The organism is Methanomassiliicoccales archaeon (assembly GCA_036504055.1).
GTDB lineage: Archaea > Thermoplasmatota > Thermoplasmata > Methanomassiliicoccales > UBA472 > DASXVU01.
On the sequence record DASXVU010000027.1, the window covers coordinates 1 to 43,963 of the forward strand.

Below are 43,963 nucleotides of genomic sequence, written 5' to 3' on the forward strand. Positions count from 1 at the left end.
GATGTACTGGATCTTGATGCGATCCTCCCCTGCCTCCAATCCCGCCATGAGCGCTTCCCTTATCTTGTCCACGCCATCGGCGGCGGGGCATTTGAGCTCCAGGTAGCCAGATATCTGCACGTATGGTGGGGTGACATTCTCTTTAGCTACCTCGGCGAAGATCGTGGTCCAATCGCCTTCAACTTCCGCGTCCTGCAAAGCTGTAGGACTGGCGGCACATGCCTCGAAAGCTGCATACAGATTGCCGAACTTGTCGGCCAAATCATACCCGAAGCTCTCAAGGGTGGCGTCGACGGTCATTCCTAACCGCTCGGCGACAATCTCCATAAGCTTCTCAGCTTTATTTTCATTCTTCCACTGTTGGATCTTCTCACGGCGCTGGTGTTCGTTTACGGATTTCAGGGAAAGATCGATGTGACCCTTTGATGAATCGACGCCAAGGACCTTCGTGACTATCTTCTGTCCTTCCCTGACGTAATCCCTGATGTACTTTACCCAGCCCGTGGCTACATCCCTGACGTGGATGAAACCTTCTTTGTTCCCATATTCGTCCAATGTGACGAACGCACCGAAGTTCTTTACGTTTTGGACTGTGCAAACAACGAGTTCGCCTTCCTCAGGAAACTCGCTGGCTTTGGGCATTAATCGACCACCTCTAGCAGCTGTCCCTTCATCTCCCCCACGCCTCCGCGGGGTTTGATCAAGGTCGAGCCGCAGACGTGGCAAGTTACGGGCATGGCTGGCTTCTTGAAGGCCACCTGCTCGTTGCCGCAATCAGCGCACTTTACTTTTACGAAGTTTGTCGTATGTACCATCTGGATCACTCCGTGAGCTCGAATTTCTTGGCCCTGAAGCAGCGCTTCTGGTGGGCCTTCTTGCATTTCTTGCAGCGGTATCTCAATGGGACCCTCTTGGTCGGTTTCTCCCTGCCTTCCGGTTTCGGACGCGGGAAACCTCCATATCCAGAGGTTGCCCTTCTGAATCTTCTCTGACCCCACTTGAGTTCGCTGGCCTTCTTTTTCTTGACCCTTTCTACCTCATGGTCGGTGTGAACCTTGCAGAAAGGACAGTAAGTCTTAATTTGCCTGGGCATTTTCATTATATCACCCTTGGAGCAACAGGCTTAATACTCAATTCCTATATAAACCTATTACCCTAGGTCTGGATGCTGGTCCCTATACTGGCCAAGTCTTGCGACCGTGGTTAGGTAAGGTACGCTTCTTCCGTTTTTATGCAATAAAGCCTCATGTTTATAACCATTTTCCTGAATAGCGCTAGTACCGGATCGTTTATGTAAGATTCACGTCACACTCTGCAATTCATTTCCATCGGGTAGGTCATCGGACCTGGAAGTGCGGACTTATAATCACCGAAAGATTATAATATAGAGGCGGTGGTCTGGAGGATTCCGCTCAAATAACTTCTTGCAGACAATGCAATTCTAAATACTGGATAAATTGCCAGTATTCAGGAAAATGTTATTTGAATCGATACGTCAAATAGAAAACGATATATATCTATGCGATAATAAATGATATGTATCAGGTATTGGATAGGTGAAATTAATGGCTGACAGGGGTTTCAGTAAGAAGGACGAGACACTGGTCGAGCTTCTCATGGGCACTGGCATGCCCAAGAATGTGGCTAAGACACTAGCCTTCCTGCGAAAGAAGGAAGAGACGACCTCAGTAGAGATCGAAATATCCACCGCGCTAAGGCAACCCGAAGTGTCGATCGCGATGCAGGAGCTCAGAAGGAGAAAATGGGTTATCAAACGGGACATAAAGAAAGAGGGCAAGGGCCGTCCGGTCCACGCCTATAAGCTTGCTATCCCGTTCGAGAAGATCGTCGAAACGCTCGAGAAGGAAGAAAGAAAGAGGATCGAGCGGATTGAAAGCAATATCGAACAGCTAAAGACCATGGCCCATTAGGCCAGGTCGTTCCTCATTTTTCTAATACCACGGTCCGGTCATCGTAAGCCACGACCGCTTTCGTTGCTAGCCCAAGGAATAGGCCGGTCTCTACGACACCAGGGATGCTTTTGAGCTTCCTTTCCAAGGAAACCGGGTCATCGATCCTTTCAAAACGACAGTTGTAAATGTAGTTACCATTGTCCGTGATGAACGGTTTGTCGCCACCTTTGAGCTCCGGAACACATCCCAGGGCCCTGATGTTCCTGGCGGTCAGGCCGTGGCCGAAGCGAGTCACCTCAATGGGGAGCGGCGATTTCGTTCCTAGTGTTTTCACAAGCTTCCCGCTATCCACTATGATGATCTCCTGTTTGGAGGCATAGGCCACCATCTTCTCCCGCAGCAGGGCGCCTCCCATCCCTTTGATCAGGTTCAGTTCATCATCGACCTCGTCCGCTCCGTCAATGGTTAGGTCGATCCGGTCCACGTCATCTAACGAAACAAGCGGGATGCCGCACTTCAGGGCCTGCTCCTCCGAGGCGACCGATGTGGGGACTCCGCGCAAATTGTATCCATCATCCACCAGCTTTCCGATCGCCTCGATGGCAAAGAACGTGGTCGATCCGGTGCCCAAGCCAAGGGTCATTCCGTCCTCGATGAAATGGACAGCCTTTTCTGCCGCCCTCCTTTTCAGATCGCTCATTCTTTCACATCCAGATCCTTTCGGATGAGATCGGTCAAAGCATCGGTAATGTAATCGTTCAGACGCTTTCCTGCCTGGACATTGGCCTTGCTGGCATCACCGACGAACCCCTGCGGATAGCATCGCTCCGGGTCGCTGATCACTGCGTAACCCGCAGAGACGAATTCGCCCTTGGTGCGGTTCTTGGGAACAAGGTCCGGCCTGATCGCCATGATCCTCGACGTTTCCATCATCCCCCCATGGCCATCACCGTTTCCCGCACCTATCTCTTCCTGGACGTTCTTTCCGATATCGTAATCTGCCAGGAATATGAGGTCCATCTGGTATCGGCGCACCACGTCCTCGCAGGCATCCTTTATCATGGCCATGTGGACGCTTCCCGAATGGCCGCTGATGATCACGACCTTGCGAATCCCGTTACGGTGCATGGACTCCAGGACGTCGATGACCAAGGCTCGGAGCGTTGACGACGTGATCCCGATGGTGCCAGGAAGGTTCCTCGTCGAGGAATGCTGTCCGTACTTGATGGCCGGTGCGACCAGGCCATTGACCCTCTGGGCCACAGCATCCGCGATGGCCTCAGGCTGGAAGGAGTCTGTTCCCAAGGGTAGATGTGGTCCATGTGCCTCGGTCGCCCCAATAGGAAGTATGACCACCGGGTCCCTTTCGACCGCTTCGGCGAACTCGTTGCTGGTCATCTCCTCGATGCGCACGTTCACACCTTCTTGTCTGACTTGAGCAGCTTTGTGCCGCAAACCGGGCACATGCCCTTTGAGAGGGAATCCTTGTTGAACTGTTCGACGAGCTGCTTATTGACCTCTTCCAGACGCTCGTCCTTGATGGTCTTATTGCATTTCGGGCAGTACATCGGCGCGGCTATCGCTTTCCTTGATATTTTTATGCTATCCCGGGGCAAGATTGAAATCACCCGCAGAGGATGGCAGATCATGCGTCTAGCCTGCCTATATTCCGGAGGAAAGGATTCCACCTACTCCGCCTACCTGATGGAACAGCAGGGGCACCGGGTATGCACATTGGTGAACATCGTCCCCAGCGATCCGTATTCATGGGTCTTTCATACTCTTAACCTTGATGCGATCCCGCTGATGGCCCAGGCCATGGGCAAAAGGTTGGTCTCCGTACCGTCAGACGGCACCGAGCAGGGGGATCTGGCTGCCCTCAGACAGGGACTTGAGGGATTGAACGTTGAAGGAGTGGTCGTCGGAGCGATAGCCTCCGATTATCAGTGGGACCGCATAAACGGAGTGTGCGAGTCGCTGGGACTGAGGCTGTTCGCACCCATGTGGCGAAAGGACCAGTTGATCCTCCTGAACGACATGGTCGAAGCAGGCGTGAAGGCCATCATCGTGGGCGTGTTCGCCGAAGGTCTCGACCAGAAATGGCTGGGAAGAACGATAGACCACGATTGCATCGGGGATCTGATCGAGGTGGCCAAGAAATATCGGATCAACGTTTCGGGCGAGGGCGGCGAATATGAGACCATGGCCTTGGACTCACCCATGCATTCCCAGCCCATAAAGGTGGAGTCCACCGAGACTGTGGTGGAGCGGGACACGGCTAGATTGCTGGTCAAGAAGTGCTCTCTCGACTTCGTCTGAAGATTAGAGCCTCTGTACCTCAGCCAGGAGCGCGTCATAGTCAGGTTCGTAGGATGGGTCCTCTGGGACCCACCGGTAGCGAATGATCATCTTTCCGTCCACCAGGAACGCTGCCCTATAGGCCCTTCCGTTCATGTATCCTTCATCCTCTATGAGAAGGCCCCATTCCCTCGATACCCGTCCGTCAAGATCCGACAGCAGCGGGAATTGCAGGCCGAGACCTATGCTCCAATCCCCGTGGGAACGGACCGTGTTTGTGCTGATGCCGATCAGGTGGCATCTTAGTGCGAATTGGTGAAGACGGTTCTGGAAGGTCTTCATCTCGATGGAACAGATCATCCCGAAGTCGGAAGGGTAGAAGAGGACGAGTGCCGGTTTCGATCGGACCAGCTCGCTCAGCGAGATCGAGACGTCCATACCCGCCGGCAGGATGAAATCTGGGGCTTTGGTTCCGGTCGGTGGGCCCAGGACTACGGCCATGGTTCACGCCCTCGGCCTTCGACCGTGACCATCTCCTTCAGGGATATGGCGTAATAATCGATGGTGAATTCCTTCTCGAAACCGGATTTCAGATATAGGGAAAGCGCCACATCGTTGTCCGTCTGGACATCCAGGATTATCCTGCCTTTTCCTTCGGCCCGTAACATATTGACCATGTTGCGTAAGATCGATCTGCCAAAACCTTTCCCCCGAGACCAGGGTAGCACGCAGAACCCGGTGAGCTCCGAGACCGATCCTTCATCAAGGACATCGATCTTGCCGATAGGCCTTCCGTCCACCTGTGCCAAGAATCTCCTCTGGTCCGGTTTCGAGTAGAAACGGTCATGGCATTCCAGTTCCACCTCTCGCAGCATCAGGTCGTCGTTTCCTACCTCCCTCAGGTCGATCTGCTGTGTCGGGACCATCTGTGATCCGGTCGAGCTCATCCGATGCTCGGAGAAGGCCAGCTTTCCTCCGACGCCTTTTATGAGATCTACTCCGACGTTGAGCCTACGGTCGTTCATGACCAGGATCCGGAAGTGTCCCCTGCGTTTGCATTCCGCCGTGGTGGCATCAAGAAGCATTGAGCAGACGACCATCCAATCTTCGTCGGGATCGGCGAAGATCGATACCTCCGCCTCTTCCTTTTCAAAGGAGTAGAAGAAGGAGAAGCCGATGCAGCGCGCCTCCCTCACGAAGGCCAAGGCGCCGACCCCGGGTTTGTCAAGGGACCTCAGGAAATCACCGGTAAGAAGTATCCCGACTCCCATCCTCATCTCGCATTTCTCTTTCAGTGCTAGGATCTGCGAGATCTCGTTCTCCGAGGGGTCCGCGATCGGTATGATCCTTCCCTCATCTGCCTTTTCACCCGCAACCTTGTTCACATCCCAGCCAATCGGTCGCTGACATAATAATACTTGCATGCAGGCTAAACTTTATGCCTTCCGTGAGCATCTAGAAACGTGGACCAGACGACGCCAGAGAGCGCAGCGCAGGATGCTGGAGACATAGAACTCAGGTTGGTGGACCTGGCAGGTGACGCCATGGGGGGAAAGGGTTCGGTTACGTTCATCTCTGGAGGTTCAGTCGATCGGCGGCGCTCGATCATCGCCCGCGTTCTGATGGAGACCGAGGAGATGGGGTGCCTGACGGTGATATGCGACTGCCGCCGCCCCCTCTCCGGGAATGAACCTCTGGCCGAAGCGCTGTTGGCTCTCAGGAAGGTCATCGAGGGAGGAGCCGCGGCCTATCCACCCGTTCCACCGGAAGGCGTGTGGCCATCAGACCGCTCATATCGGGCTGAGATGGAGGGGCTGGATCTGCTCCGTTCCATCACCGAAAACAGCACAACGGTGGTGGTCATCGAGGAGATGGGGGCCGCAGACCTAGACACGATGGCCATGTTCCAATTCCTTGCCCGGAACATCGGTCGGATGGGTGCGATGATGGTCGTCACCCACTCAAGAATGGATGAGGACCAAATCGCGATGAAGATGCTCGACGAACTAAGGGATGAGGTGGCGGTTCAAGAGCTTCATCTTCCGGTAACTGCCGATGATATGAAAGACAGAGGGGCATCGGCTGGGCATGCGGCACCGGCCGAAAGGGCCGCGAACCGAACCGCTTGCCAGCGCCCAGAGGCGACCTCATTGATCGAAAACCACATTCGTTCCTCCCGTGCAGCAATGGCAACCGGGGACATCAGCGGTTCTATAAATTATGCCTATGCCGCGCTCAGCGATTCGATGTCCATCGAACACTTCGGATTTGTGCTCGACTCCTATACGCTGCTGGGAGAATCCCTGACCCAGGCGGGCAAGGAGAAAGAGGCGTTCGACATCCTTGATAAAGCGATCGATCTTTCGACGGTGATCGGTGAACTGCCATCTCAAAGAAATGCTCATCTCAGGAAGGCGGAGCTCCTTCTTTTTAGCATCGGGGAACCGGATTCCGCTCTCAAAGAGGCGATCATGGCCGACAGGATCGCATCAAGATCATCGAGCGAGCTGGACAGGATCGAGCCATTGGGTATGGTTGCCATCATCGAGGCGAGGAATGGTCGGAGGGATAGGGCAGAGAAGGCCTTCTGCGACGCTTCTGGAACGCTTGATGGGCAGCCTTTGGACACGTTCATCAAGGAGAGGATGTTGCTTGCCTTGGCTGCCTCCCTGCTGTTGGAGGCCAGGAACGACATGGTCGGTATGAATGCCAGGTACGGGGAGGCAGAAGTGCTTGCCACGGCAACCAGTTCTCCGACCTATTGGTCGGCCGCGATGTCACTGCAACACGGTCGCTCGCTCCTCAGATTGAGAAGACCTCGGGAGGCCATAAGAAATCTGGACGAGTCCGCACGGCTTTTCGAACGGTTAGGGAATCCTCTGCAGTGCGCCCGGGTCAAGCGTGCGATCGAGGGGTCTGAGCTGGGTCCGATGCCTGATTGACATTCTGACCGAGAGGATGGCGCCCGCACGGTGCAAAGATGTTTATCGGTGCATTTACTAGATTCTACCTGGCCCGGTACAGCATGCAGGCGCGTTGCAGGTGAGGCGCCATTTAACGGGTCAAGGGGTGTTCCGCAATGATATTGGTCGTAGGGGCGACGGGACAGCTAGGCAGCATAGTGGTGAGGAATCTCCTGCAGCAGAAGAGGTCAGTACGGATCCTGGTCCGTCCGGGGTCAGACTATGAGCCGCTTATCAAGGCCGGTGCGAGGGCTGTGTTCGGTGATATAAAGTCACCGATAACCCTGATCGATGCGCTCAGGGGCGTGGAGACCCTGATCACCACGGCCAACTCAGCCCGACGCGGGGGCGATGACAACGTTCAGAATGTGGATCTCATCGGTAACCGCCATCTGGTGAACAGTGCCAAGACGGTCGGGGTCAAGCACTTCATTTTCGTTTCCGCCGCCCGGGCCGATGACAAGAGCCATTCCCCATTTCTGCAGGCTAAGAAGAAGACCGAGAACCACATCATCCAGAGCGGAATGAACTACACCATCGTGGCACCCGAGCCGATCATGGAGGTGTGGTTCAACACGTTCATTGCTGGACCGCTCAAGGCAGATCGGCCGGTGACGGTGATAGGCGAGGGCAACAGACGACACAGTTACATCTCCATAGAAGATGTGGCCGGATTCATCATCTCCTCGGTGGGAAACCCCGCGGCGAGGAACACCCGCCTGCTGATAGGCGGTCCAAAGGCGATCAGCTGGAACGATATCATCGGGACGTTCGAGATGACATTGAGAAAAAGGATCCCGGTCATTCACGACCTTCCCGGAACGGAGATACCAGGGATCCCCGAAGGCATGCTGGAACTGCTGACCGGGATGGAGACCTACGATTCCATGGTGGACACGGCCAAGCTGTACAAAGTGTTCGGGCTCAGGCAGACCTCCATGGAAGAAGCGGTCGTTTCTTACCTGTCCGGGCTGAAATTGGACCGGCCGATCCGGGAAAAATGATACGCCGAAAGCAGGGCTGAGGTCCGACCAAAGGTATTATCATGTGCCGGGCTCCGAACTCCTAGCATCAGGTGTCAACAATGTTCGTTCCCAATGCCGAATTGGATGAAAAGGTGAAGATCAAGATGGAATGCAAACGCTGTGGTCATTCATGGTTCAGAAAGGAGGGAGAAGGTGTCCCGGTCTGCCCGGAATGCAACGCCCCCTGCGAGGACAATGAGCATTGCAACGTCAACCGTAAGAACTGATCCGATCAGCTCCGACCATCAGTGATCGTGGTGCCAGCATTGCCGGTCAGGGCTTCGAGGGCCTTCTCCATGGAAGTGATCACAGCCCGTCTGCCTCCGTTCTTAACGAACTCGATCGCCGATTCAACCTTGGGTCCCATGCTGCCCTCCATGAACTGGCCTTCTTTCAGCCATTTTTCCGCCTGTGTCACCGTCATGGGGCCGATCGCTCGCTGTTCCGGCCTTCCATAATCCAGGAAGACCGATTCGACATCGGTGAGGATGAGCATCGAACAGGCGCCGATCAGGTGTGCCATCACCGCGGCCGAATGGTCCTTGTCGACCACTGCCTCCACGCCGCCGATCTCTCCCTCACTCTCAACCACTGGAATGCCACCCCCTCCGCAGGCTATCACGACGTATCCGTTCTCGAAGAGGTCCTTGATCGACTGCCCTTCCAGGATCGAGACAGGTCTGGGTGATGGGACGACCCTTCTAAAGCCTCGGCCGGGCGACTCCGCGACCGTCCAACCCTTTTCTTTCCGAAGCGCTTCCGCCTCCTGGGCTGAATAGAAGGGGCCGATCGGCTTTGAGGGTCGCCCGAAGGCCGTGTCGTTCGGGTCCACCAGCGTCTGGGTCAATATCGTCATGACCGGTCTCAAATCCCCGGTCTGTCGCAGCTCGTTCATCAGGCACTGCTGGAGCATGTAGCCGATCATCCCCTGGCTCTCCGCCCCGCAGAAGTCCAGGGGCATGGGCGGAAGCACTCCCTTGGCCATCTCATTGCGCAAAAGGATGTCACCTACCTGAGGTCCATTTCCATGGGTGATCGCGATGTGATAACCCTCTCCTATGAGCTGGGCGAGCGTCCGACAGGATGCCCTTACATTCCTGAGTTGCTCCTCCGCCGTCCCTTCCTCCTTGTATCTCAGGATGGCGTTGCCGCCTAAGGCTACCAAGACGGTCTTTTCGCATTCGTATTTCATCGGCCTGATCTGGGAGCCGATGGTTCTTCTACTTTCCTTGGCTGAAATCCGTCTCTCGAGCGCTACTAACCCCGATAATGAGACCAACCTGCACGGTCGCTGGTAAGCAATCGATTAATAACATGAAGTTAGTTTTTACCCATCCACTATCGAATCGTGAAGTGTGCTGTCATGAACGAAGTATTGAAGAACATCTATGCCAGGCGGTCGGTGAGGAGCTATTCCGAAAAGAAGGTTCCAGAGGATACGATCAAGGAGATACTCAGGACGGGTGCATCGGCGCCGAACGGGATGGGCGTCCAACCCCTGAGGTTCGTGGTCATTGAGAACCAAGAGAGGATCGATCACTATTCTGGGATAGCGAAGGAACTGTTCAAGGCGGGGGTGACCAAGAACCGCCCCAAGGACGAACCGTTACCGGAGAACCTCCAGGGACTCGTCAGGACACTGTCAAACCCGGACTTTCACCTGTTCTACCACGCCCCGGTCACGGTGTTCGTCTTCGCTCACCCCTCCGCCCTAACGCCGGTCGAGGACGCTAGCACGGCGGTGGAGAACATGTTCCTGTATGCCCGTTCGCTTGGGATCGGCAGCTGCTGGATCGGATTCGCTGGTTCACTGGCCCATAGTCAGGAGTTCCTGCAGGAATGCCAGGCCCCGTCCGATCACAAACTGGTCGCGCAGTTCGTGTTGGGCTATCCTAAAGGGGATTTCCCCGAGGCGAAGCAGCACGAACCACAGATCATAGGATGGATCAAGTGATCGCCCAAACCTTTCAGGGTCGTTTCATTGGGATAGGTCTCAGCGCCTGTCCTCCTCACGCTCGACCATTCCCATCAACAACATAGCGGTCAGGAGGGTCCTCCGGTCGAATTGGGGCGGAAGGTACTGACAGTCCACCTCCCAGGTGTCGCCGATGATCCTGAATTGTTGTTGGATATATGCCACTAAACGGCCATAGTATTCCACCTTGACCTGCTCGGTGATCAATCCACCTCCGGGAAGATACTTGCGCATAATACCGCGTCCGGACGGCTCCACCACCCGGCCTATCTGTTGGTTGAAGGCATCGAGCAAGGCATATTCGTCCTGGGCATAGTTCGAGAGGTAGCTCTTCCTCATCTTGCCAACACATGCGCCGCTACTGGAATCGATGACCGCCCATGTCCCCCAGTCATCCACGATGTTCTCCTGTTGGATCCGGAAGAGCTCGTCGGACATGTTCTCGTCCGAATAGACCCGAATGTCGTCCTTGATCCTCATCAGCTTCTGTTTGGAGAATCCGATCATGTTCCCCTGACGGTCCTCGATGAAGTACCTGTTGCCGACGGTGAGGACCTTCCTGCGTATACGATAGAAGTTCTGGAACCAGAGCCCTGTTTGACCCGGGGGGACATTGTGGATGGTTGCATCCAACCTCGTTCCGCAATGTCCGCAGAAACTGCTTCCGTCAGGCATTTCCAAGCCGCATTTTGGGCAATTCATTTCATCACCGAGAGAGCAAAATCATTGTCCGGATTAAATGATTAGGACCGATTTCTCAGACGGATGGAGATCAGACCTGTTCATGATTTCTGAGCGTATTCGTCCTAGAGAAAGTTCTCTCACATCCATTCCTGAATGTGCGCCAGATAGACCAGGGTGCCAAAGAACAGAGCAACCAGCCAGGCCCCGACGGTCGCCCGCATGAGGTTCCGTTGATAGCATCCCTTCCCAAGACGGAAACGGTTCCATACCCATTTGCCGGTCACGAAGGCGGACAGTCCTATCGCTATCGCCCCGGACAGGGCGTGTTCTAAATTGACCTGGGCCCGAACCGATCCGGCCTGGACGTCGTTGAGGAAATCCGATAGACTATCGTTGAAGATCGGCAACATGACCAGGGCGAAGGATGTCAGGCTGATCGCGGTGGCCATGCCCATGATCATTCCGTGGCTGGAGAGCCTCCTCCTTCTCCACTCGATGAGTGCGATAACCAGCATTCCCAGTATGATGATCTGGACGATCATGGTGGCCTGGGTCTCCAATCGCACCCCTGAGGCGCCATGCGAGAATTCCTGGGGCGTCTGCAGATCCATAGTGTTCAAACTTGACCTCATCCCGGATAATCCTTGCCATGAAATCCAAAACAAGAGAGCGAAGATCCCACCGCCTCATCCCGGATGCTCATGGTCGGGTTATTAATATTTCAGGTCGTTCCCCGCCCAATGGACGTATCCCTCCTGTTCACCACTGCGTTGGGGCTTGGTCTGATCATGGCCTTTGTTCCGGGAGCGGTCTTCTGCGAGGCCCTGCCATTGGGCTTCAGAAAGGGCTTCCGGCCAGTCCTGTCCCTGGAATTGGGTGCGTCCGCCGGAGATGCGATATGGGCAATAATCGCCCTGGTCGGCCTGGCCTTCCTGGTGCAGGATCCATTGACCAAGCTCGGCCTGGGCTTGATGGGAAGCGCCTTCCTCGGTTATCTGGCGTACAAGATGTTGACCGAGCATAGGAAATGTCTCCCAGATGACGAGAATGTCGAAAGCACCCGGAATGCTTTCATCACCGGAGCAGTCATATCGTTCGCCAGCCCTTTCCAGATAGCGTTCTGGTTGGGGATCGGGGCGTCAACCATACTGGTCTTGGTCTCCGAGCCTCAGCCTATACACTACGTATTATTCTTCGTGGCCTATATGATCGGTTCCTGCCTCGGAGGGACGATCATCGCCGCGTTATTGGCCTACGGGCGCAGGTTCGTAAAGGACCGCCTTTTCCGAGTCATCAATATCATATGCGCAGTGTTCATGATCTATCTGGCGGCCAGCCTCCTATGGAACACGATCCAAAGCCTGTGAACAATAGGGTCAAGAGGCTCTATCGTGATCGCTAGAAATCACCATTCAGCGGTCTTTAAATATGCCCATTCATATTTTGATATCTGATGGATTCTGGGAATGAGGTCAAAGCTGGCGGCCTGAATGAAGGTGTTGACCCGAGTGACGCTGCCTCCATAACCTCTACGGATGTGGTAGTCCGTTATGGCCAGATAATGGCCCTTGATCATTTCTCAGTGGCCATACCTCACGGCATCGTCGGACTCCTTGGCCCGAACGGGGCCGGAAAGAGCACCTTCATCAAGGCGGTCCTGGGATTGGTGCAACCGCAGTCTGGTAGCATCACCATCTCAGGCCTGGATTCTCGTGTTGACACCTTGGCCATCAGAGATCGCGTCGGCTATATGCCGGAGCACGATTGCCTGATCGACGCTATGCCAGGCGTGGAACTGGTGTCATATATGGGAAGGCTGTCAGGAATGGCCAAGGGAGACTCGATCCCTCGTAGCCATGAGGTACTGGATTTTGTCGGCATCGGGGAGGAGCGATATCGGCCAGTGGGGTCGTATTCCACCGGAATGAAGCAGAGGGTCAAGCTTGCCCAGGCCATCGTGCATGATCCGGACATAATGTTCCTCGATGAACCGACCAACGGCATGGACCCGAACGGCCGCGAGGAGATGCTGGAGCTTATCGGCAGGATCGCCGCCTCGGACAAGTCCATACTGGTGTCATCCCACATACTGCATGACGTCGAGGAGGTCTGTAAAGAGGCGATCATAATCAACAACGGCCGGGTGGTGGTGAAAGGGCCGCTGGAAACACTGTTGTCGCAGGGGTCGGACAGAAAGTCCATCAAGGTGAAAGGGACACCGGACAGGATCAGGTCGTTCATCGAAGCCCTCGGAAAGTACCACAACATCATAACCGTCACGGACCATTTCGGACTGGCCACGATCGTTTTTCTGAACCCGGGGGGAAGCAGGCCGGTTCTGGAGCTTGCCCATGACCTGGGAGTCCAGGTCCGCAGCTACCTCCCCGATCGTATCACCCTTGAGGACGTGTTCATAAAGGCCGTCACCGAGGTGAGATGATGGGCCTCGAACCAATCGGATATCGGCCATGGAAGGGAAAGCGAAGCGAACACCGACAGAGGTTCCTGGTCATCGCGGACCAGGTGCTGCGTCAGAAGACGGCATCACTGTGGTTGATCGGCGTCTTAATCCTGGGAACCATGCTGGTCCACATGTTCAGCATCATAATCATGTCCATCTCTCCTCACCTTTCCCTCACCGAGGCGGCGATGGCCGATGTGTTCCGGGGCCCGCTGTTCTACCTGTTCACACTGATACTGGTGGCAATGGTGTGTTCCGACCTGGTGTCGGAGGACATGCGCAGCCGCTCGCTAACGCTCTATATGTCCAGAGCACTGCGTCCGGAGAATTACCTGGCGGGCAAGGCTTTGGGTGCGCTGGCGGTGATATCGGTCTTCACCCTGTTGCCACCGCTGATAATGGCCCTCGCCGTGACCGCGACCCAGACCGGCGGAGATTACCTGTCCAGTCTGGCGGTCGTCGGAAGAACGCTGATCGCATCGATAGTGGCGACGATATTCCTGGTGCCCTTGGGACTGATGATCTCCTCCCTGACCACCAGGAAGACGTACGCCGCGGTTGGGACCTTCATGGTCGTGTTCGTTCTCCAGGTCATCGCTGGCATCTTTGAGAGGTTCGATCCGAACTGGACGTTGCTCGGGCCGGAGAACATCCTATTCTATTGCTATGACGTAATATTCGATCAGGCGATGCCATCAGGGATCAACACCGTGCTCCTGGCGATGGCTTTGCTGGTCGTTATCGTTCCCCCGTCGATGGTCGTCTTCGACCGGGTAAGGCGCAAGGGGGTGGGGAAGTGAACGACCCGGTGGTCAGCGCAAAGGGCGTATCCAAGTGGTATGGCCAGGTGATCGGGCTGAACAATTTCAGCGTGGAGATCGGCCACGGGATCACCGGCATCGTGGGTCCGAACGGATCGGGCAAGAGCACGTTCTTCAAGATCGTGACTGGCACCATCCGTTCCGAGGTCGGGGAGATCGCCGTCCTGGGACAAGAACCCTGGAGGAATCCCGTCCTGTTGCAGGACATCGGTTTCTGTCCAGACTATGATTTCCTGCCCTTCGACCTGACCGGGAGAGAGTACCTGCGCTTCGCCGGAGGGATGCACGGAATGGAAGGTGCGGCGCTTGGCACCCGCACCGATGAAGTGCTCGGCATTTTCGGTATGAAGGCAGCGGCGGACCGCAAGATGGGCGGTTACAGCAAGGGCATGGTGCAGCGTATCAAGATGGCCGGGTCGATGCTGCATGACCCGAAACTACTGTTGCTGGACGAGCCGCTGACCGGCACCGACCCGATCGCACGACGCGACCTGATGGACCTCATAGCCGATCTGAACGAGGTGCATGGGCATGACATCATCGTTTCCTCCCATGTCCTCCACGAGATAGAGCGTCTGACCTCCAACGTGGCGCTCATCTACAAAGGACGGGCAGTGGCGTCAGGTGGCATCCATGAGATCCGCTCATTGATGAGCGATCATCCACACAACATCGTCCTCGAAGGCCGGGGAATGGTGGAACTGGCAAAGGTGTTGATTGGTAGACCGTACACAGTATCGGTGGAAATGAGGCCGGAACGGAAGGGTCTGATCGTCAGGGTGTCGGACCCAGAAGCGTTCTTCGATTCCGTCGCCGACCTGATCCGTGAGTCCGGCTGCGATCTGGACACAATGCAAAGCCTGGATGACGACCTGGAAGCGGTGTTCAAGTACCTGGTGGGGTGAGAAAATGGATGTTGCTTTGAACATGGTCGGGCTTAGGGCGATGATCCTCTATTCGACAAGGAAGCTGTTGACCAACAGACGCTGGGTCATCATACTGTTCGTGGCTGCTCTGGTGGGGGTGGTCATGGGCTATTCCGCATCGCTCGCCACAGACGCACTGAGCCAAGGCAGCGACCTGCTCAACCTCCTGGTCCTTTCGTTCATATTGCCCATCATGGCGATGATCTTCGGCGCTTCCATGATAAGGAACGAGATAGACGACCGGAGCGTCACCCAGGTGATCACATCGCCGGTCGACCGCAGAACATCCTATATGGGGTACTATCTGGCGCTGATAGCGGTCCTGTCGCTCGCGCTGATCCTGGTCACCACGATCGGCTGGGCTGGTTACTATCTCATATCGGGAATGATGGACGACGCTGTCGGTCTGTACCTTTCATACCTGTTGGTCATCCTCCTCGGAGCTATCGTATACGCTTCCCTCTTCCTGGTCGTTGGCGTGATATTGAGACAGCCGATATACTTCGGGCTGATCTACGCATTCGTCTGGGAGGGGTTCATCGGCTCCCTCCCTGGCGCGGTGGGTGAGCTGACCATCATGCATCAGCTACGAGTGATAGCGGCCAGTCAGATCCATCATGGCAGCATATCAGGATTTACCGGTGACGCCACCGTCTCGTTCATATCATTGATGGCGGTCGCCGTCCTGCTCCTGTTCCTGGGGGCCTATTCGTTCAGGGAGAAGCAGGTACCCTGATCCGAACAGCCGAGCATCCTAGGCGTAGCTCATCAGCGTGCTCTTGGTCTCTATCTCCTCGGAAACGAACCGGGCCAGTTCCTCGATGACCTTGTCGCTCTCCTCGTAACAGATGGCGTGCCCGCTGGATTCGAACCGGATCAGCTGGGATCCGGGTATGCTCTCCCTCTGCACCTCGCCTAGCTCGAACGGCACCACTTTGTCGTTTACCCCATGGAATATCCTGGTCGGTATCCTTATCGACCCGATCTCCCCGGTCAGGTCTTCGTCCCGAAGTTCCTCAAGCCCTCTCAGACTGGCATGGGCGGAGGCCTGCATGCCCAATGATTCATAGAAACGCGCCATCGGCTCGCTTGGGGCCTTGTGGAAGAATATGTTCCCGAAATCCTGCTTCAGCTTGGCTCGGTCGGCCTTCTCTCCCTGGATCAGCCCCTCGACCGCGCTCGTCGGCACTCCATGTGGGAACTTTGGACGGTTGACGAAGCTCGGTCCTGCGGCGGCGATCAGCACCAATTTGGAAACTCTGTCATCATTTTGGGTGGCCGCATAATGCATTGCGATCGCCCCTCCGATCGAGAACCCGACCAGGGTGACATCCCTAAGTTTCAGAGCATCAATGACCTTCCTTATGTCTTGGACCCAGGTGTCATAGTCATATCCGTTCCAGGGCTTGTCCGACATGCCGAAACCCCGAAGGTCCAGCGCGATGACCCGGAAGCCCTGTTTAGGCAAGGCCATCGTCTGGTACTCGAACATGCGGTGGTTCAGAGGCCATCCGTGGATGAACAATATCGGTTTGCCTTCTCCCCAATCTTGGACATACAGCTTGACCCCCGGTTCCACTTCAACATAATTGCTTGATCCATCCATATGTATCAGGTTGCCCTTTTAGCCAAAGGTATAAAGGCCTTGCCAGTTCTAAATGCGGGATGGCGTCTTCGGGCTGAGGAAACCGCGCTCACGAACCTTTCTCATGGTTTGGACGGAGAGAACATGGACTTCGACAGGTAGATCAGCCATATGATGTCCACCAGCGTGCATACTGTGGCCGGAACAGCGGCGGCCGGTCCGATCAGAGCAATGGCCAAGGTGGCCGCCATTCCGGTGTTCTTGTAGGATGCGAACAGGACCTCCGGGACCCTCCTGGTCCGTTTGATATTCCTCCTTTCCAGATACCAGTTCCATAGGATGCCGATGCCGAACAACCGGATGAAGGCGACAAGCACCAGGCTCAGCAACAGTATTTGATCACCGAAGAAGACCTGCCGGTTCGGGCCGGCAATGGCAACGATCAGGACAAAGAATGCCACGTTAATCGCGGCGCTCTTCTGTGCCGGTCTGATGTCCACCTGCCTGAGAACCCGGGAGACGGCCATTGGCAGAAGGATGAGATATCCGACATAACCCAACAGGGTCATGACGTCCACCGCTGTCCCGATGAACACCAGGGTGATGAGCGGGGTGACCGCAAGTGCTATCAGATACAGGGATGTGGTCGAGACCAGCGTGGATTCGAGATCCCCTTTGAGCAGGTAGGTGAACGGGACGATGGATACCGCCGAGGGCACCGCCGCCATTATTATCCATCCATCTCTGAGCTCTCCCTGGAAAAGATAGCTCATGGCGATAGTGGTCGCTGTGGATAGAACGAAAGAGAGCAAGAACGCGTTCCTGATGGGGACTGAATGGTCCTTCAGCTTTAGCCCCCTCAGCCTGAGGGCGGTCAGCGACAATGACATCATCACGATGAGGGACAGCATGGCGATGTTGCTGTTCGTGAGGGGGATCCCTGCAGGGAACCCTCCGGTGATAATGGCCACAACGAACGCCGATACCATCATGACCGGGTTATTGGTGAGGATCCTCCAGGCTTGCACACAGGGAAGAAGCGGATGTCCGATTAATTGGTTTCGTGACCGGTCGGGTCACCCGAACGGACCCGATCGGTCTCATTCCGGTTCATTTCCTTGGCTGGCGGTCAAAGAAAATGTTCTTTCCGGTCGCGGATAATGGTATCCCGTGGACGATCTGGGCTTTGGTCAGACCAAGCCGCCTCGCCGCCACTCCGACCCGGTACATGATGCGATTGTCCACATTGAGCTCGGAGGCGATCTTGACCGCCGATCCCATGGCTATTCCCAGGTCCAACAGTCTTATCGCGCAATTCCCTCCTATGAAATCAGCATTGCACGGGTGTCCTTCCATTTCTGCACAGGTGGTGAATCCACATGCGCCGCAGTTCAGACCCGCACCTTTGTGCGGAAGGAGGCCGATTAGCACCAAGCCATCGGAATCCAGGACGTTCTGCCCGTCCCTGTCGAAATTTGGACGGCTCGGTTCCCTTGCCATGCTCATCATCTCGTTCCCCACATCGATCCTTTCGGCATCGCTCAGCACCTTGATCTCGATGAAATCCTTACCTACGCCCTTAGGTGCGGTCCGGGCGGCCACCTCCATCAGGTCCGCGACCATCCTTACCGTGTCCTTGATCGCCATGAAAAGGAATGCCGATACCTTCCATTATAGCTTGCCCTTGTCCTGACCAGGCAGAACGTTTTACTATCTAGAAGTCCCCTCACTCTCCGGTGGGATCAATGAAAGTAGCGATCTTCAATGGAAGCCCAAGGAAAGAGGGCAATACGGCCGCGATCCTCAGGGATGTTGAGAAGAGGTGTTCTGAAAGTGGGGCCGAGGTCGACTATTTCGACCTTTACTATCTGGATTTCAAAGACTGCTCCGCCTGCATGGGCTGCAAGAAAGGGGAGAGGTGTGTCCAAAAGGATGGGCTATCTCCCGCTCTGGACAAGATCAGAGAGGCAGACGCGATCGTGATCGGATCTCCGATTTACATGTCGGCCGAAACGGCGACCACGAAGGCTCTCGTCGATCGTTTCTATTCCTTCCTGGCGATGGGTTCGGGACAGGGCCAATACTCGAACCGCTTGCCCAAGGGCAAGAAGGGTGCGGTCCTCTTCACCTGCGGCAACCCTCAAGGGGTAGAGATGTTCTCTCCGGTGACCGCTCGTTACCAGAACCTGCTCCAGAGGTATGAGATCGACGGAACGGTCGTGGTGGTGCCCTCGGTCACTCCGAACATGAAGGTGCTTGAGACTCTGAGAGGCCAGAAGGCGGTCGCGGACATCATCGAGAGGATATCTGGATGATCCTGTGATATTGCCCATACAACTCAGCGTCGGACACCGCTTCACGGTGACCCGCACCAACGCTATCGTTTCCAGTCATCTTTAATAGCCCAGTCGCCAATCTGATTTCCAGGGGAGACGAAAAATCTTGAACCGTATAGCACAAGGCCTAGTCCTATTCGTCGCGATGTTCCTGATATTGTTGGGCGTGATCTTTCTAATAGCGTCGCGGATCGAGGACATGATCCTCGGTGCGGTTCTGGTCATGATCGCGGTGATGCTCCTGCTCTTCATCTACCGCAGCCAGAAGATAGAAGCGGCGAAACCGACATTGGTCACCCAGAACTTCGATGTTAAGATGGAAGGTTCTGGCACCATGGAGCAGAAGGAATTAAGATGCAAGACATGCGGGGCACCGCTTTCCGAGAAGAACCTGAAGGTAGTGGAAGGGGGCGTCGTCATGGTGTGTCCATACTGCAACACTGTCACATCCTTGCAGGAATCTCCCAAATGGTGAGAAAAATGGAAGGACCATTGAGAATTGGATCGACCCGGAAGTTGTTGATGTTGGTTGTTTCGGCCTCTTTGATGCTATCCGCTCTCGGGCTCATCGGGAGTTCACCACTCGGTAGAGTGGAAGGGGCCAATCCTTCATTCGGGCTCACCAGCGAGGACGTCAACGTGACCGTTCTGCGTGACGGCAGCGTCAACATCGACTATCACTTCCGTTTTAACAGCGCCAGCTCACTGGATGGCGTGGACATAGGTCTCCCGAACTCATATTACGACAGCTCATCAGCCTATGCCTGGGTCATCGTCCAAGGTTCGAACTACACTCCAGCCCAGGTACATGTCTCGCCATTCGTCAACCCAGGAATGGCGGTGGAGTTCGGTAGCTCTCTCCAGGGCCTGATCCAAAGCTCCAGCTTCTTCGATCTGTATTTTCATGTCAACAATCCACACATGGTGTACCGGAACGACCTGGTAAACGGTTCCGTGGGAGTGAGCTTCCGGCCCACTTGGTTCGATGCCTCCTTCCAGAACGGACCTGCTGGCGTACTGACCGGGCACTTGATCTTCCCGATCGGCTTCGACAATGCCACTCAGGCCTACTGGCTGCAGTCGAATCCCTGGGATTCCCTGACCTTCGATAATCTCACCAGCCGTACCGTGGCCTCCTGGACCTGGACGAACGCATATCCCGGTGCGGTGGCAGCCGGAACGTATGATTTCGGAGGAGGGTTCCCTGCGGTCTATGTAGAGAAATACTTCGTGCCCGGGGTCTCATCGCCGGACGCCCTCGGCGATCTCATCGCCCTGATCGGGCTGCTTGCGCCCGTACTGGTCTTCGCATTCATCTTCGCGCTCGTGATCATCGTGAGCATCTCATCGGCCAGGCGGAGGAATGGGGACTACTACGAGCCAAAGATGAACGTGGTCGGGGCTGGTCCCCGCCGCGACCTGACGGCAGTGGAGGCGGCAGTGATACTTGAACGGCCGATTGAGAATGTGGCCACGATGATACTGTTCGGGCTCATCAAGAAAGGAAAGGTGCAGATCGCCTCGGAGGAGGCTCCCATGAGGCTTACGAAGATGGCGGAGACCGCCGATTATCCCTATGAGAACGACTATCTGAAGTCGATACTGCCTGACCAGACGGTGGGCCGGGCCGCATTGAAGAACACTCTGGTGCACCTTATCGAATCGACCCGGGACAAGATGAAGGGATTCGATCTGGAGGTCACCAAGCATTACTATGAATCCATTGCGGACAAGGCCTGGCAACAGGTCAAGGAAGCGGGAACGCCGGAGGACATCGGGCGATTGCTAAACGAGAAGAACGAATGGATGATGCTGGACCGGGACTACCCCGGCAGGATGAACAGCCAGATCCTGATCCTGCCGATCCTGCTGGGAAACCGTAATGTGCCGGGAAACGCCGGACCCAACATCGCGCAGGCAGCATCGAGCTATGTTTCGCAGGTCAGATCGGCGGCCAGCAACCTGGTGAGCGATATGCGCGGCATCTCGCGGGACGTGGTCGCCGTGACCAACCCGGTGCCGATCGCCGCCGCCAGCGGCTCCGGGATGTCGGGCGGCGGTCACTGCGCATGTGCCTGCGCCTGTGCCTGTGCATGTGCCGGAGGTGGACGATGAGCCTAAGGGGGAGATGGCAGGAACTGGAAGGCAAAGGTCTCAAGCCAGGCGTGTACAAGTACGACGGCAGGGGGGACCTCAAGCAGCATCGGTTCCATCTGCGGGTGGACTCGGAGAGCAAGGGGGCCTTGCTGGTGGACGCGGCCAGCATAATCTTCCTGAATGGGACGGCCGTCGACTACGTGCGATGCATCCTGGAAGGCCGGTCCGATAAGGCGGTCGTCAGGTACATGCGCCGCCGGTATCGCGGTCTGGGAAAGCCGCAGGCTTTGGAGCATTATAAGGGCATCAAGGCCCAGCTATCTACCTACCTGGAAGGGGATGGCGAGATCCTGAGCATGATCGGACCGGACAAGCCATCCATCGGCAAGGACGACTTCCCGGCCCCGTACCGGATGGACCTGGCCTTGACCTATAGGTGCCAGAACAAGTGCGACCATTGCTACAACGAACCCCGACAGATGAAAGAGCTGACCGTGGAACAATGGAAGCAGGTCATCGACAAGACCTGGAGGCTGGGGATCCCCCACATCGTCTTCACCGGGGGAGAGCCGACGATGTTCGAGGGGTTGGCCGAACTGGTCGTCCTTTCGGAGAAGTACGGGCAGGTCACCGGCATGGTCTCGAACGGCAGGAACCTGGCCAAGCCTGGCTATCTTCATGACCTGGTGGTGAAAGGGCTGGACCATGTCCAGATAACCGTGCTATCGTCACGCGAGGAGCTTCATGACCGTTTGGTGGGAGAGGCCGGAGCGTGGAAGGAGACCGTGGAGGGGTTAAGGACAGCTCTCCTGGAGCAGATGTACGTGAGCACGAACACCACCATCATGCGCTCCAATCTGGACGATCTGGAGGATACCATGCGTTCCCTCATCTCCCTGGGCGTCAGGAACATCGCCTTCAACGGCATCATCCGTTCTGGCAAAGGGGTAGGCACCGAAGGCATAACCTATGCGGAACTGGCATCGGCCCTGGTCAAGCTCAAGGAGATCGCCGCCGCGGCCCAGGTGAAGCTGATCTGGTACACTCCCACGCCATATCACGAGTTCAACCCGGTGAACTACGGGCTGGGGATCAAGCAATGCACCGCCTGCTCCCTCAACATGGCGATCGAACCGGACGGGACGGTCCTGCCTTGCCAGAGCTACTATGAGCCGCTGGGTAACATCCTGACCGACCCGTGGGACAAGATATGGGGCCACGACCTCTGCAAGAGGATCAGGGAAAGGAAGTATCTAGACGGGGAATGCCTGGAATGCGGAATGAAAGACGTCTGCGGGGGCGGTTGCCCCCTCTCCCGGAAGGCTGGGGATTACATCTGCCTGGACCGGCATTCGAGCATGTGACCGGTCATTTGTTACCTATGGCATAGAAGACCGGATTGTAGAAGAGCAGTGAACCGTCCGACGTCGCATCATTCCAGGCCTTCCTCGCCCTGTCCAAGGCCTTTCGGCCGATCATCGGCCGTGCCGCATCCTCGATGGAATCCCATTCCGAGGCGGCCTCGTTCCTCAGGCGACCGACGGTCCATGTTCCGGAATGGACCCCAACATCCGCGCGAAGGCCGGCATTCTCCATAAGCGCTCCCAGCCTCCTTCCTATGTAAGGGTCTGCCCCTTCGTCCATCATCGACCTGACCAGGTACTGGTCGAGGTCGGCAACCTCCTTTGGAACTACGATCCTTCCCCCATAGTCAGGTTCGGCCAGGCATACCACGTGCCTCCTTGCCACACGTGCCATTTCCTGAACGGCCCTCTGAGGGTCATCCACCCAAAGCAGTGTGAATGAACAATACACCACATCGAAGCTGCCATCATCGAAAGGCAAGCTCATGGCGCTGGCCTGGAGGGCCTCGAATCCATTTTCTCTGGCCGTTCGCACCATCTGCGAGTCCTGATCCAATCCCTTCACGTCGAACAGGGGGGAGAACAGCTCCATGACCAATCCGGGGCCGCACCCAACATCCAAGGCAGTAGGCCTTATGCCGGCCGGGTCCGATTCCGGTAGGACCTTGCTACGAATCAGCCACAGCCAAGAATCGCTTAGCCATCCCAGCTGCCTGCGCAGCTGTTCTTCCGAGGTGACGCCTCTCCCGCTCACGTATCCTGATCGCCTGGTCGGGATAAATCTCCTCTCCTTGGTTCGTCATCCCGTCGTTCAAATATGGACTCTCTATCCACCGGGTCTGAACATATATCTTCGTCAGAATTTCAATCGGCATCCGGTTCCATGAACCGGTCTCTATCTGTCAGGACAAACATGTCATGTACTGCTTAAACGGTAGTTCATCTCCAGATATCTTTATAGCAAGGGCGGCATTCAAGCCCGATGGGTTACACCGAATATGTAAACTCTTTCGAGGAAAGGGTCCAGAAGTACCGGCCTACTGGCTCGGAGTGGACTCCCGCAGATAAGGCGGTCTACGGACCAACGGATCTGTTCCGCGTCCCCACAGAAGAGGCAGATGCCCTGAGGTTCGATGCGGTCAAGTATCAATTCACCCGTCATTATGCGGAGAACCCGATGTACCGTGGGTTCTGCCAGGACGCCGGGATATCGCCCCTGGACATCAGATCGCTGACCGACCTGTCCAAGGTCCCTCTGATCCAGAGCGAGTTCTTCAAATCGCATCCGGAAGGTCGGGATTTCGCCACCTGGTTGGGCAATATCTATACCGGTGAGTTGCCGCAGGTGAAGATCAGCGGCAAAGAGCCGACCTATGACCAGGTCATCGAGGCCTTCAACGAGTCCGGACTGGTCACCACTTACAGCAGCGGAACGGGCGGGCGGCATACCTTTGTTCCCCGTGACCGCAGGAGCTTCAACATCAACGAGTATGCCATGGCCAAGAGCGTCATTTCCATGTTCTATCCCCGTTGGAACCCAGGAATGTATGGATATCTCCTGCTTCCCAACCCCTTCAAGACCAATCTGTTCGCCGGACGTTTGGGGACCATCTATTATGACATCATGAAGGATGTAGAGTGTGCGGTGGACCGGGTCATCGACACCGAACTGATCAAACTGACCATGAGCGACGACAAGAGCCTGAAGTCCCGACTGGTCAAGAAGATGTCCAGCCGTGCCCAGAAGAAGGCCGTCGGCGATATCATCACCTGGATCGAACACCGGGAGAGGTCGAAGGAGGAGATGGCGTTCTGCGGAGCACCTTTCATTCTATACTCGGTCATCCAGCGCCTCAAGGAGGAGGGCCGCAGGTTCGATATCGGTAGCCGAGGCCTCGTGCTGACCGGAGGGGGCTGGAAGGTGCAGGAGCTGAAACGTATTCCGGAAACGGAGTTCCGCAAGGACATCCAAGACTATCTCGGCATTCCGCCAGAGAACGTGGTGGACATGTACGGAATGGTGGAAGGCAATGGCTGGATGGTGCAGTGTCCGGAGGGCCACCATCTCCACATACCCACGACCTACATCCACCCGATGGTTCTGGATGACAATTTCAGCCCGCTCGGATATGGTGAATCCGGAAGGTTCGCATTCCTGGACGGTTCCATGTACAGCTATCCCGCCTTCATAATCACCGGGGACCGGGTCAAGATGCTGGAGCGCTGCCCAGTTTGCGGAAGGCCGGGCCCGGTCCTTGAGCCTGGTGTGACCCGCGCCGCCGGCAAGGAGACGCGCGGATGCGCCGAAGAGGTAAGGAAGGTCATGTCCGCGGACATGGGGGGATGAGATGGCTGGTCTCAGGAGGATGAAGGAAATGGGCTACGTGCCGCAGCGGACCTTCTTCAGCCAGATGGTCCGCGGTGGAATATCGATCTCAAGGATCATCCTTCTGAACATGAGGGAGCTGAAGCGCACCCGGGTCATTCCAGATGATGCGGAGCGCTACGTCCTGCCGAAACTGCAGTACTCCATCCCGGTCTACAGGGAAGGAATGAGGTACTGCGATAAGGACGAGAAGTACCTGAGACCGACCCTGCACTGCGATTCCCATGACCCTCTGGTCATCGCCATGGCCAACGAGCTCGGGGCGTTCCAGGTGTCCGACCGCGAGTTCGCCGAGCGGGCATTCCATTTTGTCAAAGAGAATTTGATGCTGGATGAGCGTCCGATGAACCCGGTCGCGGACACGCTGGGGCGCGGGACCGGGACCTGCTTCCATCTCATCAGCGCCTACATCGCCCTCTGCCGTTGTGCCGGAATCAAGGCCAGGTACAAGATATTCTCGATGAAGATGATCCCATCATGGTATGATGTGGTCATCCAGCCCGACCCGTTCATCAAAAGATGGTATGATACCTTGGGGTATTTCGTCCTGGAGGGCGAAGGGGAGGTCTTCGTGGACGGCGAATGGCTGGTGGCCAACGTCACTCCCGAGGCGGAATGGCAGGCGGCAGCCGGTACGGCGATCAACAAGCTGGGAGAGGATTCCATCGGCAGCTGGTACAATGCCGTGCCCGGCACGATCATGCGCATGGAATCGATACCCTACGGGTTCGCGGCATCGCTCGAGGTCCTCCATATCGTTTCACCGGGATCTATGGAGCGGGTCAACATAAGCATCAAGAAACAGAAAGAGCTGGGCCGCAGGATCATCGAATCAGCCGGCGGGGTCGACGCTTATGACAGGATCGCCCGTTCGAGACAGGGGTTCAAGTGCCCCAAGGTCATGCTCGAGCTTAAGAAACAGATAGTGTTCGACGACTAAGTGCTCGTTCTCGATGATCAGGGTAGCCTGATCGAATTAGGACACTTCTGACAATATCGCTGATGGTTCGAGCGATAGTCACCACTGGTGATCCATCAACTATTGAAGTTTTTCACTATGTAACAATCGATAATTATTTGACTCTCCCCGACTCAATAGGGCGCCTGATGAACGAGAACGAAGGCGAAGGATCCGATAGGCCATCCAGGAAGATCAGTATCGTCAAGGATGGGCCGTATATCGTGAATGGATGGGTGCCACTTGCCAAGGAGTACATAGTAAGGGACAAGGACGGCGTCCCGAAGGAATGGAAGAGAGGGTCGAAATACCCAGTCACCGAGACCCACGCTTTATGTCGATGCGGCGGATCGTCCACCAAGCCTTTCTGTGACGGTACCCACGCCAAGATCAAGTTTGACGGGACGGAAGAGGCCAGCCGGGATCCCTATATATCGAACGCCGGCCTGATCGAAGGTCCCGAGATCGACATGAACGACAATCGTGACCTCTGCGCAGGACAGCAATTCTGCCATCGGGCCGGTGGGGTCTGGGACCTGGTGGAGAAGAACGGGGACCCGAATGCAAAGGACCTTGTGGTCGAGATAACAGGCCAGTGCCCGACGGGACGCCTGGTGGCACGATGCAAAGACGGGAAGGACATCGAACCCGCCTTGCCGAAGGAGATCACCCTGACGGAGGATCCTTACCGTCGGGTAAGCGGCCCCCTTTGGGTCAAGGGCGGGATCCCGATCATCTCGGCAGACAACACCCAGTATGAAGTTAGGAACCGTGTCACCCTCTGCCGTTGCGGGCATTCAGAGAACAAGCCTTTCTGCGACGGGACCCATATCGGGGAGGGATTCAAGGATGGGGATGATGCCATCAGCAGTTCCAGACCGGTGAAGCCCAGATCCGCGGAACCGAAGTCCTGATCTCAGGAACAACATAACGTTCAAGATAGAGATTGATGAATATGACACGCCGGCCAGGGTGTGAAGGAATGGGACAATCTTAGGGGGAAAGTCTCAGGGCCGGTCGTGTAATCATCTATTGCCGCACACACCTAATCTGCCTTCCGACACGGATATCAATCTCACGAATGAGAATGAATTACCTGGCTATATGAGATCATTGGATCGGAACGATGTCCTCGAAAATTGAACCAGCTCAAGAAGTCCTTTCTCGAGAGCCGGGCGTCTCATTTGCCGTACGGGGACAAATGGACCTCATCGGGTTCGCGATGGTATTTGTTCCTTCTACCGGATTTCTGTAACAATCGCTAACCTTAATATATCGAAATCCCTCCCACAATTCAATAACCGTATTGAACAATGGTGGTAGGGGACATGAAGACAGCAACTGGCAAGGGACTTCTGATTTTAGTTACATTTTCATTGATCGTTTCGATCTTCGCTTCGGTCGGAACGATCGGTGATGTGCAGGCGAGCGGACCGACCTATTCTTCGCATGGGCCGATCTCAATTACCAGCCACGGCGACCTTTTGACCCTTAAATCGTCAGGCACTATCACTGGATCGGGAACAGTGACCGATCCGTTCGTCATCAACGGGTACGACATAACCGGCACGGGCGGAGCATGCATCAATGTCTATAACATAACCGACTACCTGGTCATCAGCAACTGCTACTTGCATGGTAACTCGTATGGGGTCGAGATATCGAGATCGAGTCACATAACCGTGACCAACAGCAATTGTAGCGACAACGTCCGCTATGGTATCTGGCTGGACTACTCCGGGAACAATACCTTGACCAATAACGTCTGCATAGTGGGGGCTCACGGCATCTACACGGTCGCCTCGAGCGATAACATCATGGAGAACAACACGTGCAGAGCGACCGCGGCATGCGCCGTAATGCTGGCCGGCGCCTCTAGTAGGAATATATTCTCTAACAACACCTGTTACTCCAGTGGTGACAATGGTCTATACGTGCTCAATTACTCAGATTACAACATCATATCGAATAACGTTTTCAAGAACAACAGAGGGCACGGCATCCATCTTGCCAACGCACATCATAACGAAGTCTATGGCAACGACATTATCGATAACAATGGATCGTCGTCGGTGTACAATGCATTGCATCCGCAAGCGGCTGATACAGGTATCGGAAACCATTGGAACACTGGATCGTACGGCAATTATTGGAGCGACTGGACGACACCGGACGTCAACGGTGACGGCATAGTTGATAACCCATATCCGATCGGCGAGGGCAGCAGTCTGGATAACTACCCCCTCGTCAACATCCACAATTCAATTACCGTTCCAGGTGCTCCGACCGGTCTGACCGCCACCGCCGGCAATGGACAGGCAAGTCTCATATGGAATGCGCCGGGCAACGGCGGAGCGGCGATCGACTATTACATCGTCTATCGTGGCGGGACGGATGTCAATCATTCGACAACGACCAGCTTCACCGATATGGGGCTCACCGACGGTGTCACGTATTCCTATGCGATCGCAGCGCATAACATTGCAGGGCTAGGAGCCCAGTCGTCGCTGGCGATCGTAACGCCACTGGCAGTCCCGGACGCTCCAACATCTTTGACCGCAACGCCCACCGATGGTCAGGTGTCACTATCCTGGACCGTCCCAGCAAGCGATGGAGGGGCGGCTATCGAGTATTATCTGGTCTATGTTGACGGGACCGCCGGTCCGGACCATTACACGACCACCTCCGCGACCATCACCGGTCTGACCAACGGCCAGTCGTACAGTTTCACCGTGGCGGCGCACAACTCAGCCGGAAACGGATCTCAAAGCGGTCCAGCAACAGCCATTCCCTTCACTATCCCGGGAACGCCAGGTGTACCAACCGCCGTTCCGGGCAGCACACAGGTGTCACTATCCTGGACCGCACCAGCAAGCGATGGAGGGGCGGCGATCGAGTATTATCTGGTCTATGTTGACGGGACCGCCGGCCCGGACCATTACACAACCACCTCCGTTACCATCACCGGTCTGACCAACGGCCAGTCGTACAGTTTCACCGTTGCGGCGCACAACTCAGCCGGAAATGGATCGCAGACCTCCGGCGTCTCGGCAACTCCTGCTACAGCCTCAACTGTTCCAGGCACCCCTACCGGACTGACCGCCACTACAGGCAACTCTCAGGTATCTCTGTCCTGGACCGCACCAGCAAGCGATGGGGGAGCGGCCATAGATTATTACATCATCTATCAGGACGGGGTTGATGTTCAACACCCGACGGGTGCTATCTATATGATCACAGGGCTCACCAATGGACAGGTCTACAGTTACACCGTTGCTGCACACAACTCCGTTGGTACTGGTCTACAGTCATCAGCAGTGACGGCCACGCCCTCTACTGCCCCGGCCGCTCCTGGTGTTCCAACCGGTCTTTCCATCATTCCAGGAAACGCTGAGGTTTCCATCTCATGGGCAGCGCCGACCAGCAATGGGGGCGCATCGATCGATTACTACATAGTCTTCCAGGACGGGTTCGATGTTGCCCATTCTGCCACAAGCTCAATAACGGTTACTGGGCTGACCAACGGGCAGTCCTATGCCTTTACCGTGGCGGCCCACAACTCCATTGGTGTGGGCCCTCAGACATCTGGTGTTTCGGCGATCCCGCTCCAGACCCCCGGTGTCCCAACTGGGTTGACCGTGACCTCGGGTAATTCCCAGGTATCCATTTCATGGTCCGCGCCAACTAGCGATGGGGGAGCGGTCATAGATTATTATGTTGTCTATGTCAACGGGATCGTCAGGTCAGAGCACTACACAACAACATCGACAACTGTTAACGGCCTAACGAATGGGCAGTCCTATACCTTTACCGTGGCGGCCCATAACTCAGCCGGAACCGGGGCACAGACATCTGCGGTAACAGCGACGCCTGATGTGGATGTCGCCGTACCAGGAGTGCCGACCAATCTGATCACCATGGCCGGTACAGGAACGGTTAAGTTGTCATGGACGGCTCCATCAGGAGGGGCAGTCGATTATTACATCGTTTACCAGAACGGCGTCGATGTGGCTCATCCGACCACCAACTTCACGACCATCCAGGGATTGACCAGCGGGGAGAACTATTCCTTTGCAGTGGCAGCCCATAACTCAGGCGGTGTTGGGGGGCAGACCCCAGTCCACAATATTTCGCCCATAGCGGCGGGCTCTGCATCTGGGGACGACAACACTGCCTTGGTCTCAGTGGTCCTGGCACTTCTGCTGGCGGCGATCGTCGCGGCAGTTCTGATAGTGAGAAGAAAGCGGAAAGCGTAGTGAGGACGATGGAGAAGTTATAGCCGAGACCGGGGGGCCTCTCCTTGGGGGGGCCTCGGTCAAGGCCGTTGCGCCTTTCTCTATGATACGGGGGCACCGAGGGACTTGCTGTCCAGATGAAATGCCGGAGATCATGAAGAAGGACAGGAAGAATGGTAAGAGTTACTATGATCCAGATTATCTAATCGGGTGATTTTCGAGATTGGGATGTCCTTTGTAGAATTGTTCAAACAGATCAATTCAAGATATTTTCGAGATTAATTATAAGATGACTTTTATTGTATAATGGTCCGATAAGAATGAGATCCAGCTCCAATCGAATAGCCACTCGACTCATCGCGGCCAATCTCTTGGTGCTGCCAGTCTTGGTATTATTGAGTACATTAACGACCTCTAACGTATCGGCCGCAGACGTATCTGGTTCCTGGTCATCCAATATCTCCGGCAATGGTTACATCCAGACCAGCAATATCATCGACACGAACTCCGATGTCGAGTTGGTTTTATCTCAGAGCGGAAGCACAGTGAACGGCACGATTACCACCACCTTTACCTATTCCTATCTTCATCCTGGATACGAATCTTGGCAGAAACCAGCCATTGGGCAGAAGAACATGAACACCGTGAGCGGAACCATGTCCGGTTCAACCCTGACCTTGAACTGCTACACGCCGGCATCCTCGGGAACGACCAACGGTATTAGCTGGATTTCCCCTGCAACCACCACAACATGGACCCTCTATCAAAACGGGGACAAATTGACTGGAAGCGGGACATATGTCGCAGCCGGAATAACCTATAGTTATACATTTGATCTAGTGGTGGCGGAACGCTACCATACCGTGGTTAATGGGAACACGGTCAAGGTCGATTATGTAGGCAAGCTTCCAGACGGAAGAGTCTTCGACACTTCGCTCGCGAGCGTTGCGAACGATGCGTCAGTTCCAAAATCATTATCTTTCGTCCTTAGGTCGAATTCATCCTACTCACCTCTGTCGTTCACCGTTGGATCGGGTTCATTGATCGCCGGATTCAACAATGCGGTGATCGGGATGAAGATCGGAGAGACCAAGACGGTCACTATTCCCCCTTCGGAGGCATATGGAAACCTGGTCCTGAGCAAGGTCACCAACTTCAATCTCACCGAGACCAAGAACGTCTATGAGAACATGTCGTTCTCCCAGTTCATAACCAAATATTCCGTAACGGCCGTGGCTGGGATGACGGTCACCGACCCGGTCTACAAGTGGCCGGTCAAGGTGCTGCTGGCCAACTCGGACGCCGACATCGTTAGGATACAGAACTCGCCGGTACAGGGACAGAGCTACTTGATATACAGCAACACTGCCCAGAAAGCAACCGGCTGGAACATCACCGTCACGAGCGTCAACCCGTCCATCTCCTTCGCTGGACAGATCGTACTGGTCCACGATATAACTGATTTGGACGCAGGCAGGATCCTCGGTGTCGATTTGAAGGGCACGGCTTTTATCCTAGACAATGTGAATATTTCTGCCGGGACAGCATCGAGGAACACTAACAGCGAGCTCGTTGGCAAAACGCTGACCTTCACGATAATCCTGGATAAGATCCTCGGATTGATAGAAACTTCCCCTCAAGGCCTAATTGCTGTACCAGGCGATAGTCATGTGTTGCTTTATTGGACCAAGCCTTATACGGATGCTGGAAGCAACATCAACATCGATTATTATGTTGTCTATCAGAATGGAACGGTCCTTTCTGGTAATGCCAAAGGGCTTTTCATGAATGTTACCAACCTTACAAACGGTATGACTTATTATTTTGCTGTGGCTGCACATAACTCAAATGGAATAGGCCTCCGATCTGAACAGGTGTTCTCAACTCCAAACAAGATTCCTACTGCTCCTTCTGGGTTAACCTTTGCTTCGTCCAAGTCCTCAATGAATCTGAATTGGGGGGGAGTATCGTTGTCTACTTCCTATAACATCTACCGGGGGAACAGTAGTGATTCGATGATATTGATAGGGCATTGCGCCTTGACTGGGTATAACGACCCAACAGTCAGACCGGGCTCAACATATTATTACTCAGTGAGTGCCATTAACTCAGCTGGAGAAGGTCCAAGAAGTGAAGCGTTGAAAGGAACAACGCTAACAACGTTGAAAGGAACGATCGTGAACGCATATGGTCTTCCACTATCCGGCATAACCGTCACATTGGAGAACGGTACAAGCACTCAGACAAATATTACAGGAGGTTATGAGTTTGCAGTATCACCAGGCACTCATGAGCTCACAATAAGCGGCTCAGGCATCCAGACTATGAAAGTCCCCGTCAACGCTCAAAACCAAGGCTCAACCATCGGCCCAATAACGACTAGTGCTGACACAAATATGTCAACGCTATCGACGATGGCGTTAGTCGTGATTGCCGTTTCCGTAATCATCATCGCCATCGTGGTAATTGCGATGTATGCCCGTCGAAGAGGGAAATAAGGATTATTTACAATGTCTGAATGGACACTGTACATATCCATGATGTAAACCGTGGTCAGATCAGAGAGCACTCTAATTCTGGCTCTGCCTGCCCCCAATCCAACACGATTGGGTATTCTGCCCATCTTTAACTGTTTCCATCGAACGGACCCGACTGAAGATGACTGGGTCAGTGATCTCATATGCCTGTCCGAGGAATATTGGTATCCGTTTCGCCACCGGGGTCCGGCCGTCCGAGCTCAGACTGGCCCATTATGAGGACCTGAAGCTTAGGAAGATGACCCTCTATGTCAGGCACCCGAAAGGTGAAGGTAACTGGGCATCACCGCAGGACGTCGAGATCATACGTGCTGATATGATCCCCTTCATTGAGCAATATCTGAGGGAGCGGAAGGAATGGATAAAGAGCCACGGACTGACCCAAGCAACTCCACTTTTCCCCAGTCTCGGAGAGAGAGGGGATGCACTGGGCTTTTACAGCGCAAACGGTTTCAGACTGATCAAGAAGAAGATAGAAGTGATCTCCGGAGTCGAGTTCAAGCTCAAGGACTTCCGATCGACCCTAACCTCGATCACCGTCAACGGAGATCTCAGCAGATTGCCTGCAATGTCGGCTCAATTGAGGCATGCAAGCGTAGCAACTACCCAAAAAAGCTACTTCGCAATGGAGAGGGGAGTTGCGGGCAAACAGCTACGGGATGCATGGAAAGAGCATCCCATAGCCAGCTCAATAAAGCACGAAAAGGCCGTTATTGACCAAAATCGTCACTTGCCTGGATATGGATAATGGTGGGTCTGCCCGAATTTGAATCGGGGTCTCAGGCTCCCAAAGCCCGAAGGATGGACCAAGCTACCCCACAAACCCATTTGAGCCGCTAAACGCACAACTAATCAATAAAGGTTGCTGATGCAGGTTCCTATGGATGCACTCCTCGTTATACAAACTGAAAGAATAATATAGCTGCCTGGCCGTCCCTTGAAGGATGCGTAGGCTAGTTATCATCGCAATCACGATGGTGGTCATTATAGCCTTGGTCATGGCGGGATCGTTCATCCTGTTCATGAATCCGCGGACTCCCAACGGATTCGAGGTCAGTTCGCTCCGCGCCCCTACCATTGTCATCGAATCGCCGGTCGAACGTGTCCATCACACCGGGTCGAATGGCAACTCCCCGGTCAATCTCGGTCTGAATTGGACCATAACCCCTATCTATGCTGGATACGGCGGGGTCATTGACATCACCGCAATGAACTATGAATCCACGCAGGTCTATGTCTACGCCGTTGGATTGTCCTGGAAAGGCACCTCGATCGAGACCTGGCGTAATGTGTCCGTGACGATTTCTGGATACCAGCATGCGTCGCTTGGAATGCTGTTCTTCAAGGCCCCGGCAAATATCACCGGCGGCTACTATTCGATCAAACTGAAGGCCGAGGTAAAGGTCAGCGGCGGTATAGGCTGGAACGACATCGGGGCTTACAAGATCACAGAGGATAGGTATGCCGAGATAGTCAAGCCGCTTACCTACCTGGATCATACAACGGCCACCAATACTCCCGTTTACTATTCCAAGGTCAACAAACGTATCGACATGGGAGCCACCCAAACCATCGTCTCCAATATCCTGACCAACAATTCCAACATCTATAGCATCCAAGCAGTGGCGGATGCATTCGATTGGGTACGTGATCATATCGTCTACACCAACGATCCAAATGATTATTGGCAATCGGCGACCGAGACCCTGTCTTGGCGCACCGGCGATTGCGAGGATTATGCGATATTGTTGGCATCGATGATCGATCAGATGGGGGGAAATGCCCGGGTGAACATAATCGATGGCCATGCGTTCGCCACGGTCTTCGTTGGATCCGATGCAAGCGTCATCGGCAACGTGACCGAGGCAATATCCTCCCATTACCAGACCGATGTCCCCGTCCATTTCCTTAACGATACCACCGGTTATTGGATGGTCATCGATCCCACCGGGTTCCCCTATGCCGGAGGACTGGCAACCCTTTCCGGTCCGGTCCTATACAATGCGAACCACAACTGGTCCTTCGATTCAAGCACCTGGCTGTCCCAAGTCGACGCCACCGGTTCGACCGAGGACACCGGTCTATTTCCGTTCCAGACAAAACTTTAAAGATGTTTTGAGGTGAGGATCTCAAGCACCGCTTTGTGGATGGACTGGCTTGAATTGAACCTGGGAGACCATCCCTTGGACTTCAGGTGCTCCACGTCCAGGCGCATCAATTTCACATCGCCTATCCAGCCGCGGCCGCCCTGGACCCCTCCGGTCCAATCGTACCTGACGTTTCCCAGCTTCATGCCGTTGACCACTGAGTCCGCGATCCCCTTCACGTCCAATGTGTCCTCGGACCCGATGTTGTAGATCTCGACCTTGGACGTCGCCTTCTTTGCCCCCGTCAGCATGCCGTCAACGCAATCGGACACGTGGACGTAGGACTTGTTCGTGCCCGGTTCGACCCCCAGTATCTCCAGCCGGCTGGAATCCTTTTCCAGTTTGTGGATGAAGTCATGGAGGACGTTATGCGTGCTCCTGGAACCGACGACGTTCGCAAAGCGGTAGATGACCGCTTCCATGTCGAACGTGTACGCGTAGGACGATATCAGGGCCTCACAGGCAAGCTTCGAAGCCCCGTAGATACTGATCGGGACCAGCGGCCCGTAATCCTCCCTGGTGGGGATCTGGGTGGCCTCGCCGTAGATCGTCGATGTGGAAGGGAAGGCGATGTTCTTGACCTTGAGCTCCTTCATCGCCTCCAGAACTCGGAACGTGGCTTCGATGTTCTGTTCGAAATGCGTACGGGTGTTGGAAGGTCCCTGCCGGACGTCTGGGTTGGCCGCAAAATGGAATACCGCATCGCACCCTTCCATGGCCGGGGCGATATCGTTCTTGAGCAGGTCCAGTTTGACGAACCTGAACCGGTCTGAGCGTTGTGCCTCGGTCAGGAACTCCATCTTGCCGGCGGATAGATTGTCGACGCCGACCACCTCATTGCCGTTGCGCAACAGCGCGTCGACCATGTGGCTGCCGATGAAACCGGCGCAACCCGTGACAAAGATCCTGCGGCCTTCCAGCCGCATCATTTGTTGTCCCCCATCCTCCATTTGAGCTGCTCGACCAGCTTATTGATGGCGATGCCCCGGTGGGAGATCTTGTTCTTCTCGTCCATGTCCATCTCCGCGAAGGTCTTGGTCGAACCGTCGGGGACGAACACCGGATCAAAGCCGAATCCGCCCTTCCCCCTCTCGGTGTAATCGATCCATCCCTGGCAGGCTCCTTTGACAAAGATGCGGCCCACGTCCTGGATGCTGCACCCGATCACGCACTCGAAGTGCGCGCCCCTTTCCGGTTCCCTGTCCAGGAGCTTGATTATGCCCTTGGACCCGATGGTCTTGAACGCGTAAGAGGAGTAGACTCCGGGAAAACCATCGTAGTTGTGCAGGAACAGTCCTGAATCGTCCAGTATGAAGTCGGTCTTCCCCATGAGCTCGACCTGGGCCACGCAGCTCTTCACCACTTCCTCCAGTGTATCGGTCTGGATCTCATCGCATTCCACGTCGAGCTGGGTCACCTTGAAGCCCAAAGGTTCCAACCCGGCCTTGAATTCCTGCATCTTGCCTTTGTTAGACGTTACGATGGCCATCTCTCTCATGTGTATCTCCCCCGGTCCTCTATCTCCTTGATCTTTTTCAGAACCTCGTTCCCCCGTTCGAAATTGGAGTGGTAGGAATCGAGAATGACATCATACATGGGCAGTATCTTGGAATGGGCCGACTGGAACGCCTCATGGAGGAGGTGCAGGTCGACCCCCATCTCCTCGATCATGGCATTGCGCGTGCCAAGGGAAAGGTCGATGAACCATATCTTGCCGTCACGGAGGATCATGTTCGAGGTGGTTAGGTCCCCATGGGTGAGCGAGGCTTTGTGCAGCAACGCCACTAGCCTCCCGATCTCCTTGCATACTTCACTGCAGGTTCCCTCATCGGCACTATCGAGGACGTCCTTGACCCTCTCCCCCTCGATCTCCTCCATGACGATCTTCCCGTTCTTCAGGTCGATGTCATAGATGATCGGGGTCGGGACCCCGTTCCTCCTGGCATCCTGGATCAAGCGTGCCTCGTTCTTGGTGCGGGACACCTTGATGGAAGCGTCCAGATCGGGATGGCGATAGCCCTTGGTCACCCTGCTCTTGATTATGACCTTCCGCCCCATCCAAACATCACGGGCGATCACGGCCTCCGCGCCACGTCTGATGACTTCCACGGCCGAGAAAACCAGTGCTCGATGTAATAACCTTTTGCATGCCGTCATGCCGTCGTCATTAGGATAATGTCCTTTTTGCCGGAGAACCGGTTCAGGGTCCGGCATCACCCGCCCCGATCGGCTTGACAGCCTCCCGCTCCTTGGCCGTTGTCGGCAGATTCCCTTCCTCCGACCCGCCCTCATTCGCATGGAACCGATGCAGGGTCGCTCCCAGGTCCCTCACCTTCTCGATGTGGAAATCCTCCGGGAAGGCCGTTTGCATCGACGGCATGAGATACCTCTCATCCAGCAAAACCATGGCAGCTCGGTCGAACTCGCTGCGGATGGCCCTGCCGGCGGCCTGCAGTACGCGGGAGACCGCCGGGTATGTCGATACGTATAAGATCGCTTTCCTTGCGCCGTATCTCTTCTCATAGCGGGACTTCATGACCTCTCCCTCCATGGTAGGTGGTGAGAATGGGAAACCCGCCACCACGATGGAGGACAGAAGGTTGTCATTGAAATTGACCCCTTCCGCAAAGGAACCGCCGATCGTTGCCATGAGCAGTGCGTTCCTGTCCCTTCTAAGGTCGGAGATCATGGCCTCCTTCTCGTTCTTCCCGAACTCCCGCCTTTCCATCAGGATCCTTTTCCCCATGTTCGATTCACGGATGAACGGCTCGACCCGCTGCATGAAATCATAGGAGGGAAAGAACGCGGCCACGTTGCCCGGCGTGGCCTCGCAGGTCTCCACGATCTTGGAGGCCATGGTGCGGAACATGTCGTCCGTGCGCAGATCGTATTTTGACGAGACTCCCTCGACACCGATCACCAGGCGGTTGCCTGGAGGAAATGGGGAGGGGTAACGGCGGCAGGCGCAGCGGTCCGCCAGGCCCAGCACGTCCGCGAACATCTCCGGGGGATGAAGCGTTCCCGACATGAGGAGGGAGCAGCGCACCCGGTCGAAGACCGCGGACGACACAAGAGAAGGCTCGATGAACCGGGTGATGATCCTGGCGGGATGCCGTTCCGCGTACCGGACCGTGGAGTCCCCGAAAGCATGCCAGTTGGCCAGGAATTCGATAAGGTCCTCCACGGAATGGCGGCTGCGGCCGATGAAGTACCGATCCATCTCGTCGGCCGCCTGGGCGCAGTCAATGGAGAACTCCGACATCAGCACATCGTCCAGCGCCATCGTGTCCAGATAGGGGTCTCCCGTAAGCGATGAGATGTCGTCCATGGTCCTTTCCAGAGATTCGAACATGGCACGGAACCGGCGGTTGCCGGTGCTGTTGCAGGCCCGTTGCAACATCTCCCGGGTCAGGACGTGGCTGTGGTTCTCCATGATCCTGGTCGGCAGGTTATGGCCCTCGTCGACCACCATGATCATCTCCTCTGCCTTCCTTCCGGTCCGGTCGATCAGGCTGGTGTTCACATCGCCGAACACCTGGTTGTAGTCGCATACGGCGATGTCCGCCATGGTCAGCGCCTTAATCGCCGCATGATGGGGGCAGGCCCCTACCCTTATGCACATCCGAATGACCTCCTGGACATGGAGCGGGTATTCCAAGAGCTTGTCAGCCGCCTCGTTGATCCTGGCCTCATCCAGGAAGTAGCAGTCCCCCGACGAGAGGCAAGGAACCCCGCCGCCCTTCTTCCGGCACAGACAGGTGTCTTCGCGTGAGATCATGTCCACTGCACTGACCCGGTGTCTCTTCCAGATATGGCGGAGCGTTTCTACCGCCGCGGCGTGTTGGGATTGGCGGGAGGTAAGGAAGAAGACAAAGCCGTCGCTCTCCAGGGATGTCTCCAGAGAAGCGGTCAGGGCCACCGCCGTCTTTCCCAATCCGGTAGGGGCGTGGGCCAGCAGGTTGATCTTGTTCTTCATGCAGGATCGGGCGTCCTCCAGGAACTGGCGCTGCCCTTCCCTGACGATATCGTATGGAAAGAGGTCGGCCGGGACTTCATGGGTGTCGCTCCCAAGGCACTTGGTTTCGGTCATGTACCATTTGAGCGCCTCAGGATGATGCATATCCGTCTGCTAGAGTCAGTCTACCCAAAGGCTGCATCTTCGACCAAGATATGATGGTCGGCTTCCAAATCCATACCTAATGAACAGCGCGAATGGGGCCAGTCGATCCTCTGGATGTTCGATGCGGTCCACCAGCGGAGCGGATTCTGGAAAGACTTTAACGTTGAGAGGCTGTTCACACCTCGTGGATTATATCCCGACCGAATGCGGAGCCCTCGACGCGATGCTTGGCGGGGGCATCGAGACCAGTTGCATCACCCTGCTCTATGGTGAGGCCGGTACCGGGAAGACGAACCTTTGCCTGGTGATGGCCAGGAACGTGGCCAGGACGGGCAAGAAGGTCATCTATGTGGACTCCGAGGGCGTTTCGGTGGAAAGGCTGCGCCAGATATCCGGGAAGGATTATGAGGAGGTCACCAGGAACGTTCTGTTCTCGGAGGTGCATTCGTTCCCCGAGCAGGAGACGATGGTGGACAAGGCCATCAAACTGGCGGAAGGAAATCCGGACTTCGGACTGATCGTCATCGATTCCATGACCATGTACTACCGGCTCACCTCCCGGGAGGAGGAGCGGAGCGAGAGAAGGTCCATCGCCGGCATGAGCGCACGACTGCTGACGCTCGCCAGGAAGAGAGGCTTGCCCGTGCTGATCACTTCCCAGGTGTACACCGATATCGATAAGGGCACATCCGAGGCATTGGGGGGAAACGTGCTGATGCACAACTCCAAGACCATCGTGAAACTTGAACGGATCGGAACCGGCCGGCGCCGGGCTATCGTCATGAAGCACCGTCATCTGGCAGAAGGAAGGTCGGGGGAGTTCGCCCTGGTCGATTGGGGAATCACCTGTTGATCACGGCCTCAAGATCGGTTTTGGGGAAAGGGTTTCAGGCGTCGCGTCCGACCGCGAAGTCCACGAGTGCCGCAAGGACGTCCTTCTCCCGGCTGGGCTTGAGGCAATCCAGTTTCTGTTTGGCCTCCTTGGCGTAGCGCAGAGCCTCCGACCGTGCATATTCGATGGACCCGGTCTTTTCCAGGATCCCGATGGCCTTGTTTACCTGGGCGTCCGTCGCCCTCTCGTTTCCCAGGGCCTCCAGGAGCGTCGCCTTGTCCTTGGACCCATCCTTAAGGTGTTCCATGGCATGGACGATGATCAGCGTTCTCTTGCCGTTCCTGATGTCGGAGCCTACCGGCTTTCCGGTCTTCTTCGTGTCGCCCTTGATGCCGAGCACATCATCCCACATCTGGAACCCGATGCCCATCCGCCGGGCGTACTCCTTCATGTCCTTGACCTGCCTCTTGGTCCCTCCGCCGATGATCGCCCCGCCCTCGGCGGCACAGGCGAACAGGACGGCGGTCTTCTTCTCCACCATCTCCACGTACTCGTCGATCTTGACGGTGTCCGTGCCCTCGAAATCCACGTCCATCTGTTGGCCTTCGGCGATCAGGTAGACGGTCTCGGAGACGGAATGGAAGATGGTGCGAAGGTCCTCCAGGCCCACATCGGTCTCGGCCAGTACCTCATAGGCGATGGCGAAAAGCGCGTCCCCGGCAATGATGGCGGTGGGCATGTCGAACAGCACGTGCACCGCCGGCCTTCCCCGTCTGACCGGGTCCTGATCGATGACATCATCGTGCACCAGGGTGAAGTTGTGGATTATCTCCAGGGAGCAGCCGAACGGCATGGCCTTGCTGCCCTGCTTCCCCACGGCATCGGCGACAAGGATGGCCATCACCGGACGCATCCGCTTTCCGCCCGCCTCCGGGTAGTGCTTCATGGCCTTCCTCAGCTTCTCATGCTTCCCGACGTCCAGATAGGCCATCAGGCTTTTGTCCACATCCTTTGCGATGGTGATCATTTCCTTAGGGAATTCCATTTCATAACCCCTCCTCGTCCTTCTGGGTGATCCACTCGGCGGTCTTGCCGGTCACGATGCAATCCTTTGAAGACAGTGATGCCACATCAGCTGAGCCTGTCAAGAACATTGTGGCCCTCAGCTCCTCTCGGATAAGGATCAGCTTGTCCTCCACGGCCTTCGAAGAGATCATGGCCTCCTTGAGCACCCCGCGGGCTATACCGCCGCATCTCGCGCCCAGCGCCAGCGCCTTAGCCACCTGAAGTCCGTCCTCTATCCCTCCGCTGGCAATGATGGGCAGACCGACGTTCGCCTCGAGCACCGAGGCCGGCGCGGGTATGCCCCAATCGGAGAACAATCTCCCAATGGCTGCGCAATGGGCATATCCAGCCCTTTCCGCCCGGAAACGCTCCACGGCGGAGAAGCTCGTCCCGCCCGCTCCTGAGATGTCCATGCCGATTATCCCGCTGCCCTTGAGCCTTACCGCCACCTCATGCGATATTCCCGCACCGGTCTCCTTGGCTATCGAGGGCACTTCCCTTGCCACCGCCCTGATCGCATCCAGGCATCCCTTGGAGTTGGTATCTCCCTCGGGCTGCGCGATCTCCTGAAGGAAGTTCAGGTGGATCGCCATGACATCGGCATCGATCATATCCATGGCCTGTTTGACCTGGTCCAGCGTGAATGCCTTTTTTCGCTTCTGCTTGATGAGCTGCGGCGCCCCGACATTTCCGATCATCAGCGGAACATCGTAATCCTTAAGGACGGTGTACGAGGCATCGGCGCCATTCTCCACCGCCGCTCTCTCGGAACCCACCCCCATTCCGATCTGAAGCTCCTGGCAAGCCTCGGCCAGATTCTTATTGATCCTTTCCGCCTTGGAATAGCCTCCGGTGATGGCGGTGACGATCAATGGAAAGGACAGCTTCTTTCCGAACAATTTGCATGAGGTATCGATCTCGGACATATCCACTTCCGGCAATGCGCAGTGGGTCATCCTGACATCGTCCCAATACCGATATCCGCAGCAGACCTGCTCCTCTAAGGCTATCTCGATATGGTCCGATTTCCTTTTCTCGATCTGCTTCAAATCAATCCTCTCCAATGATGCGGGAAGAGACCGCTCTGCGGTCGGCCATTACGTCGGCCAGCCTGCCTTCGGCGTTCCCATTGATTATCTCACATTTGCCAGCGTTTCTGGCGATCTGGAGCATGTATTCGATCTTTGCATAGATGCTGCCGGTGACGTCGATGCAGCGTTCCGTGCGGGGAATTGTGGCCAGTGTGTCACGGTCCACCTTTTCGATGAGGGTCGCATTCGGGTCACAGTTCGGGTCCGCCGTGTAGAGTCCGTCCACGTCGGCACAGAAGATGACCTTTCTTGGTCGGAACCGTTCTGCCAGCCTCATCATCAACTGGTCCCCTGAGCAGATGCTCACTCCCTTGTCGTCATCCAGCGCGACATCCCCAAAGGTTACCGGGGTCATGCCGATCTTTAGGAAGCGCTCGAATGGCCAGAGGTCCAATTTGGATAGGGTCCCGTTCTTCATTATTGCGGAGGAACCGGGCGGGATGGCGGCGGACCACATGCCCTCATCGTTGAACGCGCCCACGACCAGATTGTCCAGCTCCCTGACGTCGTGCATGACCTTGGCGACACCTTCGACCTGGCGTCTCTCATGCAGGCCGGATTGAAGTGCATACTCCTTGGCATAGATGTGGCCATAAGAACCGGCGCCGTGGACCACTATCCTCTCCTCATCGGTGGCCATCATCTCCCGGGCTAGCCTGCGGACCGTTCCTTCCCGGAATGTGCGGTAGGTGGTCTTGTCGGTGATTACGCTGCCCCCGAGCTTGACCAGTATCATTAGGAACCGTTCGAGCATGAACCCGTCGATATAAAAAATGTTCTGACAGCTATTTTTCGAACCTGGCTCCGCACTTGGGACACACAGGATCGTTGTCCGTGGCGACCGCACCGCATTCGGGGCACTGGTATGCGGTCTTTATCTCGGCTCCGCACTTGCGGCAGAAGACATCCTCTTCGGACACCTCGGCACCGCAGTTAGGGCACTCTTTTTTCCTTTCGATGGGGGTGCCACATTTGGCGCAGAAGTTGTCGTCATCCTTTGCGACGACCCCACACTCTGAGCATCGGACATCATTCTTCGGCCCTTCGACGATTTGCTCACTGATCATGAGGGGTTGAGGGGTTGTCTCCACAACCTTTGTCACGGTCTGTTCGGATGACCCGTCGATCGCCTTTTTGGCCTTGAGCGATTTCTTGAACGCTGTATCATAATCCTTACAATCAAATGCCATTCTCGCCTCGTCCAGTAGGCAGACAGAAGCGGTAATGTCCTTACCCTCCGACCGGCTCTTCTCGATATCATCTCCGGCGGCGGTTATCATGAACTTGGATTCCAGGTAATTCTGCGGTAGCTTCTTCGTCTCCCCGATGTTGGCATGATCTTGGATAACTTCCTCGGCCTCTATCGGTTCGATCTTCAGCGGAACCTTCTTAGGCTCGGCCTCGAACGGTTTGGTGGGTGCCTCATCAAGAAGCTTCTTTGCCCTCTTGACCGATTCTATGCATTCCAGATAATTACGCCGATCATATGCCATGCTGGCGTGGATCAGTTCCATGTCGGCCGGTCCGGTGTCCTTGCCCTTGTCCTTCAGGGCCCGGCTCACCGCCTGGGTCGTGTTGAGCGCGTTGAAAGCCTCATCCTTCTCCAGGCCACGTTCGATGGTGTCATCTTTCTTGCCCCTGATGTATCTGATCTCCACGAAGACAGCTATTCCGAGAACAACAAAGAGAATGATGATCAACGTCAGGTCCAGATCCATCGCGGGCATCGTCCTTTTCTAGTTTTGAGCGACTACCAGTATCGGTGTTTATTATACTATTGGATGATTTCAAATTACGATCGATTTACTGATAATCTCAGTTGTTTACTTTGTAAGTTGATTCATAAATCTACCGTTCTGATTATCATCCCCCGAAGAGCACCGGAATGTCGGTCTGGTCACATTGGCGTATGGTCATGAAAACGGGCCGAGCAGATTCATAGAAGCTACCCTATCGCCCCTTGGTTCCTTGATAAGAGATCATCTAAGCCGATGGATCTGATGAAAATAAGAATGGCTGACAGCTTTCGAAGGTTCCCGTGGGCTCGCGCACCACAGTACAGCGCCGAACGACGGCAGGCTTAGCTTCTGGGTTCGGATGAGACCAGGCGTATCCCCGCCTCTTTGGCCGTCATACCATTCTTA

At 55.6% G+C, this 43,963-nt stretch carries 46 protein-coding genes, 1 tRNA gene and 1 rRNA gene; 23 read left to right on the forward strand and 25 right to left on the reverse strand.

Annotated features, from left to right (window positions below; all coding sequences use genetic code 11):
* From VGK23_05710 to VGK23_05720, 3 genes are all read right to left on the reverse strand, one after another.
* Positions 1–642 (reverse strand): translation initiation factor IF-2 subunit alpha (locus VGK23_05710; GenBank protein HEY3420031.1); only part of this gene is annotated, 642 nt, incomplete at its 3' end.
* Positions 642–815: a 30S ribosomal protein S27e gene (locus tag VGK23_05715; protein HEY3420032.1), complete on the reverse strand. Its 174-nt coding sequence runs from the start codon at positions 813–815 to the stop codon at positions 642–644. The genes VGK23_05715 and VGK23_05710, both read right to left, overlap by 1 nt.
* Before the next feature lie 5 nt (positions 816–820).
* Positions 821–1,093: a 50S ribosomal protein L44e gene (locus tag VGK23_05720; protein ID HEY3420033.1), complete on the reverse strand. Its 273-nt coding sequence runs from the start codon at positions 1,091–1,093 to the stop codon at positions 821–823.
* A gap of 472 nt (positions 1,094–1,565) precedes the next feature.
* Between VGK23_05720 and VGK23_05725 the strand changes: the two genes are divergently transcribed.
* Positions 1,566–1,931: an ArsR family transcriptional regulator gene (locus tag VGK23_05725; protein HEY3420034.1), complete on the forward strand. Its 366-nt coding sequence runs from the start codon at positions 1,566–1,568 to the stop codon at positions 1,929–1,931.
* A 13-nt stretch (positions 1,932–1,944) separates the two neighbouring features.
* Here the strand turns inward: VGK23_05725 and rpiA are convergent, their stop codons facing one another.
* From rpiA to VGK23_05740, 3 genes are read right to left on the reverse strand one after another with little or no spacing between them, the layout of a single operon-like run.
* Positions 1,945–2,613, reverse strand: coding sequence for a ribose-5-phosphate isomerase RpiA (gene rpiA, locus VGK23_05730; GenBank protein ID HEY3420035.1), 669 nt, complete (start codon positions 2,611–2,613; stop codon positions 1,945–1,947).
* Positions 2,610–3,326, reverse strand: coding sequence for a creatininase family protein (locus tag VGK23_05735; GenBank protein ID HEY3420036.1), 717 nt, complete (start codon positions 3,324–3,326; stop codon positions 2,610–2,612). The genes rpiA and VGK23_05735 overlap by 4 nt, the downstream gene beginning before the upstream one ends.
* A gap of 2 nt (positions 3,327–3,328) precedes the next feature.
* On the reverse strand, positions 3,329–3,481 hold the full coding sequence (locus tag VGK23_05740; GenBank protein ID HEY3420037.1) for a hypothetical protein: 153 nt from the start codon (positions 3,479–3,481) through the stop codon (positions 3,329–3,331).
* Positions 3,482–3,560: 79 nt separating this feature from the next.
* Here VGK23_05740 and VGK23_05745 point away from each other — a divergent pair, with 79 nt between their 5' ends.
* Positions 3,561–4,232 carry a diphthine--ammonia ligase gene (locus tag VGK23_05745; GenBank protein ID HEY3420038.1) on the forward strand — a complete coding sequence of 224 codons (672 nt, stop codon included), beginning with the start codon at positions 3,561–3,563 and terminating at the stop codon, positions 4,230–4,232.
* Between the two features lie 3 nt (positions 4,233–4,235).
* On the opposite strand, the gene VGK23_05750 is transcribed toward VGK23_05745, so the two are convergent.
* Both VGK23_05750 and VGK23_05755 read right to left on the reverse strand, forming a co-directional pair.
* Positions 4,236–4,712, reverse strand: a complete 477-nt coding sequence (locus VGK23_05750; protein ID HEY3420039.1) for a redoxin domain-containing protein — start codon at positions 4,710–4,712, stop codon at positions 4,236–4,238.
* Positions 4,703–5,596, reverse strand: coding sequence for a GNAT family N-acetyltransferase (locus tag VGK23_05755; protein ID HEY3420040.1), 894 nt, complete (start codon positions 5,594–5,596; stop codon positions 4,703–4,705). The genes VGK23_05750 and VGK23_05755 overlap by 10 nt, the downstream gene beginning before the upstream one ends.
* A gap of 78 nt (positions 5,597–5,674) precedes the next feature.
* On the opposite strand from VGK23_05755, the gene VGK23_05760 reads away from it, so the two are divergent.
* From VGK23_05760 to VGK23_05770, 3 genes are all read left to right on the forward strand, one after another.
* On the forward strand, positions 5,675–7,153 hold the full coding sequence (locus VGK23_05760; GenBank protein ID HEY3420041.1) for a hypothetical protein: 1,479 nt from the start codon (positions 5,675–5,677) through the stop codon (positions 7,151–7,153).
* Positions 7,154–7,290: 137 nt separating this feature from the next.
* Positions 7,291–8,178 carry an SDR family oxidoreductase gene (locus tag VGK23_05765; GenBank protein ID HEY3420042.1) on the forward strand — a complete coding sequence of 296 codons (888 nt, stop codon included), beginning with the start codon at positions 7,291–7,293 and terminating at the stop codon, positions 8,176–8,178.
* 80 nt (positions 8,179–8,258) lie between these two features.
* Positions 8,259–8,426 (forward strand): hypothetical protein, encoded by a 168-nt coding sequence (locus VGK23_05770; protein ID HEY3420043.1) that lies wholly within the window; start codon positions 8,259–8,261, stop codon positions 8,424–8,426.
* A 5-nt stretch (positions 8,427–8,431) separates the two neighbouring features.
* Here the strand turns inward: VGK23_05770 and arcC are convergent, their stop codons facing one another.
* A complete protein-coding gene (arcC, locus tag VGK23_05775; protein HEY3420044.1) occupies positions 8,432–9,391 on the reverse strand; it encodes a carbamate kinase in 960 nt (319 codons plus the stop codon).
* A 171-nt stretch (positions 9,392–9,562) separates the two neighbouring features.
* Between arcC and VGK23_05780 the strand changes: the two genes are divergently transcribed.
* Positions 9,563–10,153 carry a nitroreductase family protein gene (locus tag VGK23_05780; protein HEY3420045.1) on the forward strand — a complete coding sequence of 197 codons (591 nt, stop codon included), beginning with the start codon at positions 9,563–9,565 and terminating at the stop codon, positions 10,151–10,153.
* Between the two features lie 39 nt (positions 10,154–10,192).
* Here VGK23_05780 and VGK23_05785 read toward each other — a convergent pair whose 3' ends face one another.
* Together VGK23_05785 and VGK23_05790 are read right to left on the reverse strand one after the other, a co-directional pair.
* Positions 10,193–10,876 (reverse strand): zinc ribbon domain-containing protein, encoded by a 684-nt coding sequence (locus tag VGK23_05785; GenBank protein HEY3420046.1) that lies wholly within the window; start codon positions 10,874–10,876, stop codon positions 10,193–10,195.
* Between the two features lie 119 nt (positions 10,877–10,995).
* On the reverse strand, positions 10,996–11,469 hold the full coding sequence (locus tag VGK23_05790; protein ID HEY3420047.1) for a hypothetical protein: 474 nt from the start codon (positions 11,467–11,469) through the stop codon (positions 10,996–10,998).
* A gap of 129 nt (positions 11,470–11,598) precedes the next feature.
* Between VGK23_05790 and VGK23_05795 the strand changes: the two genes are divergently transcribed.
* The 5 genes from VGK23_05795 to VGK23_05815 all read left to right on the forward strand — a co-directional run bounded on the left by VGK23_05795 (position 11,599) and on the right by VGK23_05815 (position 15,802).
* Complete coding sequence (locus VGK23_05795; protein HEY3420048.1) at positions 11,599–12,225, forward strand: LysE family transporter; 627 nt, start codon at positions 11,599–11,601, stop codon at positions 12,223–12,225.
* A gap of 86 nt (positions 12,226–12,311) precedes the next feature.
* Positions 12,312–13,298, forward strand: a complete 987-nt coding sequence (locus tag VGK23_05800; GenBank protein ID HEY3420049.1) for an ABC transporter ATP-binding protein — start codon at positions 12,312–12,314, stop codon at positions 13,296–13,298.
* A complete protein-coding gene (locus VGK23_05805) occupies positions 13,298–14,119 on the forward strand; it encodes an ABC transporter permease subunit (GenBank protein HEY3420050.1) in 822 nt (273 codons plus the stop codon). Before VGK23_05800 ends, VGK23_05805 begins: the two co-directional genes overlap by 1 nt.
* On the forward strand, positions 14,116–15,045 hold the full coding sequence (locus VGK23_05810; GenBank protein ID HEY3420051.1) for an ABC transporter ATP-binding protein: 930 nt from the start codon (positions 14,116–14,118) through the stop codon (positions 15,043–15,045). Before VGK23_05805 ends, VGK23_05810 begins: the two co-directional genes overlap by 4 nt.
* Before the next feature lie 4 nt (positions 15,046–15,049).
* Positions 15,050–15,802 carry an ABC transporter permease subunit gene (locus VGK23_05815; GenBank protein HEY3420052.1) on the forward strand — a complete coding sequence of 251 codons (753 nt, stop codon included), beginning with the start codon at positions 15,050–15,052 and terminating at the stop codon, positions 15,800–15,802.
* A gap of 18 nt (positions 15,803–15,820) precedes the next feature.
* Here the strand turns inward: VGK23_05815 and VGK23_05820 are convergent, their stop codons facing one another.
* The 3 genes from VGK23_05820 to VGK23_05830 form a co-directional block, all read right to left on the reverse strand.
* The gene (locus tag VGK23_05820; protein HEY3420053.1) at positions 15,821–16,672 is read right to left on the reverse strand and encodes an alpha/beta hydrolase; all 852 of its coding nucleotides are present in this window, start codon (positions 16,670–16,672) and stop codon (positions 15,821–15,823) included.
* Positions 16,673–16,773: 101 nt separating this feature from the next.
* On the reverse strand, positions 16,774–17,679 hold the full coding sequence (locus VGK23_05825; GenBank protein HEY3420054.1) for a hypothetical protein: 906 nt from the start codon (positions 17,677–17,679) through the stop codon (positions 16,774–16,776).
* Between the two features lie 82 nt (positions 17,680–17,761).
* The gene (locus tag VGK23_05830) at positions 17,762–18,298 is read right to left on the reverse strand and encodes a DUF2148 domain-containing protein (GenBank protein HEY3420055.1); all 537 of its coding nucleotides are present in this window, start codon (positions 18,296–18,298) and stop codon (positions 17,762–17,764) included.
* Between the two features lie 98 nt (positions 18,299–18,396).
* On the opposite strand from VGK23_05830, the gene VGK23_05835 reads away from it, so the two are divergent.
* The 4 genes from VGK23_05835 (at position 18,397) to VGK23_05850 (ending at position 22,448) form a co-directional block, all read left to right on the forward strand.
* Positions 18,397–18,966 (forward strand): flavodoxin family protein, encoded by a 570-nt coding sequence (locus VGK23_05835; GenBank protein ID HEY3420056.1) that lies wholly within the window; start codon positions 18,397–18,399, stop codon positions 18,964–18,966.
* A gap of 127 nt (positions 18,967–19,093) precedes the next feature.
* Positions 19,094–19,462: a hypothetical protein gene (locus VGK23_05840; protein HEY3420057.1), complete on the forward strand. Its 369-nt coding sequence runs from the start codon at positions 19,094–19,096 to the stop codon at positions 19,460–19,462.
* Positions 19,463–19,509: 47 nt separating this feature from the next.
* Entirely contained in the window at positions 19,510–21,102 is a 1,593-nt protein-coding gene (locus VGK23_05845; GenBank protein HEY3420058.1) for a hypothetical protein, read from the forward strand.
* A complete protein-coding gene (locus VGK23_05850; GenBank protein HEY3420059.1) occupies positions 21,099–22,448 on the forward strand; it encodes a radical SAM protein in 1,350 nt (449 codons plus the stop codon). Before VGK23_05845 ends, VGK23_05850 begins: the two co-directional genes overlap by 4 nt.
* Positions 22,449–22,452: 4 nt before the next feature.
* On the opposite strand, the gene VGK23_05855 is transcribed toward VGK23_05850, so the two are convergent.
* Complete coding sequence (locus VGK23_05855) at positions 22,453–23,202, reverse strand: class I SAM-dependent methyltransferase (GenBank protein HEY3420060.1); 750 nt, start codon at positions 23,200–23,202, stop codon at positions 22,453–22,455.
* A 228-nt stretch (positions 23,203–23,430) separates the two neighbouring features.
* On the opposite strand from VGK23_05855, the gene VGK23_05860 reads away from it, so the two are divergent.
* The 6 genes from VGK23_05860 to VGK23_05885 all read left to right on the forward strand — a co-directional run bounded on the left by VGK23_05860 (position 23,431) and on the right by VGK23_05885 (position 33,312).
* A complete protein-coding gene (locus VGK23_05860; protein HEY3420061.1) occupies positions 23,431–24,795 on the forward strand; it encodes a hypothetical protein in 1,365 nt (454 codons plus the stop codon).
* A gap of 1 nt (position 24,796) precedes the next feature.
* The gene (locus tag VGK23_05865; protein ID HEY3420062.1) at positions 24,797–25,774 is read left to right on the forward strand and encodes a transglutaminase domain-containing protein; all 978 of its coding nucleotides are present in this window, start codon (positions 24,797–24,799) and stop codon (positions 25,772–25,774) included.
* Positions 25,775–25,941: 167 nt separating this feature from the next.
* On the forward strand, positions 25,942–26,706 hold the full coding sequence (locus tag VGK23_05870) for a CDGSH iron-sulfur domain-containing protein (protein ID HEY3420063.1): 765 nt from the start codon (positions 25,942–25,944) through the stop codon (positions 26,704–26,706).
* Positions 26,707–27,120: 414 nt separating this feature from the next.
* A complete protein-coding gene (locus VGK23_05875) occupies positions 27,121–30,048 on the forward strand; it encodes a fibronectin type III domain-containing protein (GenBank protein ID HEY3420064.1) in 2,928 nt (975 codons plus the stop codon).
* A 656-nt stretch (positions 30,049–30,704) separates the two neighbouring features.
* On the forward strand, positions 30,705–32,525 hold the full coding sequence (locus tag VGK23_05880) for an FKBP-type peptidyl-prolyl cis-trans isomerase (GenBank protein ID HEY3420065.1): 1,821 nt from the start codon (positions 30,705–30,707) through the stop codon (positions 32,523–32,525).
* A 160-nt stretch (positions 32,526–32,685) separates the two neighbouring features.
* Positions 32,686–33,312, forward strand: a complete 627-nt coding sequence (locus tag VGK23_05885) for a site-specific integrase (GenBank protein ID HEY3420066.1) — start codon at positions 32,686–32,688, stop codon at positions 33,310–33,312.
* Here the strand turns inward: VGK23_05885 and VGK23_05890 are convergent.
* Positions 33,313–33,390, reverse strand: a tRNA-Pro gene (locus tag VGK23_05890).
* 118 nt (positions 33,391–33,508) lie between these two features.
* On the opposite strand from VGK23_05890, the gene VGK23_05895 reads away from it, so the two are divergent.
* On the forward strand, positions 33,509–34,672 hold the full coding sequence (locus VGK23_05895; protein ID HEY3420067.1) for a transglutaminase domain-containing protein: 1,164 nt from the start codon (positions 33,509–33,511) through the stop codon (positions 34,670–34,672).
* Here VGK23_05895 and VGK23_05900 read toward each other — a convergent pair.
* From VGK23_05900 to VGK23_05915, 4 genes are all read right to left on the reverse strand, one after another.
* A complete protein-coding gene (locus tag VGK23_05900) occupies positions 34,669–35,640 on the reverse strand; it encodes an NAD-dependent epimerase/dehydratase family protein (protein ID HEY3420068.1) in 972 nt (323 codons plus the stop codon). The genes VGK23_05895 and VGK23_05900 overlap by 4 nt on opposite strands.
* Positions 35,637–36,209: an RdgB/HAM1 family non-canonical purine NTP pyrophosphatase gene (rdgB, locus tag VGK23_05905; GenBank protein HEY3420069.1), complete on the reverse strand. Its 573-nt coding sequence runs from the start codon at positions 36,207–36,209 to the stop codon at positions 35,637–35,639. Before rdgB ends, VGK23_05900 begins: the two co-directional genes overlap by 4 nt.
* On the reverse strand, positions 36,206–36,820 hold the full coding sequence (locus VGK23_05910; GenBank protein HEY3420070.1) for a KEOPS complex kinase/ATPase Bud32: 615 nt from the start codon (positions 36,818–36,820) through the stop codon (positions 36,206–36,208). Before VGK23_05910 ends, rdgB begins: the two co-directional genes overlap by 4 nt.
* A 91-nt stretch (positions 36,821–36,911) precedes the next feature.
* On the reverse strand, positions 36,912–38,801 hold the full coding sequence (locus VGK23_05915) for an ATP-dependent DNA helicase (protein ID HEY3420071.1): 1,890 nt from the start codon (positions 38,799–38,801) through the stop codon (positions 36,912–36,914).
* 214 nt (positions 38,802–39,015) lie between these two features.
* On the opposite strand from VGK23_05915, the gene radB reads away from it, so the two are divergent.
* On the forward strand, positions 39,016–39,684 hold the full coding sequence (radB, locus tag VGK23_05920) for a DNA repair and recombination protein RadB (GenBank protein HEY3420072.1): 669 nt from the start codon (positions 39,016–39,018) through the stop codon (positions 39,682–39,684).
* A gap of 34 nt (positions 39,685–39,718) precedes the next feature.
* On the opposite strand, the gene VGK23_05925 is transcribed toward radB, so the two are convergent.
* The 5 genes from VGK23_05925 to rrf all read right to left on the reverse strand — a co-directional run bounded on the left by VGK23_05925 (position 39,719) and on the right by rrf (position 43,954).
* Positions 39,719–40,708 carry a polyprenyl synthetase family protein gene (locus tag VGK23_05925; protein HEY3420073.1) on the reverse strand — a complete coding sequence of 330 codons (990 nt, stop codon included), beginning with the start codon at positions 40,706–40,708 and terminating at the stop codon, positions 39,719–39,721.
* 1 nt (position 40,709) lies between these two features.
* A complete protein-coding gene (fni, locus tag VGK23_05930; protein ID HEY3420074.1) occupies positions 40,710–41,777 on the reverse strand; it encodes a type 2 isopentenyl-diphosphate Delta-isomerase in 1,068 nt (355 codons plus the stop codon).
* Between the two features lies 1 nt (position 41,778).
* A complete protein-coding gene (locus VGK23_05935; GenBank protein ID HEY3420075.1) occupies positions 41,779–42,555 on the reverse strand; it encodes an isopentenyl phosphate kinase in 777 nt (258 codons plus the stop codon).
* A 49-nt stretch (positions 42,556–42,604) separates the two neighbouring features.
* Positions 42,605–43,546 (reverse strand): zinc ribbon domain-containing protein, encoded by a 942-nt coding sequence (locus VGK23_05940; protein ID HEY3420076.1) that lies wholly within the window; start codon positions 43,544–43,546, stop codon positions 42,605–42,607.
* Positions 43,547–43,833: 287 nt separating this feature from the next.
* A 5S ribosomal RNA gene (gene rrf, locus VGK23_05945) occupies positions 43,834–43,954 on the reverse strand.
* Between the last annotated feature and the right edge of the window lie 9 nt (positions 43,955–43,963).

Coding starts and splice junctions, on each gene's coding strand:
- VGK23_05885 (HEY3420066.1), top strand. CDS start 32,686: ATGACTGGGTCAGTGATCTCATATGCCTGTCCGAGGAATATTGGTATC.
- VGK23_05740 (HEY3420037.1), bottom strand. CDS start 3,481: ATGTACTGCCCGAAATGCAATAAGACCATCAAGGACGAGCGTCTGGAA.
- VGK23_05895 (HEY3420067.1), top strand. CDS start 33,509: ATGCGTAGGCTAGTTATCATCGCAATCACGATGGTGGTCATTATAGCC.
- VGK23_05805 (HEY3420050.1), top strand. CDS start 13,298: ATGGGCCTCGAACCAATCGGATATCGGCCATGGAAGGGAAAGCGAAGC.
- VGK23_05860 (HEY3420061.1), top strand. CDS start 23,431: ATGGGTTACACCGAATATGTAAACTCTTTCGAGGAAAGGGTCCAGAAG.
- VGK23_05785 (HEY3420046.1), bottom strand. CDS start 10,876: ATGAATTGCCCAAAATGCGGCTTGGAAATGCCTGACGGAAGCAGTTTC.
- VGK23_05715 (HEY3420032.1), bottom strand. CDS start 815: ATGGTACATACGACAAACTTCGTAAAAGTAAAGTGCGCTGATTGCGGC.
- VGK23_05870 (HEY3420063.1), top strand. CDS start 25,942: ATGAACGAGAACGAAGGCGAAGGATCCGATAGGCCATCCAGGAAGATC.
- VGK23_05800 (HEY3420049.1), top strand. CDS start 12,312: ATGGATTCTGGGAATGAGGTCAAAGCTGGCGGCCTGAATGAAGGTGTT.
- VGK23_05725 (HEY3420034.1), top strand. CDS start 1,566: ATGGCTGACAGGGGTTTCAGTAAGAAGGACGAGACACTGGTCGAGCTT.
- VGK23_05830 (HEY3420055.1), bottom strand. CDS start 18,298: ATGGCGATCAAGGACACGGTAAGGATGGTCGCGGACCTGATGGAGGTG.
- VGK23_05780 (HEY3420045.1), top strand. CDS start 9,563: ATGAACGAAGTATTGAAGAACATCTATGCCAGGCGGTCGGTGAGGAGC.
- VGK23_05940 (HEY3420076.1), bottom strand. CDS start 43,546: ATGCCCGCGATGGATCTGGACCTGACGTTGATCATCATTCTCTTTGTT.
- VGK23_05790 (HEY3420047.1), bottom strand. CDS start 11,469: ATGGATCTGCAGACGCCCCAGGAATTCTCGCATGGCGCCTCAGGGGTG.
- VGK23_05765 (HEY3420042.1), top strand. CDS start 7,291: ATGATATTGGTCGTAGGGGCGACGGGACAGCTAGGCAGCATAGTGGTG.
- VGK23_05720 (HEY3420033.1), bottom strand. CDS start 1,093: ATGCCCAGGCAAATTAAGACTTACTGTCCTTTCTGCAAGGTTCACACC.
- rpiA (HEY3420035.1), bottom strand. CDS start 2,613: ATGAGCGATCTGAAAAGGAGGGCGGCAGAAAAGGCTGTCCATTTCATC.
- VGK23_05850 (HEY3420059.1), top strand. CDS start 21,099: ATGAGCCTAAGGGGGAGATGGCAGGAACTGGAAGGCAAAGGTCTCAAG.
- VGK23_05745 (HEY3420038.1), top strand. CDS start 3,561: ATGCGTCTAGCCTGCCTATATTCCGGAGGAAAGGATTCCACCTACTCC.
- VGK23_05935 (HEY3420075.1), bottom strand. CDS start 42,555: ATGATACTGGTCAAGCTCGGGGGCAGCGTAATCACCGACAAGACCACC.
- VGK23_05795 (HEY3420048.1), top strand. CDS start 11,599: ATGGACGTATCCCTCCTGTTCACCACTGCGTTGGGGCTTGGTCTGATC.
- VGK23_05820 (HEY3420053.1), bottom strand. CDS start 16,672: ATGGATGGATCAAGCAATTATGTTGAAGTGGAACCGGGGGTCAAGCTG.
- VGK23_05900 (HEY3420068.1), bottom strand. CDS start 35,640: ATGATGCGGCTGGAAGGCCGCAGGATCTTTGTCACGGGTTGCGCCGGT.
- VGK23_05845 (HEY3420058.1), top strand. CDS start 19,510: ATGTTGGTTGTTTCGGCCTCTTTGATGCTATCCGCTCTCGGGCTCATC.
- rdgB (HEY3420069.1), bottom strand. CDS start 36,209: ATGAGAGAGATGGCCATCGTAACGTCTAACAAAGGCAAGATGCAGGAA.
- VGK23_05835 (HEY3420056.1), top strand. CDS start 18,397: ATGAAAGTAGCGATCTTCAATGGAAGCCCAAGGAAAGAGGGCAATACG.
- VGK23_05875 (HEY3420064.1), top strand. CDS start 27,121: ATGAAGACAGCAACTGGCAAGGGACTTCTGATTTTAGTTACATTTTCA.
- VGK23_05770 (HEY3420043.1), top strand. CDS start 8,259: ATGTTCGTTCCCAATGCCGAATTGGATGAAAAGGTGAAGATCAAGATG.
- VGK23_05925 (HEY3420073.1), bottom strand. CDS start 40,708: ATGGAATTCCCTAAGGAAATGATCACCATCGCAAAGGATGTGGACAAA.
- arcC (HEY3420044.1), bottom strand. CDS start 9,391: ATGAAATACGAATGCGAAAAGACCGTCTTGGTAGCCTTAGGCGGCAAC.
- VGK23_05915 (HEY3420071.1), bottom strand. CDS start 38,801: ATGACCGAAACCAAGTGCCTTGGGAGCGACACCCATGAAGTCCCGGCC.
- VGK23_05815 (HEY3420052.1), top strand. CDS start 15,050: ATGGATGTTGCTTTGAACATGGTCGGGCTTAGGGCGATGATCCTCTAT.
- VGK23_05865 (HEY3420062.1), top strand. CDS start 24,797: ATGGCTGGTCTCAGGAGGATGAAGGAAATGGGCTACGTGCCGCAGCGG.
- VGK23_05750 (HEY3420039.1), bottom strand. CDS start 4,712: ATGGCCGTAGTCCTGGGCCCACCGACCGGAACCAAAGCCCCAGATTTC.